The 55,050-nt window shown below is 71.2% G+C and carries 45 protein-coding genes; 28 read left to right on the top strand and 17 right to left on the bottom strand.

Going from position 1 to position 55,050, the window contains the following annotated elements; genetic code table 11:
• Positions 1-406 precede the first annotated feature (406 nt).
• The 4 genes from ACIBTS_RS43880 (at position 407) to ACIBTS_RS43865 (ending at position 4,537) form a co-directional block, all read left to right on the top strand.
• On the top strand, positions 407-1,120 hold the full coding sequence (locus ACIBTS_RS43880; RefSeq protein ID WP_399326807.1) for an LPXTG cell wall anchor domain-containing protein: 714 nt from the start codon (positions 407-409) through the stop codon (positions 1,118-1,120).
• A gap of 30 nt (positions 1,121-1,150) precedes the next feature.
• A complete protein-coding gene (locus tag ACIBTS_RS43875; RefSeq protein ID WP_399326805.1) occupies positions 1,151-1,993 on the top strand; it encodes a hypothetical protein in 843 nt (280 codons plus the stop codon).
• Between the two features lie 49 nt (positions 1,994-2,042).
• Entirely contained in the window at positions 2,043-3,191 is a 1,149-nt protein-coding gene (locus ACIBTS_RS43870; protein WP_399326812.1) for a hypothetical protein, read from the top strand.
• A 71-nt stretch (positions 3,192-3,262) separates the two neighbouring features.
• Positions 3,263-4,537, top strand: a complete 1,275-nt coding sequence (locus ACIBTS_RS43865) for a hypothetical protein (RefSeq protein ID WP_399326810.1) — start codon at positions 3,263-3,265, stop codon at positions 4,535-4,537.
• 72 nt (positions 4,538-4,609) lie between these two features.
• On the opposite strand, the gene ACIBTS_RS43860 is transcribed toward ACIBTS_RS43865, so the two are convergent.
• Positions 4,610-6,106 (bottom strand): oligopeptide:H+ symporter, encoded by a 1,497-nt coding sequence (locus ACIBTS_RS43860; protein ID WP_399326803.1) that lies wholly within the window; start codon positions 6,104-6,106, stop codon positions 4,610-4,612.
• A 523-nt stretch (positions 6,107-6,629) separates the two neighbouring features.
• On the opposite strand from ACIBTS_RS43860, the gene ACIBTS_RS43855 reads away from it, so the two are divergent.
• Complete coding sequence (locus ACIBTS_RS43855; protein WP_069768534.1) at positions 6,630-7,307, top strand: response regulator transcription factor; 678 nt, start codon at positions 6,630-6,632, stop codon at positions 7,305-7,307.
• 142 nt (positions 7,308-7,449) lie between these two features.
• Positions 7,450-8,724 carry an ATP-binding protein gene (locus ACIBTS_RS43850; RefSeq protein WP_319674986.1) on the top strand — a complete coding sequence of 425 codons (1,275 nt, stop codon included), beginning with the start codon at positions 7,450-7,452 and terminating at the stop codon, positions 8,722-8,724.
• Between the two features lie 18 nt (positions 8,725-8,742).
• On the opposite strand, the gene ACIBTS_RS43845 is transcribed toward ACIBTS_RS43850, so the two are convergent.
• Positions 8,743-9,300: a GtrA family protein gene (locus tag ACIBTS_RS43845; protein WP_399326801.1), complete on the bottom strand. Its 558-nt coding sequence runs from the start codon at positions 9,298-9,300 to the stop codon at positions 8,743-8,745.
• A gap of 198 nt (positions 9,301-9,498) precedes the next feature.
• On the opposite strand from ACIBTS_RS43845, the gene ACIBTS_RS43840 reads away from it, so the two are divergent.
• From ACIBTS_RS43840 to ACIBTS_RS43830, 3 genes are read left to right on the top strand one after another with little or no spacing between them, the layout of a single operon-like run.
• Positions 9,499-10,638, top strand: a complete 1,140-nt coding sequence (locus ACIBTS_RS43840; protein ID WP_399326799.1) for a 5-(carboxyamino)imidazole ribonucleotide synthase — start codon at positions 9,499-9,501, stop codon at positions 10,636-10,638.
• Positions 10,635-11,156 (top strand): 5-(carboxyamino)imidazole ribonucleotide mutase, encoded by a 522-nt coding sequence (gene purE / locus ACIBTS_RS43835; protein WP_319674983.1) that lies wholly within the window; start codon positions 10,635-10,637, stop codon positions 11,154-11,156. Before ACIBTS_RS43840 ends, purE begins: the two co-directional genes overlap by 4 nt.
• 11 nt (positions 11,157-11,167) lie before the next feature.
• Positions 11,168-12,346, top strand: coding sequence for a dipeptidase (locus tag ACIBTS_RS43830; protein ID WP_399326796.1), 1,179 nt, complete (start codon positions 11,168-11,170; stop codon positions 12,344-12,346).
• Positions 12,347-12,955: 609 nt separating this feature from the next.
• Here the strand turns inward: ACIBTS_RS43830 and ACIBTS_RS43825 are convergent.
• Positions 12,956-13,324: a VOC family protein gene (locus tag ACIBTS_RS43825; protein ID WP_399326793.1), complete on the bottom strand. Its 369-nt coding sequence runs from the start codon at positions 13,322-13,324 to the stop codon at positions 12,956-12,958.
• 191 nt (positions 13,325-13,515) lie between these two features.
• On the opposite strand from ACIBTS_RS43825, the gene ACIBTS_RS43820 reads away from it, so the two are divergent.
• On the top strand, positions 13,516-14,025 hold the full coding sequence (locus ACIBTS_RS43820; RefSeq protein ID WP_399326791.1) for a CGNR zinc finger domain-containing protein: 510 nt from the start codon (positions 13,516-13,518) through the stop codon (positions 14,023-14,025).
• A gap of 122 nt (positions 14,026-14,147) precedes the next feature.
• Here the strand turns inward: ACIBTS_RS43820 and ACIBTS_RS43815 are convergent, their stop codons facing one another.
• Positions 14,148-15,491, bottom strand: a complete 1,344-nt coding sequence (locus ACIBTS_RS43815) for a UDP-glucose dehydrogenase family protein (RefSeq protein ID WP_399326789.1) — start codon at positions 15,489-15,491, stop codon at positions 14,148-14,150.
• A gap of 211 nt (positions 15,492-15,702) precedes the next feature.
• Here ACIBTS_RS43815 and ACIBTS_RS43810 point away from each other — a divergent pair, with 211 nt between their 5' ends.
• The gene (locus ACIBTS_RS43810) at positions 15,703-16,860 is read left to right on the top strand and encodes an acyl-CoA dehydrogenase family protein (RefSeq protein WP_319677583.1); all 1,158 of its coding nucleotides are present in this window, start codon (positions 15,703-15,705) and stop codon (positions 16,858-16,860) included.
• A gap of 135 nt (positions 16,861-16,995) precedes the next feature.
• Positions 16,996-17,454: an SRPBCC domain-containing protein gene (locus ACIBTS_RS43805; RefSeq protein ID WP_399326787.1), complete on the top strand. Its 459-nt coding sequence runs from the start codon at positions 16,996-16,998 to the stop codon at positions 17,452-17,454.
• 21 nt (positions 17,455-17,475) lie between these two features.
• On the opposite strand, the gene ACIBTS_RS43800 is transcribed toward ACIBTS_RS43805, so the two are convergent.
• Complete coding sequence (locus tag ACIBTS_RS43800) at positions 17,476-18,036, bottom strand: acyl-CoA thioesterase (protein WP_079661848.1); 561 nt, start codon at positions 18,034-18,036, stop codon at positions 17,476-17,478.
• Positions 18,037-18,156: 120 nt separating this feature from the next.
• Here ACIBTS_RS43800 and ACIBTS_RS43795 point away from each other — a divergent pair, with 120 nt between their 5' ends.
• Entirely contained in the window at positions 18,157-19,455 is a 1,299-nt protein-coding gene (locus ACIBTS_RS43795) for an LCP family protein (protein ID WP_399326784.1), read from the top strand.
• A gap of 78 nt (positions 19,456-19,533) precedes the next feature.
• Here ACIBTS_RS43795 and ACIBTS_RS43790 read toward each other — a convergent pair whose 3' ends face one another.
• Together ACIBTS_RS43790 and ACIBTS_RS43785 are read right to left on the bottom strand one after the other, a co-directional pair.
• On the bottom strand, positions 19,534-19,896 hold the full coding sequence (locus ACIBTS_RS43790; protein WP_399326782.1) for a four-helix bundle copper-binding protein: 363 nt from the start codon (positions 19,894-19,896) through the stop codon (positions 19,534-19,536).
• Between the two features lie 258 nt (positions 19,897-20,154).
• Positions 20,155-21,630 carry an LCP family protein gene (locus ACIBTS_RS43785; RefSeq protein WP_399326780.1) on the bottom strand — a complete coding sequence of 492 codons (1,476 nt, stop codon included), beginning with the start codon at positions 21,628-21,630 and terminating at the stop codon, positions 20,155-20,157.
• Between the two features lie 133 nt (positions 21,631-21,763).
• Here ACIBTS_RS43785 and ACIBTS_RS43780 point away from each other — a divergent pair, with 133 nt between their 5' ends.
• A complete protein-coding gene (locus ACIBTS_RS43780) occupies positions 21,764-22,831 on the top strand; it encodes a glycosyltransferase family 2 protein (RefSeq protein WP_399326778.1) in 1,068 nt (355 codons plus the stop codon).
• Between the two features lie 46 nt (positions 22,832-22,877).
• Here ACIBTS_RS43780 and ACIBTS_RS43775 read toward each other — a convergent pair whose 3' ends face one another.
• From ACIBTS_RS43775 to ACIBTS_RS43760, 4 genes are all read right to left on the bottom strand, one after another.
• Entirely contained in the window at positions 22,878-24,494 is a 1,617-nt protein-coding gene (locus tag ACIBTS_RS43775; protein ID WP_399326776.1) for an LCP family protein, read from the bottom strand.
• Between the two features lie 132 nt (positions 24,495-24,626).
• Positions 24,627-26,459 (bottom strand): LCP family protein, encoded by a 1,833-nt coding sequence (locus ACIBTS_RS43770; RefSeq protein WP_399326774.1) that lies wholly within the window; start codon positions 26,457-26,459, stop codon positions 24,627-24,629.
• A gap of 244 nt (positions 26,460-26,703) precedes the next feature.
• A complete protein-coding gene (locus tag ACIBTS_RS43765; RefSeq protein ID WP_399326809.1) occupies positions 26,704-27,837 on the bottom strand; it encodes an LCP family protein in 1,134 nt (377 codons plus the stop codon).
• Positions 27,838-28,300: 463 nt separating this feature from the next.
• Positions 28,301-29,059, bottom strand: coding sequence for a TIGR03089 family protein (locus tag ACIBTS_RS43760; protein WP_399326772.1), 759 nt, complete (start codon positions 29,057-29,059; stop codon positions 28,301-28,303).
• A gap of 149 nt (positions 29,060-29,208) precedes the next feature.
• Here ACIBTS_RS43760 and ACIBTS_RS43755 point away from each other — a divergent pair, with 149 nt between their 5' ends.
• Together ACIBTS_RS43755 and ACIBTS_RS43750 are read left to right on the top strand one after the other, a co-directional pair.
• A complete protein-coding gene (locus ACIBTS_RS43755; protein WP_399326770.1) occupies positions 29,209-30,963 on the top strand; it encodes an N-acetylmuramoyl-L-alanine amidase in 1,755 nt (584 codons plus the stop codon).
• Between the two features lie 218 nt (positions 30,964-31,181).
• Complete coding sequence (locus tag ACIBTS_RS43750) at positions 31,182-32,264, top strand: sugar phosphate nucleotidyltransferase (RefSeq protein ID WP_399326767.1); 1,083 nt, start codon at positions 31,182-31,184, stop codon at positions 32,262-32,264.
• Positions 32,265-32,387: 123 nt separating this feature from the next.
• Here ACIBTS_RS43750 and ACIBTS_RS43745 read toward each other — a convergent pair whose 3' ends face one another.
• The 4 genes from ACIBTS_RS43745 to ACIBTS_RS43730 form a co-directional block, all read right to left on the bottom strand.
• Positions 32,388-33,425, bottom strand: coding sequence for a DNA-3-methyladenine glycosylase family protein (locus ACIBTS_RS43745; RefSeq protein WP_399326765.1), 1,038 nt, complete (start codon positions 33,423-33,425; stop codon positions 32,388-32,390).
• Positions 33,426-33,587: 162 nt separating this feature from the next.
• Positions 33,588-34,952 carry a coenzyme F420-0:L-glutamate ligase gene (locus ACIBTS_RS43740; RefSeq protein WP_399326763.1) on the bottom strand — a complete coding sequence of 455 codons (1,365 nt, stop codon included), beginning with the start codon at positions 34,950-34,952 and terminating at the stop codon, positions 33,588-33,590.
• Positions 34,949-35,908, bottom strand: a complete 960-nt coding sequence (cofD, locus tag ACIBTS_RS43735) for a 2-phospho-L-lactate transferase (protein ID WP_319677149.1) — start codon at positions 35,906-35,908, stop codon at positions 34,949-34,951. The genes ACIBTS_RS43740 and cofD overlap by 4 nt, the downstream gene beginning before the upstream one ends.
• A gap of 173 nt (positions 35,909-36,081) precedes the next feature.
• On the bottom strand, positions 36,082-36,633 hold the full coding sequence (locus tag ACIBTS_RS43730; protein WP_399326760.1) for a cysteine dioxygenase: 552 nt from the start codon (positions 36,631-36,633) through the stop codon (positions 36,082-36,084).
• A 734-nt stretch (positions 36,634-37,367) separates the two neighbouring features.
• Here ACIBTS_RS43730 and ACIBTS_RS43725 point away from each other — a divergent pair.
• The 3 genes from ACIBTS_RS43725 to ACIBTS_RS43715 all read left to right on the top strand — a co-directional run bounded on the left by ACIBTS_RS43725 (position 37,368) and on the right by ACIBTS_RS43715 (position 43,066).
• On the top strand, positions 37,368-37,637 hold the full coding sequence (locus ACIBTS_RS43725) for a WhiB family transcriptional regulator (protein WP_020128551.1): 270 nt from the start codon (positions 37,368-37,370) through the stop codon (positions 37,635-37,637).
• Positions 37,638-37,820: 183 nt separating this feature from the next.
• Entirely contained in the window at positions 37,821-41,543 is a 3,723-nt protein-coding gene (locus ACIBTS_RS43720; protein ID WP_399326758.1) for a glycosyltransferase, read from the top strand.
• Positions 41,540-43,066: a DUF5719 family protein gene (locus ACIBTS_RS43715; protein ID WP_399326756.1), complete on the top strand. Its 1,527-nt coding sequence runs from the start codon at positions 41,540-41,542 to the stop codon at positions 43,064-43,066. The genes ACIBTS_RS43720 and ACIBTS_RS43715 overlap by 4 nt, the downstream gene beginning before the upstream one ends.
• A 53-nt stretch (positions 43,067-43,119) precedes the next feature.
• Here ACIBTS_RS43715 and ACIBTS_RS43710 read toward each other — a convergent pair whose 3' ends face one another.
• Complete coding sequence (locus ACIBTS_RS43710) at positions 43,120-43,500, bottom strand: metallopeptidase family protein (RefSeq protein WP_319676405.1); 381 nt, start codon at positions 43,498-43,500, stop codon at positions 43,120-43,122.
• 374 nt (positions 43,501-43,874) lie between these two features.
• On the opposite strand from ACIBTS_RS43710, the gene ACIBTS_RS43705 reads away from it, so the two are divergent.
• The 8 genes from ACIBTS_RS43705 (at position 43,875) to ACIBTS_RS43670 (ending at position 52,635) form a co-directional block, all read left to right on the top strand.
• Complete coding sequence (locus ACIBTS_RS43705) at positions 43,875-44,291, top strand: DUF3499 domain-containing protein (protein ID WP_399326754.1); 417 nt, start codon at positions 43,875-43,877, stop codon at positions 44,289-44,291.
• A 492-nt stretch (positions 44,292-44,783) separates the two neighbouring features.
• Positions 44,784-46,148 carry a phosphomannomutase/phosphoglucomutase gene (locus tag ACIBTS_RS43700; RefSeq protein WP_399326752.1) on the top strand — a complete coding sequence of 455 codons (1,365 nt, stop codon included), beginning with the start codon at positions 44,784-44,786 and terminating at the stop codon, positions 46,146-46,148.
• 168 nt (positions 46,149-46,316) lie between these two features.
• Entirely contained in the window at positions 46,317-46,487 is a 171-nt protein-coding gene (locus tag ACIBTS_RS43695; RefSeq protein ID WP_190149712.1) for a Trm112 family protein, read from the top strand.
• 140 nt (positions 46,488-46,627) lie between these two features.
• Positions 46,628-47,761 carry an SIS domain-containing protein gene (locus tag ACIBTS_RS43690; protein WP_399326750.1) on the top strand — a complete coding sequence of 378 codons (1,134 nt, stop codon included), beginning with the start codon at positions 46,628-46,630 and terminating at the stop codon, positions 47,759-47,761.
• Between the two features lie 86 nt (positions 47,762-47,847).
• Positions 47,848-48,999 carry a mannose-6-phosphate isomerase, class I gene (gene manA, locus ACIBTS_RS43685; RefSeq protein WP_399326748.1) on the top strand — a complete coding sequence of 384 codons (1,152 nt, stop codon included), beginning with the start codon at positions 47,848-47,850 and terminating at the stop codon, positions 48,997-48,999.
• 163 nt (positions 49,000-49,162) lie between these two features.
• On the top strand, positions 49,163-50,143 hold the full coding sequence (locus tag ACIBTS_RS43680) for a cation diffusion facilitator family transporter (protein WP_399326746.1): 981 nt from the start codon (positions 49,163-49,165) through the stop codon (positions 50,141-50,143).
• 274 nt (positions 50,144-50,417) lie between these two features.
• Positions 50,418-51,875, top strand: a complete 1,458-nt coding sequence (ahcY, locus tag ACIBTS_RS43675) for an adenosylhomocysteinase (protein ID WP_079661871.1) — start codon at positions 50,418-50,420, stop codon at positions 51,873-51,875.
• A gap of 145 nt (positions 51,876-52,020) precedes the next feature.
• Positions 52,021-52,635 carry a hypothetical protein gene (locus ACIBTS_RS43670; RefSeq protein WP_399326743.1) on the top strand — a complete coding sequence of 205 codons (615 nt, stop codon included), beginning with the start codon at positions 52,021-52,023 and terminating at the stop codon, positions 52,633-52,635.
• Positions 52,636-52,652: 17 nt separating this feature from the next.
• On the opposite strand, the gene ACIBTS_RS43665 is transcribed toward ACIBTS_RS43670, so the two are convergent.
• Positions 52,653-53,597, bottom strand: coding sequence for an RDD family protein (locus ACIBTS_RS43665; protein WP_399326741.1), 945 nt, complete (start codon positions 53,595-53,597; stop codon positions 52,653-52,655).
• Positions 53,598-53,727: 130 nt separating this feature from the next.
• Between ACIBTS_RS43665 and ACIBTS_RS43660 the strand changes: the two genes are divergently transcribed.
• Positions 53,728-54,735 carry a stage II sporulation protein M gene (locus ACIBTS_RS43660; RefSeq protein ID WP_399326739.1) on the top strand — a complete coding sequence of 336 codons (1,008 nt, stop codon included), beginning with the start codon at positions 53,728-53,730 and terminating at the stop codon, positions 54,733-54,735.
• Positions 54,736-55,050 lie beyond the last annotated feature (315 nt).

Below are 55,050 nucleotides of genomic sequence, written 5' to 3'. Positions count from 1 at the left end.
CGTTGCGGTTAACGTCGCACGACGGGTTCGGGAGGAGGCCGCTGGGAAAAGGGGCAGCTCCGCTGCCACCTCGCCCGGCGGCCCACCTCACACTGGGCGCCCCGGCTTGACCGCACGCCCGGCGTAACTCCGTGTGCGCCACCGTCAGTTCAATCAGCTGAAGCCGAAGCCGATGCCGATGCTGAAGCCGATGAAGCCCCGTCGGGGCGCTGATGCTGTCCAGGAGAGCCGGGATCAGCCGACCGGTGGAGTTCCGGACGTTCTCGGAGCCCTCTGAACCCGTGCGCCGGATCCCCACAACTCCGGCGCGTACCTTCTCTTCCCTCCTCATCGCCCCGGGCGTACCTTGACGGCTCAATCTGATGCCTCGTCAGTAAGGGTGGGGCGGGAGTGAGGGGACGGGACCGTGTCGAACCGGAAGCGAACCGCCGCGCTCGCGACGGCCGCGGCCCTGGCCGGCTCGGCGGTGTGGATGGCCGCCCCGGTGGCCGTGGCCGAGGTCGTGAACGTCAACTACGGCTGCAAGACGCCCATCGGCGACAAGAGCGCCGTCTCACCGATCGACATCAAGGGCGTCAGGAGCGGCACCGGCTACAAGATCACCATGTCCTGGCAGAAGGGCGTGTCCTCCAGCCCCGTCGAACTCGGTGCGGGCTCGATGAAGCCGAGCGCCACGATCAAGCTGGGCGGCGCCGACAGCGGCACCTTGAACGTCACCGGCCCCGCCAACGAGGCCGCGATCCCCGAGAACACCCCCATCAAGATCAGCGACCTGAGCGGCACGTACACCCCGAAGGAGAGCGGCAAGGTCACCTTCACGCCCGGCGTGCTCACCATCAGGGCGCTCGGCACGATCACCACCTGCACGCCCCGCAACAGCCCCGGGCCGTCCCTCACCCTCGACGTGACGGCGGCGGGCGGCGGCGCCAAGAGCGACGGCGGATCCGGCGACTCCGGTGCCTCCGGCGGCTCCGGCGGCTCTGGCAACGACCTTCCGCAGACCGGCCCCGAGGACTCCGCGATCGCCCTCGGCACCCTCGGCGGCACGGTGCTGCTCGCCGGCGCGGCAGGCGTCCTGTGGCTGACCCGGCGAGGCCAGACGGCACGCGTCCGCCGCTGACCGCCCCTCGTACGAGTGCTGGAGCCGTTGATGCCGTACGCGCCCGCCCGAGCCCTGCTCCTGACCCTGCCGCTGCTGCTCGCCGCCACGCCGGCCATGACGCCTGCCGGCACACCGGCCGCCACGCCCCGCGGCTGGTCGGTCGCGCCCTCCGGCGGCGGACGGCCGTCCTTCTACGCGGAGGGCGCGCCCGGGACGGTGCTCCAGGACACGGTCTCCGTGACCAACCGGGGCACCGAGCCGCTCACCGTACGGCTGCACGCCACCGGTGCCGGGGCTGGTGCCGGTCTGGGGGTCGTCTTCGCCGACGCCGCCCCCACCGTCCCCGCCCGCACCCGCGCCGAGGTGCCCTTCACGGTGACGGTCCCGGTGGACGCGGAGCCCGGCGACCGCGCCGGCGAGATCGTCGTACGGGATGCAGCCGGCCGCGAGGCCACCGTCCGGCTGCTGATCCGGGTCGGCGGACCCGAGCTGGCCGCGCTGACCGTCGAACACGTGGCCGTGCGCGGCGACCGCATCACGTACGAGCTGGTCAACCGGGGTACCACCGCCCTCGTCCCACGGCTCGCCGTCCACGCGGACGGTGTCCTCGGCGCCGTCCTGGACCGTCCCCCGCGCACCCTGCCCGTCCAGTTGGCGCCGGGCCGCCGTCTCGCTCTCGACGAGCCGTGGCCCGACCGCCCGGCCCTGGACGCCGTCACCGTCCGCCTGACGATCACCGCGCCCGGCGCGGGACGGGCCACCGGGCGGGCGTCGGCGCGGTTCATGCCCCCGGGCAAGGCGGCGGGCGCCCTGTCGGTCGCGGCGGCCGGTGCGACCGGTGCGGCCGTCGTGGTCGTACGACGACGGAAGCCGATCCGGAGGGAGCGCTGACGTGAGAGATGGAGGAGACGTGAGAGGCGAGCCGCGGAGCACCGCGCCGGTGTCGGCCCTGCTCCTGTTCCTGCTCCCGCTGTTGCTTCTCTTCCTGGGCTCGCTGTCCCTGGCGGGCACCGCCGCGGCGGTCGGCGGACCGACCGTCACCCTGTCCAAGTCCCAGGCGGGAACCGGCGGTTCGATCACCGTCAGCGGCAGCGGCTGGCGGGCCCGCACGCTGCTGATGCTGCTGGTCTGCGGGCAGGCGACACCCGCCCGGGGCGTGGTCGGCGGCACCAACTCCTGCGCCAACGCCGACGGCCGCGCCGCCACCACCGACGCCGACGGCCGCTTCAGCCGGGCCCTGCCGGTGGCCGAGCCGCCGGTGCCCTGCCCCTGCGTGGTGCACGTGGCCACCGCGACGGGCGAGAAAGCGCAGGCGGACGCCGCGTTTCAGGTGGCCGGTCACCCGGTGCGGCCGCTGCCCGCGGCGACCTCCGGCGGACGTCTGTCCGTGCTCACCGACACCCGGCTCGACGGCTCCGGCGGTCTGCTGACCTGGTTCGGGGCGCCGCCCGCCCGCACGCTGGTCTTCACCGTCGGCAACGTCGGCACCGCACCCGTCGAGAACCCGGTGTTCCAGGTCGGCACCGCCCACGGGGTGTTCGCCCCGCAGTGGGACGAGCGGCAGTGGCGCGGCACGATCGACCCCGGTGGGAAGGCCCGCGTCGAACTGCCCGTCGAACTCGCCGCCGGCGCCCACGGTGACTACACGGTCTCCCTGAAGTACGGCGGGAAGGTCCTCGCCGAGCAGCCGTGGGGCGTGGGCAGGCCCTGGGGCGTGACCCTGTTCTGGATCCTGCTCTGCGTGGTGGTGCCGGCGGCGCTGTTCCGCATCGGGATGGCGGTGGTGGACCGGGTGCGACCGCGGCACGCGGCCCGCCGCCCCGCCCGCGCCGGACGGCCGCCGCGCACCCCATGGCGCCGGACCGGGACGAAGGCCCCCGCCCCGGCCTCCTCGGCCTCGGAGTCCGCGCCGCTCCCCTCGACCGTGACCCTGCCGTGGTTCACCCCGGACACCGGTCCGGACCCGGCGGGCCGGCTCTCCGCACCGACGCACGAAGACCGACGCACGAGTCCTACGACTCCGACGGGTCCCACGACTCCCACGGGTCCCACGACTCCCACGACTCCCGGAGGGAAGGCAACGAGTTGAGCGAGAGAGCCGTACCACCACCAGATCACGTGCCCGTGCGCAAGCGGGCGGCGGCGGCCGGTGTCGCCGTCATGCTCACCGGGGCGGCCGTCCTGCTGGGCGTGACCGCCGGGCAGGCGCAGGCCGCCGAGGTGTCCTACGCCACCAAGTGCGTACCCCCCTCGGGCATCGGCCTGCCCGACGTCAACGGCACCACCAAGGTCGACGTCACCGCGCCGGCCACGGCGAAGGTCGGCGACACCGTCGACATCGTGTGGAAGTTCACGCAGGCCGCGTCGAAGAACCCCGACATCATCGACCTGCCCGCGAACTCGGTCCAGCCGTCCGGCACCCTCAAGGCGGCCGGCGCGCAGAGCGCGGACATCGCGATGCAGGGGCCCCGCGAGAACCCGGCGATCCCCAAGGGCGGCGCGATGGCGCTGTCCGACATGAAGGGCACGCTGAAACTGACGGCGGCCGGTCAGGTGACGCTGACGCCTGACGCGTACGTCGTCAACGCGCTGGGGACGAACACCGACTGCGCGCCGACGGAGGCGGTCCAGCCGGCGGTGACCATCACGGTGACGGCGGGGCAGGGGAGTTCGGGCTCGCCCTCGTCGAGCAGCTCCCCGTCGCAGAGCCAGAGCCCGTCGCAGAGCCAGAGTCCGAGCGGGTCGCCGTCGTCGAGCGCGTCCAGCTCGCCCAGCACCTCCCCGTCGTCGTCCCCGACCGGCGGTGACGACGGCCGGACCGACTTCACCGGCAAGGTCGTCGACATCCCCTACACCTGCGCCTCGCCCATCGGGCAGAAGAAGGCGACCTCGCCGATCCAGATCAACGCCAGGAAGAACAACGGGAGTTACGACCTCACCGTGCAGTTCAAGAAGTCGGTGATGGACAGCCCGATCGACATCCCGGCCGGCAAGGTGAAGCCGACCATGCAGATCGTGCTCGGCGGCGCGGACACGGGCTCGGTGAAGGTGGAGGGGCCGCTGAACCCGGCGCCGATCCCGCAGAACTCCCCGATCGAGATCCCGGACCTCAAGGGCACCTACAAGCCCGGCGCGACCGGTGAGTCCACGCTCTCCCCGGGCGTCCTGGTGATCGAGGCCATGGGCACCAAGACGACGTGCACCCCGGACAGCACGGCCGTCTCGCTGACCCTGAACACCGCGGAACAGGCGAGCGGCGCGTCCGGCGGCAGCGGCTCGTCCTCGGGCGGCAGCACGTCGACCAGCGGCGGCCTCGCGGAAACGGGCTCCGGCGACCACGGCGCCCTGAAGGCCCTGGGCCTGGTGGCGGGCACGGCGATCCTGCTGGGCGGCGCGGTCTTCACGTTCATGCCGGGACGGCGGCGGCTGCGCTGAGCGACCCGAGTCACAACGAGGAGGGCCGCCGCACCCGATGGATGCGGCGGCCCTCCTCGCTCGTGGCGGACGTCAGTGGACGTCGCCCATGAGTTCCTTGACCTTCTTGCGGTACATCCACACCGCCGCACCGGCGATGACGGCGAGCACGGCCTCCAGGGCCACGATGCCCGTCTTGTTGAGGTCGACGCCGGCGATGGACAGCAGGCCGGTCGTGGCGTCACCGGCGGTGACGGCCAGGAACCAGACGCCCATCATCTGCGAGGCGTACTTCGCCGGAGCCATCTTCGTGGTGACCGACAGACCGACCGGGGAGACGGTCAGCTCACCGACGGTCTGGACGAAGTAGATCGCCGCCAGCCACAGCGCGGCCGCCTTGTGACCGCCCTCGGCGATCGACAGCGGGGCCAGGAAGAGGAAGAAGGACGCGCCGATCAGCGCCAGACCCACGGCGAACTTCGTCGCGGTGCTCGGCTCCTTGCCACGCCGGGCCAGCGCCAGCCAGGCCCAGGCGAACAGCGGGGCCAGGGCCATGATCATGACCGGGTTGACCGACTGGTACCAGGAGACCGGGAACTCCCAGCCGAAGACGCTGTTGTCCGCCGAGGAGTCGGCGAACAGGGACAGCGTCGAGCCGCCCTGGTCGTAGATCATCCAGAACACGGCCGCGGCCACGAAGAACCAGATGTACGCGGTCAGCTTGGACTGCTCGGCGCGGTCCAGTTCCTTGTCCCGCTTCATCCGGGCGATGACGACGACCGGGATGACCAGGCCGGCGACGGTGATCGGGACCAGCAGCCAGTTCAGCGTGTAGATGCCGGAGACGCCGACGACGGCGTAGAAGACGATCGCGACGGCCGCCCAGAACGCGGCCTTGCGCAGCGTGGCCGCCTTCTCCCGCGCGGACAGCGGGGTCGGGACGACGTCCGAGCGGGAGCTCAGGTGGCGGCTGCCGAGCAGGAACTGGGCCAGGCCCAGCGCCATGCCGAGCGCGGCGAGCGCGAAGCCCAGGTGCCAGTTGACGTTCTCGCCGACGGTGCCGATGACCAGCGGCGCGGCGAACGCGCCCGCGTTGATGCCGATGTAGAAGAGCGTGAAGCCACCGTCACGGCGCGGGTCGTCGGGGCCGTCGTAGAGGTGGCCGACCATCGTGGAGATGTTGGCCTTGAGCAGGCCGGAACCGATGGCGACCAGACCGAGGCCCGCGTAGAAGGTGCCGGCGTTCGGCAGCGCGAGGGTGAGGTGGCCGAGCATGATGATCGCGCCGGCGACCGCGACCGTCTTGCGGGGGCCGAGCACGCGGTCCGCGAACCAGCCGCCGGGCAGGGCGAGCAGGTACACGAGCGACAGGTAGACCGAGTAGATCGCCGTCGCCGTCGCCGCGCTGAGGTGCAGGCCGCCGGGGGCGACCAGGTACAGCGGGAGCAGGGCCCTCATGCCGTAGTAGGAGAACCGTTCCCACATCTCGGTCATGAAGAGGGTGGCCAGTCCGCGGGGGTGGCCGAAGAAGGTCTTCCCGGAGCCGGGGGTGCCCGGACGGACCGAGTCCTTCGTCAGGCTGGACGCCATGTCGTTCCTTGCTGCTCGGGACGCGCTGCACAGCGGCGGTGCGCGCCCGGTGGGGGGCGGCCGGCATCGGGGACACGTCGTCCACCCCTACGCCCGGGGGGATCCCGCTCCGGGTCTCGGAACGGCGGACGGCGACCACCGGGATCCACGCCCCCTTGAGTCGGGGGCCCGGCCACAGGTCATTCCTTTCATGGCCGGCGCGAACCGGCCCGCACACAAAAGGGACCCTCAGCGTCAAGCCGACCGCCAAAGGTCCTTGCGTACTACAGGCGTTCTTTCACCATACGACATCACAACGCCGGATATGGAAGGACTTGAGACACGGATCACAGGTGATCAAGGAACCGTGAGCCGTGATTCGAAGGTGTGTACCAGGATGTCATCCCCTGACCGTAGGTACGTACCAAGATCGTCGAGAGGCTGTACGCCGTCCCGTACCCCGTCTGTCCGGCATGTCCGTAGGTAAGAGACAGTGCGGGCGATCACACTTCGACGGCCGCCCCGCGCGGACTACCATCAGCTCATGACCCGTGTACTGCTCGCCGAGGACGACGCGTCCATCTCGGAGCCGCTGGCCCGCGCCCTGCGCCGGGAAGGGTACGAGGTCGAGGTGCGTGAGGACGGCCCCACCGCACTCGACGCCGGAATGCAGGGCGGTGTCGACCTGGTCGTGCTGGACCTCGGCCTGCCCGGCATGGACGGCCTGGAGGTGGCCCGCCGGCTGCGCTCCGAGGGCCACGCCATCCCGATCCTCATCCTCACCGCGCGCGCCGACGAGGTGGACACCGTCGTCGGTCTGGACGCGGGCGCCGACGACTACGTCACCAAGCCCTTCCGGCTCGCCGAGCTCCTCGCCCGCGTCCGGGCCCTGCTGCGGCGCGGCGCCTCCGAGCCGCAGCAGCCGCCCGCGACCCACGGCGTGCGCATCGACGTCGAGTCGCACCGTGCGTGGATGGGTGACGAGGAACTCCAGCTGACGGCCAAGGAGTTCGACCTCCTGCGGGTCCTCGTCCGCGACGCGGGGCGGGTCGTCACCCGCGACCAGCTGATGCGGGAGGTGTGGGACACCACGTGGTGGTCGTCGACCAAGACGCTCGACATGCACATCTCCTGGCTGCGCAAGAAGCTCGGTGACGACGCGGCGAATCCTCGCTACATCGCCACGGTGCGGGGTGTGGGCTTCCGCTTCGAAAAGAGCTGAGCGCTGACGCGGGTCGCGTTGTCGAGTACGGGCCGGTGGGGCTTCTCGCGCCCACGCGGCGGAGCCGCATATCGAGTGCGGCCCCGCGCCCCTGGGTGGGTTGCCCATACCCATCTCGTAACGTCACCGCCCGGAGGGCCTTGTGCGTCGCCGTCTCATTCAGTCCACGCTTGCTGTCGTGCTTGTCGTCATCGCCGTCTTCGGGGTGTCCCTCGTTCTCGTCGAGACCCGCACGATCAGCAACAGCGCCCAGGAGCGGGTGGACTCCGAGGCGCTGCGGCTGGCCAGCATCGTGGACAGCCGGCTGGTCGGCTCGGAGAACATCACCGCCGAGATACTGCGCGACCAGGTCACGCAGGACCGTTACGCCGAGATCCGGATCCCCGGCCGGCCGGTCATCGAGGTCGGGGCCAAGCCCGAGGGCGACGTCATCAGGTCGACCGCCGACGGCGAGGAGGGCGAGACCGTCCTGGTCCAGGAGCCCCGCTCCACGGTGACCCGGGAGGTCGGCCGGACCCTGCTGATCATCGGCCTGGTGGCGCTGCTCGCGGTGATCGCCGCCGTGCTGCTGGCCATCCGCCAGGCCAACCGCCTCGCCTCCCCCCTGACCGACCTCGCCGAGACCGCGGAACGCCTGGGCTCGGGCGACCCGCGCCCCCGCCACAAGCGGTACGGCGTCCCGGAACTGGATCGGGTCGCCGACGTCCTCGACTCCTCCGCGGAACGCATCGCCCGCATGCTCACCGCCGAACGCCGGCTCGCGGCGGACGCCTCCCACCAGCTGCGCACCCCCCTCACCGCCCTCTCCATGCGCCTGGAGGAGATCACCCTCACCGACGACCCGGACACCGTGAAGGAGGAGGCGACCATCGCGTTGACGCAGGTGGAGCGCCTGACGGACGTCGTGGAGCGGCTCCTGACCAACGCCCGGGACCCGCGCACCGGCTCGGCGGTCACCTTCGACCTCGACGAGGTCATCCAGCAGCAGCTCGCCGAGTGGCGCCCCGCCTACCGCGGGGTGGGCCGGGCCATCGTCAGCTCCGGAAAGCGCCATCTGCGGGCGGTGGGCACGCCCGGCGCGGTCGCCCAGGTGCTGGCCGCGCTGATCGAGAACTCCCTGATGCACGGCGGCGGCACGGTGGCCCTGCGCACCCGCGTCACCGGCAACCAGTCCGTGGTCGAGGTGACGGACGAGGGTCCCGGCGTCCCCGCCGACCTGGGCGCCCGCATCTTCGAGCGGGCCATCAGCGGCCGCAACTCCACGGGCATCGGCCTGGCCGTGGCCCGCGACCTCGCGGAGGCCGACGGCGGCCGCCTGGAGATGCTCCAGGCCCAGCCCCCGGTCTTCGGCCTGTTCCTGTCCCGCACGGCCCCGCAGAAACGCACCACGGACGACGAGGAGCCGACGGTCAGGTAGGCATTTTCAGGCCGTTGCTCAGCGCATCCGCTGCGCGGCCGTGGCTGAAGCCGCAGCGGGGGCTGCGGCCGGGGCCTGCGGCTCCGGTGGCCTGGGCCCGGTCTGTTCCGCCGCCGCGAGGAACGACTCCGCGCCGGCCACCGCCCCCTTCGCGGGCAGCGCCCGGAACACCCACGTCCGGTAGGACCAGAACCGGAACAGCGTCGCGATCCCGATCCCGACGAACTTGAACACGTTGTTCTGCAGCGGACTGTCCCACCCGAACCAGTACGTCGCCGCGAACAGCAAGCCGTTCTCGATCACCAGTCCCACCATGCTGAACAGCAGGAACAGTGTCAGTTCCTTCGTACGCCCGCCCTTGTCGCGGTCACGGTAGGTGAAGTAGCGGAACCCGACGTAGTTGAAGACGATCGACACGACGGTGGCTATGACGCTCGCCCGCACCACCTGCAGATCGGTGAGATGCCGCACGAGGTTGAACACGCCGAGGTTGACCAGCAGCCCCGCACCGCCCACGGCTCCGAACTTCGCGAGCTCACGGAAGAGCCTCTTCAGCCCCGAGGAACCATGCGGCATGGTCGGACAGGCCCCCGTTCGGGTTCGGTTTCGTCAACCCAGCCATGCTAACCACCACTCTTGGCGGATTCCTGTGGTACGCCTCACGAGCCGGTGACCAGCGGGGAAGAAGCCGGGAAACAGCCGGTATGAGGCCGGAAAGTCGCGGGTAAGAGGCGCGGGATCCGGCCGCGGTGGAGCGGCCGATACCCTGGGGTGGTGACGTTCCCGGTAGTCGGCATGGTCGGCGGGGGGCAGCTCGCTCGTATGACACACGAGGCGGGCATCCCGCTCGGCATCAGATTCAAGCTCCTCAGTGACACCCCACAGGATTCCGCGGCACAGGTCGTGAGCGAGGTCGTCGTCGGCGACTACCGCGATCTGGACACGCTGCGGGCGTTCGCGCGCGGGTGCGATGTGATCACTTTCGATCACGAACACGTTCCCACCGAGCACCTCAGGGCGCTGGAGGCGGACGGCATTCCCGTCCGCCCGGGCCCCGACGCGCTGGTGCACGCCCAGGACAAGGGGGTGATGCGCGCCAGGCTCGACGCGATCGGCGTCCCGTGCCCGAGGCACCGGATCGTGACGGACCCGGCCGACGTCGCCGCGTTCGCCGCCGAGGGCGAAGGCTTCCCGGTGGTCCTGAAGACCGTCCGGGGCGGCTACGACGGCAAGGGCGTGTGGGTCGTCGACTCCGTCGAGGAAGCCGGGGACCCCTTCCGCGCCGGCGTGCCCGTCCTCGCCGAGGAGAAGGTCGACTACGTCCGCGAGCTCGCCGCCAACGTCGTCCGCTCCCCGCACGGCCAGGCCGTCGCCTACCCGGTCGTCGAGTCCCGGCAGGTGAACGGCGTCTGCGACACCGTGATCGCGCCCGCCCCCGACCTCGATCGGACCCTCGGTCTGCGCGCCGAGGAGATGGCTCTGCGCATCGCCAAGGAGCTGGACGTCGTCGGCCACCTCGCGGTCGAACTGTTCGAGACCCGCGACGGCCGCATCCTCGTCAACGAGCTCGCGATGCGCCCCCACAACTCGGGCCACTGGACGCAGGACGGCGCGATCACCTCGCAGTTCGCCAACCACGTCCGCGCCGTCCTCGACCTCCCCCTCGGCGACCCGCGCCCCCGCGGCAAGTGGACGGTCATGGTCAACGTCCTCGGCGGCGACTACCCCGACATGTACTCCGCGTACCTGCACTGCATGGCCCGCGACCCCCAACTGAAGATCCACATGTACGGCAAGGACGTGAAGCCCGGCCGCAAGGTCGGCCACGTCAACACCTACGGCGACGACCTGGACGACGTCCTCGAACGCGCACGTCACGCAGCCGGTTACCTGAGAGGCACGATCACCGAATGAGTCCTGTCGTAGGCATCGTCATGGGGTCGGACTCCGACTGGCCCGTCATGGAGGCCGCCGCCCAGGCCCTCGACGAGTTCGAGATCGACTACGAGGTCGACGTCGTCTCCGCGCACCGCATGCCGCGCGAGATGGTCGCGTACGGCGAGCAGGCGGCCGAGCGCGGGCTCAAGGTGATCATCGCGGGCGCGGGCGGCGCGGCCCATCTGCCCGGCATGCTCGCCTCGGTCACCCCGCTGCCCGTCATCGGCGTCCCCGTGCCCCTGAAGTACCTGGACGGCATGGACAGCCTGCTGTCGATCGTGCAGATGCCGGCCGGCGTCCCGGTCGCGACCGTCTCCGTCGGCGGCGCCCGCAACGCGGGCCTGCTCGCCGCCCGCATCCTCGCCACCCAGGACGAGGAGCTGCTCACCCGCATGCGGGAGTTCCAGCAGGAGCTGGGCGACCAGGCCACCGAGAAGGGCAAACGCCTGCGCGCCAAGGTCGAGGGCTCGAACGGCTTCGGCTTCGGAAAGTGACCCGGACACCGATGACCTCACTGGACGAGGCCCGCGAGCTCCTGCGCGAGTTCCCGGTCGTCGACGGCCACAACGACCTGCCCTGGGCGCTGCGCGAACAGGTCCGCTACGACCTCGACGCCCGCGACATCGCCACGCCCCAGCACGGCCACCTGCACACCGACATCCCCCGGCTGCGCGCGGGCGGGGTCGGCGCGCAGTACTGGTCGGTGTACGTGCGCGCGGACCTGCCCGACGCGGTCCCGGCGACGCTGGAGCAGATCGACTGCGTACGGCAGCTCATCGCCCGCCACCCGGCCGACCTGCGCGCCGCGCTCACCGCCGCCGACATGGAGGCGGCGCGCGCACAGGGCCGTATCGCCTCGCTGATGGGCGCGGAGGGCGGCCACTCCATCGCCAACTCGCTCGGCGCCCTGCGCGGCCTGTACGCGCTCGGCGTGCGCTACATGACGCTCACCCACAACGACAACGTGGACTGGGCGGACTCGGCGACCGACGAGCCCGGCGTCGGCGGCCTGTCGGCCTTCGGCCGTGAGGTCGTGCGGGAGATGAACCGCGAGGGCATGCTGGTCGACCTCTCGCACGTGGCGGCGACGACGATGCGCGACGCGCTGGACGCCTCGACCGCCCCGGTGATCTTCTCCCACTCCTCGGCCCGCGCCGTCTGCGACCACCCCCGCAACATCCCGGACGACGTTTTGGAACGCCTGCCGGGCAACGGCGGCATGGCGATGGTGACGTTCGTGCCGAAGTTCGTCCTCCAGGCGGCGGTCGACTGGACGGCCGCGGCCGACGACAACATGCGCGCCCACGGCTTCCACCACCTCGCGACCACCCCCGAGGCGATGAAGGTCCACCGGGCCTTCGAGGAGACCAACCCCCGCCCGATCGCCACCGTCGCCACGGTCGCCGACCACCTCGACCACATGCGCGAGGTCGCCGGCGTCGACTGCCTCGGCATCGGCGGCGACTACGACGGCACGGCCTTCACCCCCGACGGCCTGGACGATGTCTCCGGCTACCCGAACCTGCTCGCGGAACTCCTCGACCGCGGCTGGTCCAAGCCGGACCTCGCCAAGCTGACCTGGCAGAACGCGGTGCGGGTGCTGGGCGCGGCGGAGGACGTCGCCCGCGACCTCCGGGCGACCCGCGCACCGTCCAACGCGACGATCGCCTCACTGGACGGCTGACCCCGCTCGCAGGTCGACCCGTACCCAAGGGCGGGGCGGTCGGTGCAGCCGGCCGCCCCGCCCGGCCGTACCCCGAACGCCCCGCCCACCAGGAAGCGCACCGTTCCTATGGACTGAGCAGGAGTGGGCCTGATCAGCCGCACGCCCCGAACGGTCTTGGGCGTCCTGGTCCCCGGCGTACTCGACCCCGGGGCGGCGACACGCATCCTGTGCGTGGTGCGGTCCCGGGAGGCCGGTTCCCTGCACGACCTGGCCATATGGATACGGCCAGAGGGCGGCGGGGAAGCCCTGAACCATCACGCCGGTGGAGCAGGGGCCCCGCACGCTGGCACCGTATCCGGCGTCCAGATCGCACCGCCACGCTAATACGAACGGCCCAGGGCACCGCAAGCCCGGAAGCCGACCATCACACGATCGAGCTAAAACAACCTCATGCACGCTCGTCGACGAGCAGTTGCCAACCCCCCCGGCCGTGCGACCGTGACCGTACTGCTGATCGACGTACGGAGACCGTCATGGCCGACCTCCAGGACGAACTGCACTCCCGGGAGCCGTCGACGGCACTCATCGTCCACCTGGACGGCTGAACCAGCCCGGGGTCTCAGGGCCTCAGGGGCGATCGATCCGGCAGAGACAGAACGGGTGCCCGGCCGGATCGGCGTAAACCCGGAAGGTCCGCGAGCGGTCCTCGGCGTCCAGCGGCTTCGCGCCGAGCGCCAGCACGCCCTTCTCCGCCGCGTCCAGGTCGTCGACCGTCAGGTCCAGGTGGAACTGCTGCGACGCGTCGGGCGCGGGCCACTTCGGCGGTACGAACCCGGGGGCCGCCTGGAAGGCCAGCGTCTGCCCGCCGGGCAGCTTCAGGTCCACCCAGTCCTCCTCGTCCACGACGCTGCCGCCCAGCACCTCGGCGTAGAACCCGGCCAGCGTACGCGGGTCGGGACAGTCCAGGACGACGGAACCCAGCTTGGCGAGAGCCATGACTTCCTCCTCGAAAGTTACCTGTACGGCGGTTACCTGTGCGGCGGTTACCTGTACGGCGGTTACCTGTACGGCGGTTACCTGTACGGCGGTTACCTGTACGGCGGTTACCTGTACGGCCCGTTACCTGTATGGACGGGTAACCGGTAACGGTTACTGCATGCTGCCGCATTGGCGGTAACGTCGCAAGCATGAGTGACAGATCGGCCGCGCCCGGCGACCTGGCCCTGGTCGAGTCCCTGGTGAACACGCTGGACATCGAGTCGGGCGCCGACTCGCTGGACACGCCGGAGGGCCGGGCGCGGTTCGGGCTCGCCGAGGGCGAGGAGGTGGAGCGGGCCCGCGAGCTGCGGGAGTCCCTGCGCGCGGTCCTCCTGGCCCACGCCGGCCACTCACCGCACCGCGAGGTGACCCCGCTGGGCGAGCTGCTGGCCTCGGCCCCCCTGCTGGTGACGGTGGACGCGCACGACGGCTCGGCCCGTCTCGCCCTCGCCCAGGCCGAGGAACCCCCGCTGCTCTCCCGTACGGCCGCCGCCGTGGCGCAGGCGCTGATCGCGGGCACCTGGACCCGGCTGAAGGCCTGCGAGGCCACGGACTGCCACTGGGCGTACTACGACCGCAGCCCGGCCGGCCGGGGCCGCTGGTGCTCGATGCAGGTGTGCGGCGCGCGCGCCAAGATGCGCCGGTACCGCGCCAAGTAGCCCCGGGCCAAGGTTCACCGGCCACGGGACGGGCCGGTGGTGCAGAATGCAAGCAGACGCCGGTTCGGCCGACTGAGCCTCGGCCGAACCGGCGTCACCTGTCGTGCGCGGTCTCGTACGGGTCAGGCGGTGGGACGCCCCATCGCCCGGTACGTCCACCCGGCCTTGCGCCACAGCACGGGGTCGAGCGCGTTGCGGCCGTCGAGGACCAGTCGGGTCGTCGCGACCTCGCCGAGCGCCGCCGGGTCCAGCTCGCGGAACTCCCGCCACTCGGTCAGATGCAGGACGGCGTCGGCGCCCCGTACGGCCTCCAGGGCCGAGTCGGCGTACCCGAGCGTCGGAAAGACCCGGCGGGCGTTCTCCATCCCCTTCGGGTCGTACACCGTGACCTGCCCGCCCTGCAGATGGATCTGCCCGGCGACGTTCAGGGCGGGCGAGTCCCGTACGTCGTCCGAGTCCGGCTTGAAGGTGGCGCCCAGCACGGCGACCCGCTTGCCCAGGAACGACCCGCCCCCCAGCGCCTCCCGGGCCAGCTCGACCATCTGCCCGCGCTGGCGCATGTTGATGGAGTCGATCTCGCGCAGGAAGGTGAGCGCCTGGTCGGCCCCGAGCTCACCGGCGCGCGCCATGAACGCCCGGATGTCCTTGGGCAGACACCCGCCGCCGAACCCGATCCCGGCCCGCAGGAACTTCTTCCCGATCCGGTCGTCGTACCCGATGGCCTCGGCCAGCTTGGCGACATCACCGCCGGAGGCCTCGCACATCTCCGCCATCGCGTTGATGAAGGAGATCTTGGTGGCCAGGAAGGAGTTCGCGGAGGTCTTCACCAGCTCGGCGGTCGGGAAGTCGGTGACCACGAACGGCGACCCCTCCCCGATCGGGGTCTCGTACACCTGCCGCAGCAAGGCCTCGGCCCGCTCGCTGCGCACCCCGACGACGATCCGGTCCGGGTGCAGCGTGTCGTCGACGGCGAAGCCCTCCCGCAGGAACTCCGGGTTCCAGGCGAGTTCGGCGTCCTCACCGACCGGCGCGAGTTCGGCGATCGTCCGGGCCAGCCGCTCGGCGGACCCGACCGGCACGGTGGACTTGCCGACGACGAGGGCCGGACGCGTCAGATGCGGGGCGAGCGACGCGATCGCGGACTCGACGTAGGACATGTCGCACGCGTACTCACCGTGCTTCTGCGGAGTGTTGACGCAGACGAAGTGGACGTCGCCGAAGGCCCCCACCTCGGCCCAGTCCATCGTGAACCGCAGCCGCCCGCTGGACCCCTCGAACCCGGCGACGTGCCGCCGCAGCAGCTCCTCCAGCCCCGGCTCGTACATCGGGGTCTCGCCCCGCTCCAGCATCTCGATCTTCTCCGGCACGACGTCGAGCGCGAGCACCTCGAAGCCCAGCTCGGCCATGGCCGCGGCGTGCGTGGCGCCGAGATAGCCGGTGCCGATCACGGTGATCTTGAGGGCCATGGATGCTCCTGGTGGGGGATGCCGTCGCTGCGCGCCCGAGCATAGTCGGGGCGTGTTCGCGCCTTTCACCGGGCAGATGTGGGAGGGGAGGAAGGAACGAAGGCCCTGTCGCCAAGCTCACGTATCACTCGGTCGGGTGGACCCCTAAAATTTGAGTTACTTAACGGTAATTAGCGTCAGTGACCGTAGCGTCTTTGGAGCGTGAGACACCTTGGCCGGATCGGCTGACTTCGACCTGTACCGCCCGTCCGAGGAGCACGACATGCTCCGCGACGCCATCCGCTCGCTGGCCGAGGCGAAGATCGCGCCGTACGCCGCCGCGGTGGACGAGGAGGCCCGCTTCCCGCAGGAGGCGCTGGACGCCCTGGTGGCGAGCGATCTGCACGCGGTGCACGTTCCCGAGTCGTACGGCGGCACGGGCGCGGACGCGCTGGCGACGGTCATCGTGATCGAGGAGGTGGCGCGCGCCTGCGTCTCCTCCTCCCTCATCCCCGCGGTGAACAAACTGGGCTCCCTCCCGGTGATCCTCTCCGGCTCGGAGGACCTGAAGAAGAAGTACCTGACGCCCCTGGCCAAGGGCGACGCGATGTTCTCGTACGCCCTCTCCGAGCCGGACGCGGGCTCGGACGCGGCCGGCATGAAGACCAAGGCGGTCAGGGACGGCGACCACTGGATCCTGAACGGCGTGAAACGCTGGATCACCAACGCGGGCGTCTCCGAGTACTACACGGTGATGGCGGTCACGGACCCCACCAAGCGCAGCAAGGGCATCTCGGCCTTCGTCGTGGAGAAGTCCGACCCGGGCGTCTCCTTCGGGGCGCCGGAGAAGAAGCTGGGCATCAAGGGCTCCCCGACCCGCGAGGTCTACTTCGACAACGTGCGCATCCCGGCGGACCGCATGATCGGCGAGGAGGGCACCGGCTTCGCCACCGCCATGAAGACCCTGGACCACACCCGCATCACCATCGCGGCCCAGGCCCTCGGCGTCGCCCAGGGCGCGTTCGACTACGCCAAGGGCTACGTCCAGGAGCGCAAGCAGTTCGGCAAGGCGATCGCCGACTTCCAGGGCATCCAGTTCATGCTCGCCGACATGGCCATGAAGATCGAGGCAGCCCGCCAGCTGACCTACGCGGCAGCCGCCAAGTCCGAACGCCTGGACTCCGACCTCACCTTCCAGGGCGCGGCCGCGAAGTGCTTCGCGTCGGACGTGGCCATGGAGGTCACGACGGACGCGGTCCAACTGCTGGGCGGCTACGGCTACACCCGCGACTACCCGGTGGAACGCATGATGCGCGACGCCAAGATCACCCAGATCTACGAGGGCACGAACCAAGTCCAGCGCATAGTGATGGCGAGGAACCTGCCGTAAGGCCCGCCTGACGCATGAGTCGCCCGCCGTCCGTCTCACCGGTCGGCGGGCGATTTGCGTGTGGTGGCCCAAGGTCCCGTGGTCCACGACGGGGGAGTGGTTCGTCTCGACGCCCTCCGTCGGAGGAGGTCCGTGATGACGCGTGACGACGGACTGACGCTGCACATCCGCCGGGTCCTGCACGCCCCGCGGCCCGCCGTGTTCCGGGCCCTGACCGAACCGCGGGAGCTCGCCCGGTGGTGGGGGCCCGACGGATTCACCGTCCCGGGCGTGGAGAGCGACCTCCGCCCGGGAGGGGGCTACCGCATCACGATGCAGCCGTCGGAAGGCCCCTCGTTCGAGCTGGTGGGGCAGTTCCTCGACGTCGACCCTCCACAACTCCTGCGCTACACCTTCCGGTGGGAGGATCCCGACCCCGAGGACCGGGAGACGGTGGTGACGCTGTCGCTCCGTGACCTGCACGGAACGTCGACCGAACTCACCCTCGCCCAGGGCGACTTCGCCACCGAACGGCGCCACGCCCTGCACGAGGAGGGCTGGACCCAGGGGTTGGACAAGCTGGAGAGGCTGATCTCGTCGGCCGCGTCCGCCTGAGCCGCCCGCCGGGCCGGGGCCTCAGTCGTCCAGGCCCTCGGCCACTCGACGCTCCCGTAGTTCCCTGATGGCCCGGCGGCGGGCCAGGCGGTGGGTGCGGCGGATCTGGGCCTCCTGGTAGCGGCGTTCGTCGCGTTCCGTCTCCGGGAGGACCGGGGGGACCGCCCGGGGCTTGCCGTCGGCGTCGACGGCGGCGAAGACCAGGTAGGCAGAGCCGACCTGGGTGGCCGGGGCGGACTCGTTCCAGCGCTCGGCAAGGACCCGGACGCCGACCTCCATCGACGTCCGGCCGGTCCAGTTGACCTGGGCCTTCACATGGACGAGGTCGCCGACGCGGACCGGCTCCAGGAACGCCATCTCGTCCATGGACGCGGTCACGGCGGGCCCGCCGGAGTGCCGTCCGGCCACGGCGCCCGCCGCGTCGTCGACGAGCTTCATGATCACACCGCCGTGCACCGTGCCCAGCAGGTTGGTGTCGGCGTGGGTCATGATGTGGCTGAGGGTGGTGCGCGACGCGGACGTGGGCTTGCCCGGGATGTCCGGGGTGCTGCCCGAGTCCGCCGCGGTGACCTGGTCTGTCATGTCCTCCACCTTATGCCGAGGGGGACAACCCGGGACTTTGTGTCAGCTTGGCAACAGCGGGGCCCTGATTCTCCGACGGCCCTTGTCCGGCACACAGTCCTGCCCTGCACACTGGTCCGCATGAACGATTGGCCCGAGGGATGGTCCGACAACGACCGCGGCAACCGGTACGGAAGCGGCAGCGCGAGCGCACAGCCCGAGAGCGCGCGCGTCATGCGGCAGGTCCGCCGCGGCCCGGCCGCCCCGCCGCACGGCCCCGGCGTCCCGCCGCAGCCGTCGTACGTCAACGGTCAGGGATACGGCGACTACACCGACGCGCGGGGGTCGGGGTACGACAGCGGCTACAACACGGGCCAGGTCTACGGAGGCGGCGGTGACTCCGGCGGGCCGGGCGGACCGGCCGACCCCGGCGGTACGGTCACCCGGGGTCCGCGGCCCGCGCCGAACTGGCGACGCCGTATCAAGTGGACCGCGATCACCGTCGTGACCGTGCTGGTCGTGACGTCGGTCGCCACCTACTTCTGGGCCGACTCCAAACTGCGTCGCGAGGTCGACCTGTCCAAGGTCATCGACCGGCCGGAAGGGGGCGACGGCACCAACTACCTCATCGTCGGCTCCGACAGCCGTGAGGGCATGTCCGCAGCGGAGAAGAAGGAACTGCACACGGGCTCCGCCGAGGGCAAGCGCACCGACTCGATGATGATCCTGCACGTCGGCTCCAACGGCGACACCCTGGTCTCGCTGCCCCGTGACTCGGACGTGGAGATCCCGACGTTCGTCGGCTCCGAGTCCGGCAAGACCTTCAAGGGCACCGGCCGGCACACGAAGCTGAACGCCGCGTACGCGATGGACGGTCCGGAACTGCTCGTGCGCACCGTCGAGTTCAACACCGGCCTGCGCATCGACCACTACGTCGAGATCGGCTTCGCCGGCTTCGCGAAGATCGTGGACGCGGTCGGCGGCGTCGAGATCACCATCGACAAGGCGTTCAAGGACAAGTACTCGGGCGCCGACTTCCAGGCGGGCAAGCAGAAGCTGAACGGTGAGGAGGCGCTCGCCTTCGTCCGTACCCGGCACGCCTTCGCCGCGTCCGACCTGGAGCGTACGAAGAACCAGCAGAAGTTCCTCGCGGCGCTGGCCCACGAGGTGGCGACCCCGTCGACGGTCATGAACCCGTTCAAGCTGTACCCGACGCTGGGCGCGGGCCTGGACTCGCTGATCGTCGACAAGGACATGGGCCTGTACGACCTGGCCTCCATGTTCTTCGCGATGAAGGGCGTCAACGGCGGCGACGGCACCTCGATGAACATGCCGATCTCCGGCTCCACCGGCGGCAACCTCGTCTGGGACAAGGCGAAGGTGAAGCAGCTGGTGAGCGAGCTGAACAACGACGAGAAGGTCACCGTCTCGGGCAACTGACCCGGCGGCGGACCGGCAGGGCACGGGCCTGCTCGGGGGCACCCGCACAGGGTGCCCCCGAGCTCGTTCAGACGGCGGTCACATCCGGGTGCCCGCCATCGCGCGGCACATCTCGGCGCAGCGGCGACAGGACTCGGCGCAGCGCATCATCTGCGGATCGTCCGGCATGGCCATACACGCCTCGGCGCACATGTCGCACGCCTTGGCGCACAGCGCGCACATCTCGGCCGACATGGGCGAGCGCCGCATCATCATGTCGGCGCACATACGGGTCATCTCGGAGCAGTCCATGAGCGCGCGCATGATCTGCATCTGGGCCTGGCCGCCCATCTGCATGCAGGAGCTCATCGTCTCCTCGCACACGGTGTGGCAGGACATGCACGCCTCGACGCAGTCCTGCATCGGCTTGCTCATGGCGGTCATGGTTCCGGGCTGGGTCATGGCTCCTCCTGGGGGGTGAGGGGGCCCGGGGCGGGCCCGCGCGTGCGTTTCCGTCCTACGCCCTCCGGGGCCCCCACGCCATTGGGCGGACGGCACCGATCCGCCCCGATCCACATCGATCCGCCCCGATCCGCAATGGAAACGCACATTCGCCCGGACGTCTCAACGACGCCCCGCCGGCGCCCACCGGCACATGGTCGGCGGCGCCGCAGGTCCATCAGGGTTACGGTCCAGCCGTCGCCCCCTACGGCACGCCCCTCAGGAACACCCCACCTCGTCGCCCCGAACCACCCCGAACGCCGCCTGTGCCGCGTCCTCGTTCCCGTCTCCCCGCACCTTCCGCACGCCTCGGAAGTCCGTGCCCGTGATCACCTTCAGGGTGGGGCCGAGGCCGGGGACGGCGCGTAGTTCGCTGCCCGGCAGGGCCGTCGCGAGGGACTTCGCGGAGCGGTCCCAGCGGGGGTCGTAGGCGACGACCGTGTGCCCGGCGGCGGGCGCGGTCGCGCTGACCGGGTGGCGGGTCGTGCGGAAGCCCGTCGCCGCCAGGGCGCTGTCCACGCGCTTGCCGAGCCCCGCCGTGCGGGTGCCGTTCTCGACCTGGACCCGGATCTGCTGCGGGGCGACGTCCACGCGCGTGACCGGGCGGTCGGGATGCCGGGCGGCGAGGGGCTCGTCGTCACGCAGGGACGCGAAGAGGCGCTGCGACTTCACCGGGTCCCACTTCAGCGTCGAGCCGATGCCCTTCACGACGTATCCCATCCGGCCGATGGGGACGGTGGTGAACTCGGAGGAGGAAGGGGAGAAGGTGCGCATTGCCCGGCCGAGGTCCAGGAGTTCGTCGGCGCCGAAGCCGCGGTCGGCGCGGACCGAGCCGAGGACGGCCCGGGTGACGTCGCGGAACTTCAGCGGGTTCAGCAGGATCCCGGAGGACGTCGCCTGCTCCACCAGGGCCGCCAGGAAGCGCTGCTGGCGTTTCATCCTGCCCAGGTCGGAGGTGGCGTCCGCGTGCCGGGAGCGGACGTACTGCAGGGCTTCGCCGCCCAGCAGCGTGTGGGTGCCCGGCGCGAGGTCGAGGCCCGTGTAGGAGTCCTTCAGGGGCGTGGCCGTGCAGATCCGCACGCCGCCCAGCACGTCGACCGTCTTCATGAAGCTGACGAAGTCGACCTCCAGATAGTGGTCGATCTTGATGTGGGTCATGTTCTCGACGGTGCGCACGGTGAGTTGCGGGCCGCCCTCCGCGTACGCCGCGTTGAGCTTGACCGGGTGGCCGTGGTGCTCCTCGCCGGTGACCTGGTCGGTGTGCGGGGGTGTCTCGGCGTAGGAGTCGCGCGGGAGGCTGACCACGCTGGCCCGCTCCCGGTCCGCCGAGATGTGCATGATCATGATCGTGTCGGTGCAGTGGCAGGGCGCCCCGCCCAGACGGTAGCGGCGGCGCTCGGCCGGTGTGATCCGGTCGCGGCCGTCGGTGCCGACCAGCAGGACGTTCATGCCGTGACCGGCCCGCGGACGGTTCTTCATGTCCTTGAACGGGTCGACCCGGGCGATGCCCGCGTCGATGCTGCTGATCACCGAGTGGCCGATCCCGGCGGCGGCGAGCAACACCACCGACAGCGTCGTCGCCGCCCGCATGGCCCAGCGCGGACGACGAAGGCGCCGGGCGGGCCGGACGGACGAACGCGGCGCGTAGCGCTGCGGGTGGGGGCGGCGCGGGGGCCGGGGCGAAGTGGTGGGCATACGGGGGCACCTCCGGGCGGCGGCGGTGGGCGGGGGAAGCCGTGAGAACGGTAGGCCCATACGATCTGCCGACCGGTGCAGCGCACCCGGCGGGGCGGGCCGTGTCCCCCGTTCGCGGTAACGTGAGCCCCCTATGAACGCCAATCCCGACGTGCAGCTCCCCGCCGTTTCCGTCATCATGCCCGTCCTCGACGAGGAGCGGCATCTGCGCGGAGCCGTCCAAGCGATCCTCGCGCAGGAGTACGCCGGCGAGCTGGAAGTCGTGATCGCCATCGGTCCGTCCACGGACCGTACGGACGAGATCGCGGCCCAGCTCGTGGCAGAGGACCCGCGCGTGCACACCGTCCCGAACCCGACCGGTCGCACGCCGGCCGCCCTCAACGCCGCGATCAAGGCCTCCCGCCATCCGATCGTCGTCCGCGTCGACGGCCACGGCATGCTCTCGCCGAACTACATCGCCACCGCCGTACGGCTCCTCGAGGAGACCGGCGCGCAGAACGTCGGCGGCCTGATGCACGCCGAGGGCGAGAACGACTGGGAGCACGCGGTCGCCGCCGCCATGACCTCGAAGATCGGGGTCGGCAACGCCGCCTTCCACACGGGAGGGCAGGCCGGGCCCGCCGAGACGGTGTACCTCGGGGTGTTCCGGCGCGAGGCGCTGGAGCAACAGGGCGGCTACAACGAGGAGTTCATCCGCGCCCAGGACTGGGAGCTGAACTTCCGCATCCGCGAGGCGGGCGGCCTGATCTGGTTCTCGCCCGAGCTGAAGGTGTCCTACCGGCCGCGGCCCAGCGTGCGGGCGCTCGCCAAGCAGTACAAGGACTACGGCCGGTGGCGGCATGTCGTCGCCCGCTACCACGAGGGCTCCATCAACCTGCGCTACCTCGCCCCGCCGACCGCGGTGTGCGCGATAGCGGCCGGGATCGTGGTCGGCGCCGCGCTCACCCCGCTGGGCTTCCTGATCCCCGGCGGCTACCTCGCGGCGATCGTCGCCGGGTCGCTGCCGGCCGGCAAGGGGCTGCCCGTGAAGGCACGGCTGCAGATCCCCGTCGCCCTCGCCACCATGCACATGTCCTGGGGCTTCGGCTTCCTGACCAGCCCGAAGGCGCTGGCCAGGAAGGTCATCGCGTCACGACGCCCCGCGGTCCTCAGCGACACCCCCGTCGAGACCGGCAGCGACACCCACAGCGACACCCACTGACTGAAGACGGCGCCACGAGGCGCCGTCACAGACCGCCGGACCCGGGCTACCAGGTGTAGTTCGGGTCCACGTGCATGCACTGGCTGGTGTCGGAGGCGTTGATCGCCTCGGCCGACACGGGCGTCCTGTCGTTCTTCACCGGCGCCTTGTACGTCGTCCCCGACCGCCAGTCCGCGCCCACGACGAGCGTGACCCCGGAGACCTCGGTGGACTTCTTCACCTGGCTCGTCGGGATGCCGAGGGCCTTCGCGACCGCCTGGGCGTCGCCCTGCAGGTCGGCGCTCGGGTACCGGACGACCGTCTTCGCGACGGCCGTGGCCGCGGAGGTGTCCGCGACGGCCTGGGTGAACCCCTTGCCCGTCAGCACCTGCGTCACGTCGGACGCGCGGCCGCGGGCCGCGCCCAGCTCGTCGGTGCGCGTGCCGTTGTGGACCTGCACCGCGATCTTGTCGTTGGGGGCGGCCGGGTCCGCGGGCGTCGTCGCAGTCGGCGACGGGCTCGCGGTGGCCTTCTCGGCGTCCTTGCCGTCCAGCGCGATGTCCTCGCGCACCAGACGGAACAGCTGCTTGGCGTCCTCCGTGGGCACCACCCGCTCGCCCTGGTAGCGGTTCGGCATCGTCGTCATCGTGATGCGGTCGGTGGGCACCTTCTGCAGCTCGCCCGCCAGGTCGTACATCTTCGTGATGGTGTCCAGGCCGTCGTCGACGGTGATCGCCTTCGTGGCCGCCTCGGCGAGCTTGCGCAGCTTGTTGGGGTTGGTCAGCTTGGCGTTGGCTCGCAGCTCGCGGACCATCGAGTTCATGTACATGTGCTGCGCCTTGGCGCGCGCCAGGTCGGTGTCGTCCTCGAAGCCGTAGCGGGTGCGCAGCCACTCCAGGGCCTGCTCGCCCTTGATGGAGTGCGTGCCCTTCTCCAGCTTCAGGCCGGAGCCCTTGCCGGTGCTGGTGTGCGAGTAGACGTTGGCGTCCACGCAGACCGGGACGCCGCCTATCGCGTCCGCCATCGAGACGACACCCGAGAAGTCGATCATCATGAAGTGGTCGATGTGGATGTCGGTGAGCTTCTCCCACGTGGCCACCGTGCAGCCCGGCCCGCCTCGGCTGAGCGACGCGTTCGCCATCTCGGTGGTCAGCGCCTTGTACGTGGTCCCGTCGTCGGGGTTCGTGCACTTGGGAATGGACAGCAGGGTGTCGCGCGGCATGCTCACCACCGACATGTTGCTGCGGTCCGCCGACACGTGCAGCAGCATCTGGACGTCCGCGAGCGGCGGTCCGCCGAAGTCGTACTTGGCGCCGCCGAGCTTCTGGTTCGCCGCGGTGTCGCGGGCGTCCGAGCCGATCAGCAGGATGTTCAACGCCGTCTGGCCGGCCGAGTTGGCCTTGGTGCCGGCCGCCCGGTCCTTGGCGTCGCCGATGTTCAGGTCGTCGTGCTTGATGTTCGCGTTGAGGTGTTCGTAGTAGAGGTATCCGGCCCCCGCGCCGCCGAGTATCACCACCGCGAGCACCGTCGCCGACCAGCGCAACGCGCGTCGACCCCGGCCTTTGCGCCCCGGCCCACCGCCGTCGCGGCCGCCCTTGCGCCCGCCGCCGTGTCTGGCGTCCTCGTGTCTGCCGTCCTTGTCGGATGCGTCCTGGTCCTGCTGCTCCCGGGCGGTCAAGGACATCGTGTCCTCGACCGCGGGAACCTCACCTCGCACCCCACTGCTCCCCGCCAATTCCCCTGCCCCTCCCCGCCGTGCGCCTGACACGGGCCCGCCCCGCGTCAAGTCAGACGCTCGACGGGCCCGAAGGGTTACCTACTTGGCGCACTGGACCTTGTCCGCTGTGGACTTCTGGACCGAGTCCGGGACTTTCGCCGCCGCCGTGAGCGAGACGCCCGCGCCCTTGAAGTCCTTGCCCAGCGTCAGCGTCATCGTCGGCAGACCCTGGGAGTTCAGGACGCTCTTGCCCGGCTTCAGAGCGGTACCGGGCAGCCCCATGACGGCGGCGAGCTTGCGTGCCTGGTCCGCCTGGTCGGGCCCGTACTCGAGCGTCGTCCTGGCCAGTGCGGCCGGTGCGTTGCCCGCGTTCTCGGACTTCGTCACGCCCTCGTCGTTCTGCAGCCAGTTAAGAGTCTCCTGTGCGCTGCCGGCGGGCGCACCGCCGTTCATGACCCGCACCCGCACCGCGGAGGCGGCGGACTGCGGGCCCTTCAGACGGGCCGCGGCCGCCGCGGCCGCCGCGTTCTTCGACGCCGCCGCCTTCTCCTTCACCTCGGTGAACGAGACATCGTCCTTGATCATCTGGAAGACGGTGGGCGCCGACGACTTGTCGAGGACGACCGTGGCCTTGACCTTCTCCGTCGGGTTGTCGACGACCGGCACGGTGGTGAAGGTCAGGTTCTTGACGTCGAGCTTGCCCAGCTCCAGACCCAAGTCCTTCAGCTTGTTGATGCTGTCGAGCTGGGAGTCGACGGTCAGCGCCTTGGTGCCCGCCTCCGCCAGCTTGATCATCTTGGTGGGGCTGCTGAGCGTGTCGTTCGACTTCAGCTTCCGCATCAGCGCGCTGAGGAACTGCTGCTGGAGCTGGATCCGGCTCAGGTCGCCGCCGAAGCCCACCGAGTGCCGGGTGCGCACGAAGGCCAGCGCCTCCTCGCCCTGGATGAGGTGCGTGCCCTTGGCCAGCTTCAGCTTGGAGTCCTTGTCGTCGATGTCCTTGGCCAGACACACCTCGACACCGCCGACCGCCGTGGTCAGCGTCTTCACCGCGTTGAAGTCGGCGACCATGAAATTGTCCGCCTGGATCCCCGTCAGCTCGGTGACCGTACGCACGGTGCAGCTCGGCGTACGGCCGTCCTGCCCGAGGCTGGTGTTGAAGCGGACGCCGCTCGTGCCCGGGATGACCTTGGTGGTCCCGTCCGCCTGCGCGGTCTGGCAGTCCGGGACGTCCACGATCAGGTCGCGCGGGATGCTCAACGCGGTCGCGTTCGTCCGGTCCTTGGAGACGTGCAGCAGGATCGTGGTGTCCGCGTGCCCCACGCTGCCGGAGTCGCCGTAGCCCTCGTTGCCCGAACCGGTGCGCTTGTCGGTGCCGATCACCAGCAGGTTGATCGCCTTGTCCTTGCTGAAGCCACCGGTGCTCGCGCCGTCGTCGGAGACGGATGTGATGTTGTCGTTGAGGTGCTGGAGATAGAGGTAGGCCGCACCGGCCGTACCCACCAGCACGAAGGCCATGATTCCGCCGGTCCACAGCAGTATCTTCTTCGCCTTCGACTTCTTCTTCACCGGTCGGCGCCCACGCCGGTTCGTCACCGGTTCCTCCGGCGCGCCCCGGCGCCGGCGCGGCCCCGGCACCTCCGGGCTGAGCGCCGTCCCGGACGGCGAGGCCGACGGCGAGAGGGACGACGAGGGTGACATCGCACCCTGTCCCACCCCCGCTCCCGTCGTACCCGCCGTACGACCGCGCGCGGAACCGCCGCCGCCGCGCCCGCCACCGCCGGATTGGCCGGAGCCGGATCTGCGCGGTCCGGGCACCGCCGACTGCGGTCCGGAAGGACTCAGTCGCAGTTCGTATTCACCGGTGTTCGGATTGAGCACCCACTGGTCTGCGGGATCGATGTTGTCCGCCCGCCCACGGCCTTGCGCGTCCACGGTTGTCCGAATCCTCCGTCGGGGCCACGCGGCGCCTTTCCCCCTTCAAAGGCGCTCGGGTCTCGGTCACACGGTGCGCGACCCCAGGAAGGACCTCGCGGCCAGGTGCACCGGACCGCTCACACTATCCGCCCAGTTCAGCGTTGGGCGACGGCCGTGACAAATTCCACGCCCCTACAAGCGGGCAATCCGCCCCATTTCCTTGAACTCCAGTTCTCCGCAAGAGCTCGACTTGGTGAGCGCTTTACCCGCAGGTGTCCTCGGCGGCGGTGTTTCCGCGGAACGTCGGAGCGGGTGGAGTGGGCGAAACCACCGCGTAAGCCGCACGGTTCACATCCAAGGATCCGTACGGTCCGTAGCCGGAAGACTTCGAAGAGCTGGATTTCGTGGGAACTTCCTTGGAAACCACGAGCGGCGCGTCGATGCGCAACCGCTCGAAGAGTTTTTCCGCCTCGGGCTCCACGAGTTGGTCACGATTGGCGTTGTAGACGTACGACTCCCGTGGAACGGTCAGGAATTGCACATGTTCGGTAGGAATGTCTCGCAAACCGCGCACGAGTTCGTAGAGTCCGCGCAGACTCGCCAGATCCGGGTCGGTGGTGAGAGAGGACGTGGCCGCGTCCAGGACCGGATACAGCTTCACCGGGTTCAGCAGGACGTGATTGCTCTGCACCTTGCTGACGAGCGCCCCGAGGAACCGCTGCTGCCGTTCCATCCGGTCGGTGTCACTCCCGTCCCCCAGCGACTTACGGGCCCGCACGTACCCGAGCGCCTGCTCCCCGTCGAGCGTGACCTTCCCGGCGGGCAGCCGCAGCTTGGCGGCCTTGTCGTCGATGGGCTTGCTCAGACAGACCTCCACCCCGTCCACGGCGTCCACCACATCCTTGAACCCACGGAAGTCGACGACGACGTGATGATCGATCCGCACCCCCGTCAGCTTCTCCACCGTCCGGATCGTGCAGGCCGAACCCCCGGTCTGGAACGCGTAGTTGAACATCGTGAACGTCGCTTCGGCCCGCTTCCCGTCCGCCCGCAGACACGCCGGCACGTCCACCATCAGATCCCTGGGCAGGGACACGGCGGTGGCGCTGCCCCGCCCCGCGGCCAGATGCAGCAGGATCGTCGTGTCCGACCGCTCGGTCCCCGAGTCCCGCCCGTACTCCTCGTTACCGTCCCCGGCCCGCGAGTCGGACCCGATGAGCAGGATGTTCTGCGCGTCCTTCACCAACGACGTCGGCCGCTCCTTCGCATACCGCGCCAGTTCCGCCGCGGCCGCGTCATCGGGCGTGATGTTCCCGTCGAGCTTCACGTAGACGACCCACCCGGCCACCCCGAGCCCCAGCACGACCACGCCCACGGCCCCCACCCCGTACCGCATCCACCGCCGCCGACGCCGCACCGGCGGCGACCGCCACAGTTCCCACTGCCGAGGCCGCAAGGAGTACTTCACGTCCGATCTACCCCCTCCCGCCACGCGAGCGCACAGAACACCACCGCAGCACCGCACCACGGCCGCACTTACGACGATGGCGCGAAGTGGGGGGCGAGGGCGGGTGGGGGTGGGCCGAACGGGTGAGGGGCGGGGCCTTGCGGGCGGGGTGAGGGGGGGATTGACCCCGGGCTGTCGAGTGGGTTGCGGTGCGGCACACCCTGTCCGGCGGCGCCCGGGAGGCGGGGGTGCGTACTTTCGGCCCGTTGGGGGTCCCCCCTCCGGGGGAGTTCGAGGACGAGGCCCCTTCAGGGCCGAAGCGGGGACCTGGGGGCGGCGGCCCCCAGCGAGGCCGACACCAACGCACGGTGCCTCAAAACACCGGGCACCTCACCCCCGGCCAACAGCAACTTCACCGAGCCGTAGCCGAAACCCTCTCGCTCTCGATCCGCTTCGCCAGCGCCTCCTCGCCGAGCTGCGCCAGATTCCGGCACAGCACCACGGACCCCCCACTTGCCAACGGCGCGTACAACCCCGCGCTCAGCCCGTCCCAGGTGTCGTACGCCAGCCCGGACAGCAGCCGCGACCCGGGCCCGGTCAGCCCCAGCCCCGACGCCTCCGCCCGCGCCCGCTCCACGACCTCCGCAGCGGTGTACTCGCCCCCGGCCACGATCAGCGCGGGCTCCTCGGGGTCGACGGGGACGTACGGCACGAAGCGGTCCCCGAAACTCGGGACGCTCACGGCGTAGTCGTCGTACCCCTCAGGAGGACCCGGCACGAAGCGTCGGCCGAGCGGCGCCAGCGACAGCGCGTACCGCTCGCCCCGGCACGCCAGCCCCGCTTCGAACTGCCCCGGCCCGGCGACGACGAAATCCGCCCGCGCCGGATCCCCGGCCACGTCCGCGACGACGCCCACCGACGAACACGCCAGCAGCCACACCGCCGTCTGCCAGTGTGCGGGCAGCAGCAGCGCGACCCGGTCGCCGGGCTCGGCGGACAGCCCGTCCTGGAGGAGATTCGCGGTCTTGGCCACCCAGTTGGCGAAGGTGGCCACGGACAATTCGACCCGTTCGCCGGTGGCGTCGTCGTAGAAGGTCACCAGGGGACGCGCGGGGTCCGCGGCCAGCGTGGAACGCAGCAGGTCGGCAGGGGTGCGATCGGTGGCAGTCACCCGCGCAAGCGTACGCGCCGCCCCGCTGCCGCACGTGTCACGGCCCTCTCCCGGAGCCCTCCCGGCGCCACCGGTTCGGCGGAACGCGCCCAACGGCCCGTCAACTCCCCGATGGACAGAAATGTATGGCTATGTCCAGGATCGGTGGCATGCGTGGATTGCTTGCTTCTTCGATAGGTGTCACCTGCGTGGCGGCTCTCGCCCTGCCGCTGACGCCGCCCGCCACCGCGGCGACGGTGCGACCGGCGCCGGCCGCAGAGGCGGCGTCCGCCGGGACGACCAGGGCCACAAGCCCCGACACCCCCCCGACACGATCCCTACCCGACCGACCCGACCTACCGGGTCGACCTGACCGACCAGATCGACCCGGCCGACCTGATCGATCCGACCGACCTGATCGATCCGACCGACCTGATCGATCCGGCCGACCTGATCGATCCGGCCGACCTGACCGATCCGACCGACCTGACCGATTCGACCGAACTGACCTACCCGGCCTCCCGGGCAGTACCCAGTCGTTGCCCCTCAACCCCCTCACCGGCGACCGAGCCCGCGGCGGCGTCGTCGCCGGCCAGGGGCTGCCCCGCCGGGACGTACGCCACTTCTCCCTCCTCGGCGTCGTCTGGGACGACCCGGCCACCGAGCTCCACGGCCGCGTCCAGGTCCGTACCCGGCCGGCCGGCGCCGGCGCCTGGTCCGACTGGCAGGACGTCGAGACGCACAACGCCGACCACGGCGCCGACCCCGGCACACCCGAGAGCGCCTCGGGACAGGTCCGCGGCGCGACAGCCCCGCTCTGGGTCGGCGACTCCGACGGCGTCGAGATCCGCGTCCAACCGGACATGGAACGCCGTACGGAGGAGACGGCCCGCGGCACCCGCATCCTCTCGACCGCCGCCCCCCTCCCCGCGGGCCTGCGACTGGAACTGGTCGACCCCGGAACGACCACCCCGGCCGCCCCGGCGGGCCCCCCGTCCAGCCAAACGTTGCCCGCCGGAACCGACCCGAAGGCCGACCAGCCCCCGGCACAGGCCGACGCGGGCACCACCGTGAGGCCCGCCGACATGACCACCACCACAACGCCCGCCTCCTCCACCACCACAACGGCCGCCGACACGACCACAACGCCGGTCGACGCCACCGAGATGACGCCCGCGGCGATCGAGGCCTCAGCCGTCAACGCCCCCCTCGCCCCGCTCGACGCCACGGAGATCCCCGCCCTGGACCGATGGGGCACCGAACGCGAGCTCTTCAGCCTGCGCGCGGCCGAGTTGACGTCGGCCCAGCGGGTGCAGCCGTACATCGGCCCGCGCCCGACCATCGTCACGCGCCGCGGCTGGGGCGCCGACGAAAGCCTGCGCGAGAGCGGCTTCCGCTACACGACGTCGGTCAAGGCGGCGTTCGTGCACCACACGGCGTCGGGCAACAGCTACAAGTGCTCGCAGGCTCCCTCCGTCATCCGCGGTATCTACCGCTACCACGTCAAGAGCATGGGCTGGCGCGACATCGGCTACAACTTCCTCGTCGACAAGTGCGGGAAGATCTACGAGGGCCGCGCCGGGGGAGTGGCGAAGCCGGTCCTGGGCGCCCACACCCTCGGGTTCAACTCCAACAGCATGGGGATCGCCGTCCTCGGCACCTTCTCCAGCGCCAAACCGAACTCCGCCACGGTCACGGCCGTCGCCCGACTGACGGCGTGGAAGCTCGGTCTCTTCGGGGCGAATCCGAAAGGCAAGACATACCTGAAGTCCGCGGGTGGCAATCTCTACGCAAAGGGAAAGAACGTACGGCTGAATGTGATCTCCGGACACCGGGACGGCTACGCCACGGAATGCCCGGGCAAGCAGCTCTACGGCAAGCTCGGCTCGGCCCGTTCGACCGCGGCGCGCTACCAGGGGCGCTGAGGAAGATGGGGGCACATTCAGCAGCCGTCGGGGGGACAGTCTCCTGGGACTGGGACGGAACGCTCCTGAGACTGGGACGGAACGCTCCTTGGACCGGACCGGAACGTTCGGGGACGGGAACCGAACACCAACGGCCTGGAAGTCGCCACACAACGGTCTGCATAAACTGGCCGGTCGAAAGGCAGTTCGGCCGGTCCCGGCAGGAAGCAGAGACGACGGTGACAGAAGCGATCCTCCTGGTCGGCGGCAAGGGCACCCGGCTGCGCCCGCTCACGGTGCACACACCCAAACCCATGGTCAGGGCGGCGGGCGTGCCGTTCCTCACGCACCAACTGGCGCGGGCGAGAGCGGCGGGCGTAGGCCACATCGTCCTCGCGACGAGCTATCTGGCGGAGGTCTTCGAACCGTACTTCGGCGACGGCTCGGCACTGGGCCTGCACATCGAGTACGTGACGGAGGACGAACCCCTCGGCACCGGCGGCGCGATCCGCAACGTGGCGTCCCGGCTGCACTCGGGCCCCGACGACCCGGTGCTGGTCTTCAACGGCGACATCCTCACCGGCCTGGACATCGGGCGACTCGTGGCCACGCACGAGACGACGGGTGCGGACGTCTCCCTCCACCTCACGAAGGTGACGGACCCCCGGGCCTACGGCCTGGTCCCCACGGACGAGACGGGCAAGGTCCTGGCGTTCCTGGAGAAGCCGCAGACCCCCGAGGAGATGGTCACCGACCAGATCAACGCGGGCGCCTACGTGTTCCGCCGCTCGGTCATCGACACGATCCCGCCGGGCCGCCCGGTGTCGGTGGAGCGCGAGACGTTCCCCGACCTCCTCTCCGCCGGCGCCCACCTCCAGGGCATGGTCGACTCGACGTACTGGCTGGACCTCGGCACCCCCGCGGCCTTCGTCCGGGGTTCGGCGGACCTGGTCCTCGGCCGCGCCCCGTCGCCTGCGGTCCCCGGCCGCTGCGGAGACCGCCTGGTCCTGCCCACGGCCAGGGTCGCCCCCGACGCCAAGCTGACCGGCGGCACGGTGGTGGGCGAGGGCGCGTTCGTGGCGGAGGGCGCGCGGGTCTTCGGCTCCACGATCCTTCCCGGCGCCGTCATCGAACCCGGCGCCGTCATCACCGACTCCCTCATCGGCACCCGGGCCCGCGTGGGCGAACGCTCCGTCCTCACCGGCACGGTCATCGGCGACGGCGCGATCATCGGCCCCGACAACGAACTCCGCGACGGCGCGCGGGTGTGGTGCGACGCGCGCATCCCGGCAGGCGCGGTCCGCTTCTCCTCGGACCAGTAGACGCGACATCTCGACGCCCGTCGGGAAATCCAGCCCGCCGGCGTTTGAGGACGAGGCCCCTTCAGGGCCGATCGGGGTCTGGGGCGGAGCCCCTCAGGTACCGCGACCCCAACAGGGGCCCACCTACAACCGGCCGATGTCGGTCTTCGGCATCTTCGGAGCCCGCCGCGCCGGCGTCCGTCCGCTCAGCAGAATCAACCGAGCCGCCCGATGCCGCTGCCCCGCATAGGGCTCCAGCAACTCCAACATCGCGGCATCATCGGCATCCCGGTCCCCGGCCAGCGCCCACCCCACGATCCCCGGCAGATGCAGATCCCCCACGGTCACCGCATCGGCGGCGCCATGACTGCGCTGCACCACCTCCGCAGACGTCCACGGCCCGATCCCCGGCACGACCTCCAACCGAGCCTGAGCAGCGGCAGGTTCCATACCCACCGCCTGCTCCAGCCGCGCAGCGACCCGCACCGCCCGCAGAATCGTCGACGCCCGCTTGTTGTCGACCCCCGCCCGATGCCACTCCCACGACGGAATCAACGCCCACGTCCGAGGCGCCGGCATCACCCACAACCGCCCGCCCGCCGCAGGCCCCGGGGCGGGCTCCCCGAACTTGCGCACCAACAACCGCCAGGCCCGGTACGCCTCGTCGGTCGTGACCTTCTGCTCCAGCACGGACGGGATCAACGACTCCATCACCAGCCCGGTCCGTGTCAGCCGCAATCCCGGCCGCCGATGCCGGGCCGTCGCCACCACCCGGTGCCGAGGCACGAACGCCTCCGGCGCATCCGCGGCCCCGAGCAGCACCGGCAACTGCTCGAGCAACCACTCGGCCCCCGGCCCCCAGGCCTCCCCGCGGACCACGCCGCCGCCGGTCACGGCGACCCGCAGCGTCCCCGGCCCGGCAGGGGTGAGGCAGGCCCGCCACACGGAGCCGTCCGGCATCGCCCGGAACGTCGGATCCCCCGGCCCGCGCCGAAGCGGCCCGAGCACGAGCCCAAGATCGAGCGCCCCCTCCGGGACGTACTCCCGCACCCGAACCCGCACCTGCTCCGGCCCCGCCCCCGACACCTGCCGCGGGACCCCGCCAGGCCCGGTGCCGGGCACCCCGGCATGCCCGCCGCGCACGGTCGTACGCGTGGGCCGAGGATCGAACCGTCCTGCCACGAATGAAGTCCCAGGTCGACGAAGAGGCTGCTTTTAGAGACTAGGCGCACCCACGCACATCACCGCACCCCACACACGGCCACGTACCTCACAGGCACCAGGCATGTGACCGCACCCGTACAGCTCCGCGCATGTGACCGCACCCGTACAGCACCGCGTATCTCACCGCACCTCGACAAACCTCTCCACCTCCCGTTCCCCCCGGGCCCGAGGCTCCTCAGCCGCGTGGCCGACCGCCACCGCGCCCATCGGATCCCACCCCTCCGGCAGCTCCAGCACCTGGCGCACCACGTCCCGGCAGAACATCGTCGACGACACCCACGCGGACCCCAGCCGCTCCCCGGCCAGCGCGACCAGGAAGTTCTGCACGCCGGCGCCGGTCGCGACCACGAACATCTCCCGCTCGGCCGCGTCCCGCCGTGCGTCCCCGTAGGTGTGCGAGCCGTCCATCACCAGACACGGCACCACCAGATAGGGCGCGTTGCGCAGGACGTCACCCCGCCGCACCCGCTTGGCGATGGACTCCTCGGACTTCCCGTCCCGCCGCAGATCCGCGATCCACGCGTCCCGCATGGCGTCCAGCAGCCGGACCCTCGACTCCTGCGACTCCAGCAGCACGAACCGCCACGGCGTCGTGTGATGCGGTGCCGGCGCGGTGACGGCCGCCGCGACGGCCCGCCGTACCGCCCCGGGATCGACCGGCTCGTCGGTGAAGGACCGCACCGTCCGCCGCTGCGTGACCGCCAGCCGCACCGCCTCGGACGTCCCTAGCCGGAACATGTCGTCGCGGGCCCCCCGCACCATGACCCGCGCGCCCTGGGCCTCCCCGTCGGACCCGTCGTCCCCGCCGTTCTCGTCGGTTCCACCGATCCCGCCGTCCCTGGTGACGACGACATGCCCCAGCCCCCGCACCACGGCCACGGGCAGCCCGGCCGCCTTTCCCTTCACGAGGTCCCCCGCGGCGGCCAGCTCGTCCGCCGTGGCGACGACCGTCGCGCTCAGCGGGTTGCCGTGGGCGTCCGTGCCGCCGCGCAGATCGTCCAGCACCCGCACACCCGCGGCGCCGATCGCCACGTCCGTGAGCCCCGCGCGCCAGGGGCGTCCGAAGGTGTCGGTGACGACGACCCCGACGTCGACGCCGAGGGCGTCCCGCAGGCCGGCCCGGATCGCCCGCGCCGACGCGTCCGGGTCCTCGGGCAGCAACAGCACCGTCCCCGAAGGGGTGTTGGAGGCGTCCACGCCCGCCGCCGCCATCACCAGCCCCTGCCGGTTCTCGACGATCCGCAGCGGCCCGCGCCGCGCCACGACCCGTACGGTCTCGGCGTCGATGGCGGCCTCCCGGTCCTGTGCCCGGACGATCCGCCCCTCCGCCTTGGAGACGATCTTCGAGGTGACGAGCAGCACGTCCCCGTCGACGAGCCCCGGCTCGGCGGCGGCGATCATCTTGGCGAGGTCGTCCCCGGCCTGCACCTCGGGCAGGCCGCCCACGGCCCAGACCCGGTAACCGCTCTCGACGGATCCGCTCATGCCCCCCGTACCTCCTCCGCCAGCTTCAACGCCTCCCGAGCCATCTGCGCGGTCGCGTCGAGGTCGCTCATCATCAGCGGCACGGCCCGGCAGCGGATCCCGGCCGCCTCGACCCGCTCCACGGCGCCCGCGTCCACGGTGTCGACGAGCCAGCCGTCGAGCAGTCCCGGCCCGTAGTGCTCGGCGACCGCCGCGGCCGTCGACTCCACGCCGACCGCCGCGAGCACCTTGTCGGCCATGCCGCGCACCGGAGCGTCCCCGACGATGGGGGAGAGGCCCACCACCGGCACCCCGGCCTCGGCGATCGCCTCGCGGATGCCGGGCACGGCGAGGATCGTGCCGACGGAGACGACCGGATTCGACGGCGGGAAGAGCACCACGTCCGAGCCCGCGATCGCCTCGAGCACCCCGGGCGCGGGCTTCGCCTGCTCGGCGCCGACGGGCACGACCGCCTGCGCCGGCACCGACGCCCGCAGCCGCACCCAGTACTCCTGGAAGTGGACGGCCTTGTGCTCGCCGTCGACCTCGACCGCGACATGCGTCTCGACCCGGTCGTCGGTCATCGGGATCAGCCGCACCCCCGGCTTCCACCGGTCGCACAGCGCCTCGGTCACCGCGCTCAGCGGATACCCGGCGCCGATCATCTGCGTCCGCACGATGTGCGTGGCGAAGTCCCGGTCGCCCAGCCCGAACCAGCCGGGCCCGGCGCCGTACGCCGCGAGCTCCTCCTTCAGATGGAAGGTCTCGTCGGAACGACCCCAGCCCTGCTCCTCGTTGATGCCGCCGCCGAGCGTGTACATCACCGTGTCGAGGTCCGGGCAGACCTTCAGCCCGAAGAGATGGATGTCGTCGCCGGTGTTGCCGATGACCGTGATGTCCGCGTCCGGCACGGCCTGCTTCAGACCGCGCAGGAACCGGGCACCGCCGATGCCGCCTGCCAGAACCACAATGCGCATGAGAGCAAGTCTTGCAGGCGACCACGACAACGCGACGGCCGGTTGTGGACAACCGCCCCCCTGTGGATAACCAGCTCACCCGTACGAGCCGCCGCCCCGCCCACGCGCCGCCCCGCCCACGCGCCGCCCCGCCCACGCGCCGACCGCGCCCACACGCCGCCCGCGCCGCAGGCCTACGCGCCGACCGCGTCCACCTGTTCGGAGGGCCCGAGGGCCGCGCACGCGATGGGGCTCCGGGTCCCTGCGGTCGGGCGCAGCGAGGACTGGGGGAGCATCGGCATCTCCGTCAGGCCCGGGAAGTACACGTGCAGGCTCACCGCCGGCACCAGCGCGTCGTTGACGACGTCGTGCGCGTACCCCGGAGCGAACACCCGCTGTGTTCCCGCGCCCAGTACCCGCGTGCCGCGCTCGGTGTGCTCGGTCAGCTCGCCGTCCAGGACCGTGAGCACGCCGCTGGAGCGGCCGTGGTCGTGCGGCCCGCTGCCCTGACCGGGCACCCAGGACAGCAGCCACACCTCGTAGCCGGGGCCGGTCTGCAACCGGTGGTACCAGCGGGTCGTGGCGTCGTACCGGACCAGGTGCTCCCACCGGCCACGGTCGGCGGCGACGGAGCGGGCCAGGCCGACGAAGTCGGCGACGGTGGCCGGGTGCTCGCGCGGTGCCTGCAGGAGGTGGGGGACTTCGAGGATGTCGCCGGCGATCTGGAGGTCGCTGTCGCTGTTCATGGAGTGCGGTGGTTCCTCGGCGGGAGAGGCGGAAGGAGTGGGGGGCTTGCTGGGTGTCGCGTACCGTCCGCCCGGATCACGGGTGGAACAGGGGCGCCCTGGTGTGGGCCAAGGGGAAACAGCAGCCGAGTCGCGGTGGACTCAGAAGGAGCAGCCGGAGCGCGTTGGGCTCAACAGCTGGAACAACGACAACAGCTACAGCGAGCGCAGGCAGCACCGTGGGACCCGGCGGAGCCGGTCGAGGTGAGTGCCAAGTTCGCGAGCATGCCCACAAGGACATCGGTTCACACCTTCACTGTCAACCCGACGCCCGGTATGTGGGACATGGTTCACCTCTTCCGGTCCATCTGTGAGGTGAAAGGTTTGTGCACACGCCGACCGGGACACATGGCGCACAAGCCGGGCGCACAAGCCTCGTGGCGACCTCGTGATCCGACTGTGATCCGGTTCGCTTCCGCGCGCGTGCCGCAACGGGATCGAACTTCTGGACGTCCTTCCTCGTGCAAGCGCTGTGCGGGGCCGTGGTCCTCCGGGGCTTCATCTGCTTGTCAAGGTTTATGGCGATTTGAACACTTACTGCATGGCCTTGGTTCCGCAGAGTGAATAAGGGGCCCAATAGCAGATCTCGGCTTGACTCGCCCGGAGCAGCACACTTGTAATTTCACTCGTGTCGTTCAGCCGAAATCGGTAACGGCCACGTCACGGGGACGCGAAAGACAGAGCGAGGGGCGCACATGACCGAGCTGGTGCAGCAACTGCTGGTCGACGTCGACGACGCGGACGAGGAACTCGGCTGGCAGGAGCGCGCGCTGTGCGCCCAGACCGATCCCGAGTCCTTCTTCCCCGAGAAGGGCGGCTCCACCCGCGAGGCCAAGAAGGTCTGCCTCGCCTGCGAGGTCCGCTCCGAATGCCTCGAGTACGCCCTCGCCAACGACGAGAGATTCGGCATCTGGGGCGGCCTGTCCGAGCGGGAGCGCCGTCGGCTGAAGAAGGCGGCGGTCTGAGAACCGCCCGCTCCACAGAGGTACGTCCGCACAGGCCCAACGGCCCGTCGCAGGTGGGTTGTCCACAGGCGGCGGGCCGTCGTCCTGCCCAGCCGATAGTGTGGGCGCTCGTCCGAGACACCCCGCCGCCCGCGCGCGGCGCCGGCGTCCACCGCAGTCCATCGAACCGGGGCCCGTACCTCGATGTCCGTGCACAGCCACACGGCAGCCCATCACGACAGCGCTGCCACACCTGAGTTCCCGCGTCATGTAGTGACCGCGGTGATCGTCTCCCACGACGGTGCCCGCTGGCTGCCCGACGCGCTCGCCGGGCTGCTCGGCCAGGAGCGCCCCGTGCAGTCCGTCATGGCCGCCGACACCGGCAGCTCGGACGCCTCCGCGCAGCTGGTCACCGACGCCCTCGGTGACGACCGCGTCCTGCACCTCGCCCGGCGCACCGGTTTCGGCCAGGCCGTCGAGGAGGCCAACCGCACGGCCCCGGTCCTCACCCCCGAGGAACTGCCCTACCTGAAGCGCCCCAGCGGCTGGGACCCCGTCACGCGCACGTGGCGCGACGACGCCTACGACCTGCCGGACCTCCCGCACGGAGAGCCCGTCCAGTGGCTGTGGCTGCTGCACGACGACTGCGCCCCCGAACCGCACGCGCTGGCCGAAATGCTGCGCGTGGTGGAGAACGAACTCGAACTCGGCCGGGACGACGTGGCGATCGTCGGCCCCAAGCTCCGCGGCTGGTACGACCGCCGCCAGCTCCTCGAGGTCGGTGTCACCATCGCCCACTCCGGCCGCCGCTGGACCGGCCTGGACCGCCGCGAACAGGACCAGGGCCAGCACGACCACGTCCGGTCCGTGCTGTCCGTGTCCACCGCCGGCATGCTGATCCGCCGCGACGTCTTCGAACAGCTCGGCGGCTTCGACCGCCGGCTGCCCCTGATGCGCGACGACGTCGACCTGTGCTGGCGGGCGCAGGCCGCGGGCCACCGCGTCCTGATCGCCCCCGAGGCCGTCGTACGGCACGCCGAGGCCGCCTCCCGCGAGCGCCGCACCGTCGACTGCGCGGGCCGCACCAGCGCCTCCCCGCACAAGGTCGACAAGGCCGGCGCCGTCTACACCCTCCTCGTCAACAGCCGCACCGCCCTGCTGCCCTGGATCCTGGTGCGCCTGGTCCTCGGCACGCTGCTGCGCACGGTCGCCAATCTCGTCGGCAAGGTCCCCGGACAGGCCCTCGACGAGATCCGCGGCCTGTTGGGCACCCTGCTGCGCCCCGAGCGGATCATCGCGGGGCGGCGCAGCCGCGGGAAGCCGACGGTCGGCAAGGACGAACTGCGCCCCCTGTTCCCACCGCCCGGCGCGACCGTGCGGGCCACCGTCGAACAGGTCGCCGGCGACCTCTTCGGCTCCTCCGACCCCGAGGCCGTCTCCGGCGCGGGCCGGCACGGCGGCGCCGTCGAGTCAGGACCGGGCGGCGACGACGCGGACTTCCTGGAGATCGAGCAGTTCGCCCGCCTCAAGCGCATCGCCCGCAAACCCGGCCCGGTGCTCTTCCTGATCCTCCTGTTCGTCTCCCTGGTCGCCTGCCGCAACCTCCTCGGCGGCGGCGCGCTGGCGGGCGGCGCCCTGCTGCCCGCCCCGGCCGACGCCTCCGAGCTGTGGTCGCGCTACCTCGACGCCTGGCATCCGGTCGGCGCGGGCGGCACCCCGGCCGCCCCGCCCTACCTCGCGATCATCGCGACGCTGGCCACCCTGCTGCTCGGCTCGACCGGACTCGCCCTCACCGTGTTGCTCGTCTGCTCGGTGCCCCTGGCGGGCGTCACCGCCTACTTCGCGTCCCGCCCGCTCGTCGAATCGCGCCTCCTGCGCGCGTGGGCGGCCGTCGTCTACGCCTTCCTGCCGGCCGCCACCGGCGCCCTCGCCGGCGGCCGCGTCGGCACCGCCGTCCTGGCCGTCCTGCTGCCGCTCATCGCCCGCGCGGGCGTCGCCGCGAGCGGCCTGACCCATGCCTCCGGCGCCCGCGGCAGCTGGCGCGCCACCTGGGCGTACGCGCTGCTGCTGACGATCACCACCGCGTTCACGCCGATCATCTGGCCCGTCGCCCTCGTCCTCGGGCTCGCGGTCCTGGCCGTGCGCCGCCGCGACATCACCGCCCACGGGCTGCGCTTCCTGGCCCAGCTGGGCACCCCGCTGCTGATCCTCGCGCCCTGGTCGCTGTCCCTGCTGCCGTTCGGCTTCTTCACCCAGGCCGGCCTCGACTACGGTCCCTCGACCGCCACCGCGCTCGACCTGCTCGGCGCCAGCCCCGGCGGCCCCGGCACCGTCGACGGCCTGATGCTCATCGGCATCGTGCTGGCCGCGCTGGCCGCCCTGCTGCGCTCCGAGCGTCACTTCGGCGTCTGGGCGGCCTGGGCGGTCGCCCTGGTGGGCCTCGTCCTCGCGGTCCTGTCCAACAGCTCCACCTGGGCCGGCCCCGCCACCCTCGTCTACGGCCTCGCGCTCCTCGCCGCCGCCGTCATCGGCGCCGACGGGGCACGCACGCGTGTCGCCGAGCAGAGCTTCGGCTGGCGCCAGCCGGCCGCCGTCCTCATCGCCTTCGCCTCGGCAGCGGGCCCGCTGCTCGTCGCCGCAGGCTGGATGATCGGCGGCGCCGACGGCCCCCTGGAGCGCCGCGACCCCGTGCAGGTGCCCGCGTTCGTCGCCGAGGAGGCCGGCAACCGCGACCAGGCCCGCACCCTCGTCCTCGACAGCGCCTCCACCGCCCACGTCGGCTACATGCTGGTCCGCGGCTCGGGAGCCCGCCTCGGCGACGCCGAACTCGCCGCGGCCGACGGCGAGAACAAGCAGCTCGACAAGGCCGTCGCCAACCTCGTGGCCGGCTCCGGCGCCGACCAGGCCGACGAACTCGGCAAGTTCGCCGTGGGCTACGTCCTCGTCCACAAGGGCGCACCCCGCGAGGTCACCCGCGTCCTGGACGCCACACCCGGCCTGAAGCGGCTCAGCCAGCAGGACGGCAGCGCCCTGTGGCGGGTGAACCAGGAGGTGTCCCGCGCGGCGATCGTCGCCGACTCCGGCAAGGGCACGGCGACCTCGGTCCCCGCGGGCCCCGTCGACATCCACACCACCGTCCCCGACGGCTCCGGCAGCCGCGTCCTGCGCCTGGCCGACGCCGCCGCCGACGGCTGGACGGCCACCCTGGACGGCAAGGCCCTCACCCGCACCACCGTCGACGGCTGGGCCCAGGGCTTCGAACTCCCCGACTCCGGCGGGAAACTGGACGTCACCTACGACGACCCGTTCACCCACACCGCCTGGCTGTGGGCCCAGGGCTTCCTCGCCCTCGTCCTGGTCGTCCTCGCCCTCCCCGGCCGCCGCCCCGACGTCGACGACGACCTCCCCGAGGAGGAACCGATCCCCGCCCAGGCCGCGGAGGGCGAGGGCCGCCGCGCCCGCCGCCTGCGCGCCCAGGCCGAGGCCGAGACGGACACCGAAGAGCCCACCCGGGCCGACGAGTTCCCCGCTCCTCCGCAGGAGGAGCAGGTACCCGTCGCGGTCCCGCAGCAGCAGTCCTACGGCATGGGGGTCCCCCCGGGCGAGCAGGATCAAGCCTGGGGAAGGGACCAGACGGGCTACCAGGGCGCCGAGTACACCGCCTACACCGCCGAGCAGTACCAGAACACCCAGCAGTACCCGGCGGACGGCGGCTACGACCAGCAGTCCTACGACCCCTACCAGGCCGGCCAGTACGACCCGTACGCCTACGACGGCCAGGCCCAGCAGGCGCCGTACGACCCGGCCTACCAGCAGCAGGGCTACGACCCGTCGGCCTACGGCCAGGGCGGCTACGACCCCGCCTACGACCCGGCCCAGCACCCCCACGGCACCGGCAGCGAGCGCCCCGACGGGAGCCAGCAGTGAACCGCACCACCCTGTCCCTGATCGCCGGCACGGCCGCACTCGCCGCCGTCACCGGGTTCGCCACGCTCAACCAGCCGGACACCCCCGGCCCGGACACCGCCAAGGCGGCCGCCGAACTGCCCGTGGAGCGCACCAGCCTGCTCTGCCCCTCACCCAGCACCTCCGACCTCGCTGAGACGTCGTACACGTCGTTCACGCCCGTCACCAAGGGCACGGACGGTGACGGCACGGCCCGGCTCACCGCCGCCGCCGAGGAGTCGGCGGCCGCCGCGGGCAACGCGAAGAGCGGCAAGGCGACCGGCAAGGCCGGCACCAAGAAGAAGACGGCGGCGAAGCCCGTGCTCACGCCCAAGGCGCCCGGCACCCCGGCCGTCGGCGACACCACCGGCGGCGCCGCGCCCGCGCTCCTGGGCACCGCCGAGGGGAAGTTCGCGCCCGGCTGGACCGTCCAGGAGACCACCGAGGTCGCCGCCGGCACCGGCCGCGGCCTCCAGGGCGTCACCTGCACCGCGCCGGACACGGAGTTCTGGTTCCCGGGCGCCAGCACGCTCGCCGACCGCACGGACTACGTCCACCTCACCAACCCGGACGACTCCGCCGCCGTCGTCGACATCGAGCTCTACGGCAGGACAGGCGCCCTCGCGACGACCGTGGGGGAGGGCCTCACGGTCCCGGCGCACTCCAGCGAGCCGATCCTGCTGTCCACGCTCATCGCCGAGAAGCAGGAGGACCTCACGGTCCACGTCAACGTGCGCAGCGGCCGCGTGGGGGCCACCGTCCAGGCCCTGGACGCGAAGCTCGGCGGCGACTGGCTGGCCGCCTCCACCGACCCGGCGGCCGCCCAGGTCATCCCGGGCATCCCCAAGGACGCCACGGCCGTCCGTCTCGTCGCTTTCGCGCCCGGCGAGGCCGACGCGGACCTGAAGGTCCAACTCGCCTCCCCTTCAGGGCTGATCACCCCGGCCGGACACGAGACGCTGCACGTCAAGGCGGGCATGACGACCTCGGCCGACCTGGGCGACGTCACGCGCGGGGAGGCCGGCTCCCTGATCCTGACCCCGACGGGCTCGTCCGTGCCGGTGGTCGCGGGCGTACGCGTCCTGCGCGGCAAGGGCGCCAACCAGGAGTCGGCGTTCATCCCCGCCACCGCGCCGGTCGGCACGCGCGCGTCCGTCGCCGACAACAGCGCCAAGGGCTCCACCCTCTCCCTGACGGCCCCCAAGGGCACCGCCAAGGTCAAGGTCACCGCGTCCGCGGGCAGCGGCGGCGGCACACCCGTGTCCAAGACGTACACGGTCAAGGCGGGCACCACACAGGACGTCGAACTCCCCGTCCCCACCGGCCTGAAGGGCACCTACGCGCTCACCGTGGAACCCCTCACGGACACCCCGGTCTACGCCTCCCGCACCCTGGCGGCGACCGAGGACGGCGTCTCCGGCTTCACGATCCAGACCCTGCCGCACGACCGGGGCACAGTGGCCGTGCCGGAGGCCGACGAGGACATCGCGGTGCTGCAGAAGTAACCCGAAAGGGCTGCCCGGGTCCCTCGAACGAGGGGCACGGGGGCGGGCGGTGGTCAGTCCTCGCCGTAGCGCGGGTCCACCGTCTCCGGAGTCAGCCCGAGCAGCTCCGCGACCTGCTCCACGACCACCTCGTGCACCAACGCGGCCCGCTCGTCACGCCCCTTGGAGCGGATCTCGACCGGCCGCCGGTAGACGACGACCCGCGCCCGCCGCCCCTCACGCGCGGGAACCGTCCCGCCCAACGGGACGGCCTCGTCGTTCCACGGCTCCGGGGTCGCGTCCAGGCGCGGCACCTCCAGCACCACGAAGTCGATGTCGGCGAGCTGCGGCCACCGCCGCTCCAGCCGCTCCACGGAGTCCTGCACGAGATCCGCGAACACCTCGGCACGGCTGGCGGCCAACGGCACCTGGGGCGGCGCGATCGGCCCCCGCATGCCCCGGCCGTGGCGATCGCGACGACGGGGTCCGGGGCCTGCGGCGGGGGGCGGTACGGGGCTGTCCATCACTACTGAAGCGTAGTCCCCGCCGCAGCCGGCGCCCGGCACACCGCACGGCACCGCACGGCATCCGGGCCGCGTTGGGCCGCCATACACGGCATGTCGCGGGATGACCATTCCAGCCAAGGTTGGGCTCGATTCCGTATCTCTCCCAGAGCGGCGAACTCATGGCAATTGATGCCGTTTGTGCCGAGTGGTGACCGCGGGCCGCCGTCTTCCTGCGTTTAATGACTGGTGTTCGCGCAGGTCAGCGGGGTATGACTGGAGTGGCGCGTGGGGCGTTTCACAACCCGACACGGTGGAGTGACCTGGTGGAGAGTCGTCGCGGCCCGCTCAAGAGTGCGGTACCGTCCAACGTCGTGAGCCCTGTACGTCGCTGTTCGCGCACCGCCTGCGGCCGACCCGCCGTCGCGACGCTGACGTACGTCTACGCCGACTCGACCGCGGTCCTCGGCCCGCTCGCCACCTACGCCGAACCCCACTGCTACGACCTGTGCGCCGAGCACTCCGAGCGCCTCACCGCCCCGCGCGGCTGGGAGGTCGTCCGCCTCCTCGACGGTTCGGCTCCCGCGCGGCCCAGTGGAGACGATCTGGAAGCGCTTGCCAACGCGGTCCGTGAAGCGGCGCGTCCGCAGGAGCGTGCGGCCGGTGGCGGTGCCCGCACGGCGGACCCGATGGAGGTCGCCCGCCGCGGCCATCTGCGGGTACTTCGCTCACCGGACAACTGAGCGGTTCCCGCCCTCCACGAGAAACCGCTTTCTGGATGCCGCGATCCTGGCCGCAATGAGGGGCCGCAATGAGGGGCCGCAATGAGGGGCCGCAATAAGGGGCCGCACACCCGGCCGGACACGGCGACCGCAAACGCGACCGGAATCGTGACCGGAAACGTGATCCTCCCGTCGGTCGCATGAACAGCCGACCAGGCCTGCGCGCGACCCGAGTTCCCGCCCCGGCCCACGGAACGGCCTTCGCCGCCGCCCAGTTCGCCGAACCCCCGACCACGCCTCCACGCAACTCACCGACCTCGGCGCCGCCTTGGCGAGCACCTGTCACCCGTGCCCGGCCGGTCCGGCGGCGCCGCCTCCTCGCTCACCGGTCCTGGACCCGATGCTGCCGTAGCACCGGCCCGACCTCGGACGACGGCCCCACAGCGGACCAAGAACCGGCCCGGGTAGTTTGTGGGGACCCACAGGACTACAGGGACTTCAGGAAGGTTGGCCGTGGCTGCTGATCTGTCACAGATCGTGAAGGCGTACGACGTACGCGGGGTGGTCCCGGACCAGTGGGACGAGTCACTGGCCGAACTCTTCGGCGCGGCCTTCGCCCGGGTGACCGGCGCCGAGGCGATCGTCGTCGGCCACGACATGCGCCCGTCCTCACCCGGCCTCACCGGCGCCTTCGCGCGCGGCGCGGCGGCACTGGGCGTGCACGTCACCGAGATCGGCCTGTGCTCCACGGACCAGCTGTACTACGCCTCGGGCGCACTGAACCTGCCCGGCGCCATGTTCACGGCCTCGCACAACCCGGCCCAGTACAACGGCATCAAGCTGTGCCGCGCGGGCGCCGCCCCCGTCGGCCAGGACACGGGCCTGACGGAGATCCGCGAGCTGGTGGAACGCTGGACGGACGCCGGCGCCCCCATAGCCGCCGCACAGCCGGGAACGATCTCCCGGACCGACACGTTGAAGGACTACGCGGCACACCTGCGCGCCCTCGTCGACCTGACCTCCATCCGCCCCCTGAAGGTCGTGGTCGACGCGGGCAACGGCATGGGCGGCCACACCGTCCCCACGGTGTTCGAGGGCCTGCCCCTGACCCTCGTCCCCATGTACTTCGAGTTGGACGGCACCTTCCCCAACCACGAGGCCAACCCCCTGGACCCGGCGAACCTCGTGGACCTGCAGCAGCGCGTCAGTGAAGAGGGCGCCGACCTCGGCCTCGCCTTCGACGGCGACGCCGACCGCTGCTTCGTCGTCGACGAGCGGGGCGAGCCGGTCTCCCCGTCCGCGATCACGGCCCTGGTCGCCGCCCGCGAACTCGCACGCAACGGCGGCAAGGGCACCGTCATCCACAACCTGATCACCTCCTGGACCGTCCCCGAGGTGGTGAGCGAGAACGGCGGCACCCCCGTCCGCACCCGCGTCGGCCACTCCTTCATCAAGGCGGAGATGGCCCGCTCCGGCGCGATCTTCGGCGGCGAACACTCCGCCCACTACTACTTCAAGGACTTCTGGAACGCCGACACCGGCATGCTGGCCGCCCTCCACGTCCTCGCCGCCCTCGGCACCCAGGACGGCCCCCTCTCCGCCCTGGTCTCCGCCTACGACCGCTACACCGGCTCCGGCGAGATCAACTCCACGGTCGCCGACCAGGCCGACCGCATCGCCGCGATCAAGGCGGCCTACGGCCACCGCGAGGACGTCACCCTCGACGAACTCGACGGCCTCACCGTCTCCTCCGCCGACTGGTGGTTCAACGTCCGCCCCTCCAACACCGAACCCCTCCTGCGCCTCAACGCGGAAGCCCGCGACGAACCGACGATGACCAAGATCCGCGACGAGGCCCTGGCCATCATCCGTTCCTGAACCCCGCCGGGAGCCGGCCCGGGAGCACAACCCCTGGCCGGGTCCCACCCGCCCCCACCGCGCCCCGTCCAACCCCCACACCCCACCCGCACCAGCGGTACCCTGACCAGGCACATCCGCACACGGCCCCACACACCCGCACACCCCCACACGCCGAAGGGAAACCCCATGCCGCTCGAAGCCGGCCTCCTGGAGATCCTCGCCTGCCCCGCCTGCCACGCCCCCCTCAAGGAGCAGGACACAGAGCTGATCTGCACAGGCCAGGACTGCGGCCTGGCCTACCCCGTCCGCGACGGCATCCCCGTCCTCCTCGTCGACGAGGCCCGCCACCCCGCATAACCCCACACCGGGCGCCGGGCACCGCGCAGCCGCGCCCCACCCGACGCCAGGACCCCCCAGCCGGGCGACCACGCCCCGCAGGGCATCTCGCCCCCGGCCCCGCAACCCGACGACGCCTTAGGCGATCGGAGACTGCCGCCATGCTCGACGACTCTCTGCTCGACACGCCGGAGGCCCTCGCCGAGGCCGACCGCCGAGCCCTCCTGCGCGGCGCGGCCGAAGCCGGCGCCCGCGTCCGCACCGCCGCCCGGCACGCGGCCGAGGCCGGCGTCCACGACCTCGCACCGGACGGCCGCCCCCGCGCGATCCTCATCGCAGGCCCCGGCGCCGCCGCCACCTGCGTCGCCGACCTCCTCGGCACCCTCGCAGGCGCCTCCTGCCCCGTCATCCACCTGACACCCACCGGAGTCGCCCCCGCCGCGGGCGCCCTGCGCTGGGAACTCCCCGGCTGGGCCGGATCCGTGGACCTCCTCCTCATCGCCACCCCCGACGGCAGCGAACCCGGCCTCTCCCTCCTCGCCGAGCAGGCCTACCGCCGAGGCTGCACCGTCGTCGCCGTGGCCCCCGCCCACACCCCCCTCACCGAGGCGCTCAGCGCCACGCACGGCCTCTTCGTCCCGCTGGCGACCGCCCCGTACGAACAAGACGAGCAGCCCCCCGTCGCCGCCTCCGCGCCCGGCGTCCTCTGGGCCCTCCTCACCCCCCTCCTCGCGCTCCTCGACCGCATCGCCCTGCTCTCCGCCCCGCCCGAGGAGATCGAGAAGGTCGCCGACCGCCTCGACCAGATCGCCGAACGCTGCGGTCCCGCCATCGCCACCTACAGCAACCCGGCGAAGACCCTGGCCGCCGAACTCGCCGACACCCTCCCGGTGATCTGGACCGAAGGCACCTCGGCCGGCCCCGCGGGCCGCCGCTTCGCCGCCGCCCTCGCCGAACTCGCCGGCCGCCCCGCCCTCGTCGCCGAACTCCCCGAGGCGCTGGCCGGACACAGCGCCCTCCTCGCCGGCCCCCTCGCCGCCAGCGCCGACCCGGACGACTTCTTCCGCGACCGCGTCGAAGAGCCCCCGGCCCTGCACGCGCGCGTGGTGCTGCTGCGCGACCGCCCCATCGGCGGCCTCACCGCCGCCCCGGCCGCCCGCGACCTGGCCCTCAGCCACGACACGCCGATCAGCGAACTCGAACCGGAGGCAGGCGACGAACTCGTCACCCTCGCCGAACTGATCGCCACCACGGACTTCGCCGCCGTCTACCTGGCGCTCGCCTCACAGGGTTGACGGGGGCCACACGCTCGTCACGCCCGGGCTCGACCCACAGCCCGACGACACAGTCAGCCGGCCGGACAGACAGGCAGAGAAACCCGATGGACCGCCTCGACAACGCCATCCGCCCCTACGCCTGGGGCTCCCCCACCGCGATCCCGCACCTGCTCGGCACCACACCGACCGGCGAACCGCAGGCCGAGATGTGGATGGGCGCCCACCCGGGCGCACCCTCCCGCACCGGCCGGGGCACCCTCGTCGAGGTCATCGAGGCCGACCCGCAACGCGAACTCGGCGAGCCCACCGTCACCAAGTTCGGCCCCCGCCTCCCCTTCCTCCTCAAGATCCTCGCCGCCGGCGCCCCCCTCTCCCTCCAGGTCCACCCCGACCTGGAACAGGCCAAGGAGGGATACGAGGACGAAGAACGCCGCGGCATCCCCGTCGACGCCCCCCACCGCAACTACAAGGACGCCAACCACAAACCCGAACTCATCTGCGCCCTCACCGAGTTCGACGGCCTGTGCGGCTTCCGCACCCCCGCACACGCGGCCGACCTCCTCGACGGCCTCGGCGTCGACTCCCTCAAGCCGTACGTCGACCTCCTGCACGCCCACCCGGAAGACGCCGCCCTGCGCGAGGTCCTCACCGCGATCCTCACCGCCGACCCCGAGGACATGGCCCACACCGTCGCCCAGGCCGCGGCCGCCTGCGACCGCCTCGGCGGCGACTACGCCCCCTACGCCGGCATCGCCCACCACTACCCCGGCGACCCCGGCGTCATCGCCGCCATGCTGCTGAACCACGTCCGACTCCAGCCCGGCGAAGCCCTGTTCCTCGGCGCCGGCATCCCGCACGCCTACCTCAGCGGCCTCGGCGTCGAGATCATGGCCAACTCCGACAACGTCCTGCGCTGCGGCCTCACCCCCAAACACGTCGACGTCCCCGAACTCCTGCGCATCGTCCGCTTCGAACCCGGCGACCCCGGCGTCCTGCGCCCCGAGGCCACCCCCGACGGCGAAGAGGTCTACGACACCCCCATCGACGAGTTCCGGCTCTCGCGCCACGTCCTGCCCACCGGTGCCCCCGCCCGCGACCTCACCCTCCCGACCCCGCAGATCCTGCTCTGCACCGCCGGCTCCGTACAGGCCGGCGAACACGAACTGACCCCCGGCCACTCCGTCTTCGTCCCCGCGGGCGAAAAAGCCGAAGTGTCCGGAACCGGCACGGTCTTCCGCGCCACCGTCGTCGCCTGACACCCACCCACCACACAGCGCACCAGACGGCCCACCGCACAGCCGGGCGCGCTCCCGCCGGACCGGGCTGCAACAATGACCCACCGGCAAAGGACGGGCAAAGCCCACCACGGGCCCCGCCCTGCACGGCGAACGCACGAAGGCGAAGGGACAACCCGAACACATGAGCGCGTCAGGCGGCACCAAGGCGATCGTGGCGGCACTCGGCGCCAACCTCGCGATCGCGGCATCGAAGTTCGTGGCGTTCGCGTTCAGCGGCTCATCATCGATGCTCGCCGAAGGCGTGCACTCGCTCGCCGACTCCGGCAACCAGGCCCTGCTCCTCATCGGCGGCAAGAAGGCCCAGCGCGAAGCCACCCCGCAACACCCCTTCGGCTACGGCCGCGAGCGCTACATCTACGCCTTCCTCGTCTCCATCGTCCTCTTCTCGGTCGGCGGCATGTTCGCCATCTACGAGGGCTACGAGAAGATCAAGCACCCGCACGACGTCGAACACTGGTACTGGCCCGTCGGCGTCCTCGCCTTCGCGATCATCGCCGAAGGCTTCTCCTTCCGCACCGCCATCAAGGAGTCCAACGAACTGCGCGGCGCGCTCTCCTGGTCCCAGTTCGTCCGTCGCGCCAAGGCCCCCGAGCTGCCCGTCGTCCTCCTCGAGGACTTCGGCGCGCTGATCGGCCTGGTCCTCGCCCTCGGCGGCGTCGGCCTCGCCCTCCTCACCGGCGACGGCATCTGGGACGGCATCGGCACCGTCTGCATCGGCGTCCTCCTCGTCCTCATCGCCCTCGTCCTCGCCGCCGAGACCAAGTCCCTTCTCCTCGGCGAGGCCGCCGGCCTGCAAGAGGTCCAGAAGATCGAGGCCGCCATCGTCGACGGCGACACCGTCACCGGCGTCATCCACATGCGCACCCTCCACCTCGGCCCCGAAGAGCTCCTGGTCGCCGCCAAGATCGCCGTCCAGCACGACGACACGGCCACCCAGGTCGCCACCGCCATCAACGCCGCCGAGGCCCGCATCCGCGCCGCCGTCCCCATCGCCCGCGTCATCTACCTCGAACCCGACATCTACAGCGAGGCCGAGGCCGCCAAGGGCCCCGACCGCGAGGCCACCCCCGGCGGCCCCGGCCAACACCCGACCGAGCACTGACCCGACCCCGCTCCCGGTCCGTGAACGGCGCGATCTGATCGGAGGCGGACTGGGGCCGCCCGCGCCACCGGTGTAGCTTGGAACGGAGCCAGACGTCGCTGCTGATGGCGGTCGGGCGGTCCCAGCACGGACCGACCGAGGGAGAGAGGGCCTCCGACGGACTGCGCTGCGCGTACTGCGGGCATGCCTGGGCCCCTTCGGGCACCCCTGTGTCCGCCGCCGCGCAGACCAGCCGTACCCACTCTCTCGAACCGACCCCGAGGAGCAGCACCCCATGACGACTGTCGACAACCGACAGGACTTCAAGGTCGCCGACCTCTCCCTGGCCGCCTTCGGCCGCAAGGAGATCACCCTCGCCGAGCACGAGATGCCCGGCCTCATGGCGATCCGCAAGGAGTACGCCGAGACCCAGCCGCTGGCCGGCGCCCGCGTCACCGGCTCCCTGCACATGACCGTGCAGACCGCCGTCCTCATCGAGACCCTGGTCGCCCTCGGCGCCCAGGTCCGCTGGGCCTCCTGCAACATCTTCTCCACCCAGGACCACGCGGCCGCCGCCATCGCCGTCGGCCCCGCCGGCACGCCCGAGAACCCCCAGGGCATCCCGGTCTTCGCCTGGAAGGGCGAAACGCTGGAGGAGTACTGGTGGTGCACCGAGCAGGCCCTGACCTGGCCGGACAGCCCCACCGGCGGCCCCAACATGATCCTCGACGACGGCGGTGACGCCACCCTCCTCGTCCACAAGGGCGTCGAGTACGAGAAGGACGGCAAGGTCCCCTCGGTCGACACCGCCGAGAACGACGAGCACCGCGTCATCCTCGAACTCCTCAACCGCACCATCACCGACGGCTCCCAGAAGTGGACCCAGCTCGCCTCGGAGATCCGCGGCGTCACCGAGGAGACCACCACCGGCGTCCACCGCCTGTACGAGATGCAGCGCGACGGCGTCCTCCTCTTCCCCGCGATCAACGTCAACGACGCCGTCACCAAGTCGAAGTTCGACAACAAGTACGGCTGCCGCCACTCCCTGATCGACGGCATCAACCGCGCCACCGACGTCCTCATCGGCGGCAAGACCGCAGTCGTCTGCGGCTACGGCGACGTCGGCAAGGGCTGCGCCGAGTCCCTCCGCGGCCAGGGCGCCCGCGTCATCATCACCGAGATCGACCCCATCTGCGCCCTGCAGGCCGCGATGGACGGCTACCAGGTCACGACCCTCGACGAGGTCATCGACAAGGCCGACATCTTCGTCACCACGACCGGCAACAAGGACATCATCATGGCCTCGGACATGGCCAAGATGAAGCACCAGGCCATCGTCGGCAACATCGGCCACTTCGACAACGAGATCGACATGGCCGGCCTCGCCAAGCTCCCCGGCATCGTCAAGGACGAGGTCAAGCCCCAGGTCCACACCTGGACCTTCCCCGACGGCAAGGTCATCATCGTCCTCTCCGAGGGCCGCCTGCTGAACCTGGGCAACGCCACCGGCCACCCGTCGTTCGTGATGTCCAACTCCTTCGCGGACCAGACCCTGGCCCAGATCGAGCTGTTCACCAAGCCCGACGAGTACCCGACCGGCGTCTACACCCTGCCCAAGCACCTCGACGAGAAGGTCGCCCGCCTCCACCTGGACGCACTCGGCGTAAAGCTGACCACGCTCCGCCCCGAGCAGGCCGCCTACATCGGCGTCGAAGTCGAGGGCCCCTACAAGTCGGACCACTACCGCTACTGAGCCACTGAGCCCGAAGGTCCAGAGCCCATAGTCCGCAGCACCTCAGAGACAGGCCCCCGCACCCCCGTGTCGGGGGCCTGCCCCTTCGGTCGCCCCGGCCAGACCGCCGCGGCACCCGACCAGCCCGTCACACCCCAGGACCCCGATGCCCCGCGGCCGATATTCGCTCCACGATCCGCACGATCACACCCCCTTCGCACACGAACACTTCCACTGCGCCCCCGGCCCCTCCGGCTGGCGCTACGTCTCCCAGCTGACCACCCCCACCGGCGACCCCACCGGCTCCGTCGACCTCACCCTCGACGACCTCGGCCGCCCCCTGCGCCTCGAACTCCACGCAAGCAGCTGGCAGGTCCGCGGCGCAGCCCTGGACGGCGTCACCTGGGTCCGCACCGACCCCACCGGCGCCCACGCCACGGAAGGCAACGTTCCCGCCCACGCCTTCACCGGCACATCCCCCGCCTTCCTCATCGCCACCACCCGACTCCTACGCCTCACTCCCTCCTCCCCGGCAACCCGGGTACGCCTCGTCGCCTTCACCGAACCGGTCCTCGCCCCCCGCACCGTCGACCAGTCCTGGGCCTTGCTGAGAAGCGAAGCACACGCCACTGACAACGGCCCCCTGACCGTGGACGAATACCAGGTCACAGCCCTGGACACCGGCGAACAGCACACCGTGCACATCGCCGGCGACGTCGTCCTCGCAGCCCCCGGCATCGAGCTCGAAGACCTCGAAACACCCCCGTCGACCTTCGCCTGAACCCACCCCGGACAGCCCTACGCCGGCGGCACGAACCCCGTACCCGACCCCTCGGACCGATCACCGGCCAACCCCTCCACGGGCGCCACACGCGACGGAGCGGGCGCACCAGACGGGGTCGGCGGGCCGTACGACGCCGGCGGACCGTAGTTACCCGCCCCACCGTCCACAACCCTGCCTCCACCCTCGGCCACGGGCGGCCCCGCAACCGGACCACTGCCGAAGGCCCGCCGAGCTTCCCGGACCTGCCGCTCCTGCACCACCGCAGCCAGATACGCGGCCGGTGGCACCCCCGGCGGCACCGGAGCCCCCGTACGCACCGCGAGATCACCGGCCAGCCGCTCGGCCATCGCCCAACCGATCTGCGGGTCCAGCTGGCTCATCCGCCCCAGGTACTGCCGGATCGCCAGCCACAACCCGTCCGGCACCGCCGAAAGATCCAGCCTCTGGAACCGACCCGCCAGCCAAGGCGGAGGCGGCGGCACCAAACCGGACCGCCCCACCGGCACCCGCTCCCGGACCACCAACGTGCCGGCGAAGACATCACCGAGCCGTCGCCCCCGAGCCGACACCAGCGAGGCGATACAGGCCACCACCCCGATCGTCAGCAGAATCTCGACCACACCGATCGCGCCCCGCACCAGCGCATGCCGGAACCGGATCGGCCCACCGTCGTCCCGCACCACCCGCAACCCACACGCCATCTTGCCCAGCGAGCGCCCATGGCTGAGCGTTTCGAACGCGATCGGCCCACCCACCAGCACCAGCAGGAACGTGGCGATCGACAGCGCGATCCGCGCCGCCTCGTCCAAGGACGCGGTCGACGCCACCAGAGCGATGCTCACGACGATGTAGACCACGAAGGCCACGACCAGATCCAGCAATGTCGCCAACGCCCGGCTGGGCAGCCTGGCAGGCCGCAGCTCCAGCGCCACGGCCTCACCCGTCACCAGCTCGCTCACGTCCGTCGTCCCTTCCCTGACCTGCCCCGGCAACGGCCAGTCTGCCAAGCTGAGAACACATCGCGCCCCAGTACGACAAGCTGACATCCACCACCGGCCGCCGACGAACAGCCGAGGAGCAGGCACACCGATGGACCTCGACGTCTTCGTCTCCGCCCACCGAGCCGAATGGGACCGCCTCGACGCCCTCCTGCGCCGCCGACGCAACCTCACCGGCGCCGAGACAGACGAACTCGTCACCCTCTACCAGCGCGCCGCCACCCACCTCTCCCTGATCCAGTCCAGCGCTCCCGACCCCCAGCTCACCGGCCGGCTAACCCAACTCGTGGCACGCGCGCGCAGCGCGGTGACAGGCACCCGACGCGCCTCTTGGCGCGACGTGACCCGCTTCCTCACCCGGGGCTTCCCCGCCGCGGTCTACCGGTCGCGCCATTGGTGGGTACCGACGGCGCTCCTGTCCACCGCCGTCGCCGCCCTCCTGGGCTGGTGGATCGGCACCCACCCGGAGGTCCAGTCCTCCATAGCCGCCCCCGATGAGCTCCGCGCGCTCACCCGACCCGGCGGCCTGTACGAGACGTACTACTCGAGCCACCAGGCCGCCGCGTTCGCCGCCCAGGTCTGGACGAACAACGCCCAGGCAGCAGCGATGTGCCTGGTGCTCGGCGTCTTCCTAGGTCTACCGGTCCTCTGGATCCTGTTCCAGAACATGCTCAACCTCGGCATCGGAGCCGGTCTCATGTCCTCGGCCGGCCGACTCGACACGTTCCTCGGCCTGGTCCTCCCGCACGGCCTGCTGGAACTGACCGCGGTCTTCGTCGCAGCCGGAACCGGACTCCGCCTCGGCTGGACCGTCATCGACCCCGGGCCCCGCACTCGTCGGACCGCCCTCGCCGAAGAAGGCCGAGCCGCGGTGGGCATGGCCATCGGCCTCGCCCTGGTCCTCTTCGTCTCCGGAGCCATCGAAGGCTTCGTCACCCCCTCCGGCCTGCCCACCTGGGCCCGCATCACCATCGGCATCGCAGCCGAACTGGCCTTCCTCATGTACGTCTACGTCCTCGGCGGCCGAGCCGCCCGAGCCGGCGACACGGGCGACGTCGAGGCGATCGAGCGCAGCGCCACGGTGCCGACAGCCGCCTGATGTGCGTACGGCCCGGCTGAGCTGCTACTCTCCTCTTCGCCCCGCAAAAGCCGTTGACACGGAGTGCGCGGGGAGGTAGATTCGAACAGTTGCCTGGAACTGGACATGGTCCGGTCGGCAGCGGTTAGTATCTGTCAGCCTCGTGAATCTCTGATTCCACAGAGGCCCCCCGATAAGTCGGAATGAATAGCCGGTCAGACCGGCTCGAAACTTCTGATAAAGTCGGAACCGCCGGAAAGGGAAACCGCGAAACGAAAAACGCGGAGAACCTGGAAAGCACCGAGGGAATCGGATCGGAAAAAGATCTGATAGAGT

It is taken from the genome of Streptomyces sp. NPDC050121 (assembly GCF_044460385.1).
In the GTDB taxonomy this organism is placed as follows: Bacteria; Actinomycetota; Actinomycetes; order Streptomycetales; family Streptomycetaceae; genus Streptomyces; species Streptomyces soliscabiei.
This window is presented reverse-complemented; position numbering and strand designations above follow the sequence as displayed.

Excerpts from the sequence above, each read along its gene's own strand:
- ACIBTS_RS43875 (WP_399326805.1), top strand. The coding sequence starts at position 1,151 with ATGCCGTACGCGCCCGCCCGAGCCCTGCTCCTGACCCTGCCGCTGCTG.
- ACIBTS_RS43865 (WP_399326810.1), top strand. The coding sequence starts at position 3,263 with ATGCTCACCGGGGCGGCCGTCCTGCTGGGCGTGACCGCCGGGCAGGCG.
- ACIBTS_RS43860 (WP_399326803.1), bottom strand. The coding sequence starts at position 6,106 with ATGGCGTCCAGCCTGACGAAGGACTCGGTCCGTCCGGGCACCCCCGGC.
- ACIBTS_RS43855 (WP_069768534.1), top strand. The coding sequence starts at position 6,630 with ATGACCCGTGTACTGCTCGCCGAGGACGACGCGTCCATCTCGGAGCCG.
- ACIBTS_RS43845 (WP_399326801.1), bottom strand. The coding sequence starts at position 9,300 with ATGCCGCATGGTTCCTCGGGGCTGAAGAGGCTCTTCCGTGAGCTCGCG.
- purE (WP_319674983.1), top strand. The coding sequence starts at position 10,635 with ATGAGTCCTGTCGTAGGCATCGTCATGGGGTCGGACTCCGACTGGCCC.
- ACIBTS_RS43830 (WP_399326796.1), top strand. The coding sequence starts at position 11,168 with ATGACCTCACTGGACGAGGCCCGCGAGCTCCTGCGCGAGTTCCCGGTC.
- ACIBTS_RS43825 (WP_399326793.1), bottom strand. The coding sequence starts at position 13,324 with ATGGCTCTCGCCAAGCTGGGTTCCGTCGTCCTGGACTGTCCCGACCCG.
- ACIBTS_RS43820 (WP_399326791.1), top strand. The coding sequence starts at position 13,516 with ATGAGTGACAGATCGGCCGCGCCCGGCGACCTGGCCCTGGTCGAGTCC.
- ACIBTS_RS43815 (WP_399326789.1), bottom strand. The coding sequence starts at position 15,491 with ATGGCCCTCAAGATCACCGTGATCGGCACCGGCTATCTCGGCGCCACG.
- ACIBTS_RS43805 (WP_399326787.1), top strand. The coding sequence starts at position 16,996 with ATGACGCGTGACGACGGACTGACGCTGCACATCCGCCGGGTCCTGCAC.
- ACIBTS_RS43800 (WP_079661848.1), bottom strand. The coding sequence starts at position 18,036 with ATGACAGACCAGGTCACCGCGGCGGACTCGGGCAGCACCCCGGACATC.
- ACIBTS_RS43795 (WP_399326784.1), top strand. The coding sequence starts at position 18,157 with ATGAACGATTGGCCCGAGGGATGGTCCGACAACGACCGCGGCAACCGG.
- ACIBTS_RS43790 (WP_399326782.1), bottom strand. The coding sequence starts at position 19,896 with ATGACCCAGCCCGGAACCATGACCGCCATGAGCAAGCCGATGCAGGAC.
- ACIBTS_RS43785 (WP_399326780.1), bottom strand. The coding sequence starts at position 21,630 with ATGCCCACCACTTCGCCCCGGCCCCCGCGCCGCCCCCACCCGCAGCGC.
- ACIBTS_RS43780 (WP_399326778.1), top strand. The coding sequence starts at position 21,764 with ATGAACGCCAATCCCGACGTGCAGCTCCCCGCCGTTTCCGTCATCATG.
- ACIBTS_RS43775 (WP_399326776.1), bottom strand. The coding sequence starts at position 24,494 with ATGTCCTTGACCGCCCGGGAGCAGCAGGACCAGGACGCATCCGACAAG.
- ACIBTS_RS43765 (WP_399326809.1), bottom strand. The coding sequence starts at position 27,837 with ATGCGGTACGGGGTGGGGGCCGTGGGCGTGGTCGTGCTGGGGCTCGGG.
- ACIBTS_RS43755 (WP_399326770.1), top strand. The coding sequence starts at position 29,209 with ATGCGTGGATTGCTTGCTTCTTCGATAGGTGTCACCTGCGTGGCGGCT.
- ACIBTS_RS43740 (WP_399326763.1), bottom strand. The coding sequence starts at position 34,952 with ATGAGCGGATCCGTCGAGAGCGGTTACCGGGTCTGGGCCGTGGGCGGC.
- cofD (WP_319677149.1), bottom strand. The coding sequence starts at position 35,908 with ATGCGCATTGTGGTTCTGGCAGGCGGCATCGGCGGTGCCCGGTTCCTG.
- ACIBTS_RS43730 (WP_399326760.1), bottom strand. The coding sequence starts at position 36,633 with ATGAACAGCGACAGCGACCTCCAGATCGCCGGCGACATCCTCGAAGTC.
- ACIBTS_RS43725 (WP_020128551.1), top strand. The coding sequence starts at position 37,368 with ATGACCGAGCTGGTGCAGCAACTGCTGGTCGACGTCGACGACGCGGAC.
- ACIBTS_RS43720 (WP_399326758.1), top strand. The coding sequence starts at position 37,821 with ATGTCCGTGCACAGCCACACGGCAGCCCATCACGACAGCGCTGCCACA.
- ACIBTS_RS43710 (WP_319676405.1), bottom strand. The coding sequence starts at position 43,500 with ATGCGGGGGCCGATCGCGCCGCCCCAGGTGCCGTTGGCCGCCAGCCGT.
- ACIBTS_RS43695 (WP_190149712.1), top strand. The coding sequence starts at position 46,317 with ATGCCGCTCGAAGCCGGCCTCCTGGAGATCCTCGCCTGCCCCGCCTGC.
- ACIBTS_RS43690 (WP_399326750.1), top strand. The coding sequence starts at position 46,628 with ATGCTCGACGACTCTCTGCTCGACACGCCGGAGGCCCTCGCCGAGGCC.
- manA (WP_399326748.1), top strand. The coding sequence starts at position 47,848 with ATGGACCGCCTCGACAACGCCATCCGCCCCTACGCCTGGGGCTCCCCC.
- ACIBTS_RS43680 (WP_399326746.1), top strand. The coding sequence starts at position 49,163 with ATGAGCGCGTCAGGCGGCACCAAGGCGATCGTGGCGGCACTCGGCGCC.
- ahcY (WP_079661871.1), top strand. The coding sequence starts at position 50,418 with ATGACGACTGTCGACAACCGACAGGACTTCAAGGTCGCCGACCTCTCC.
- ACIBTS_RS43670 (WP_399326743.1), top strand. The coding sequence starts at position 52,021 with ATGCCCCGCGGCCGATATTCGCTCCACGATCCGCACGATCACACCCCC.
- ACIBTS_RS43660 (WP_399326739.1), top strand. The coding sequence starts at position 53,728 with ATGGACCTCGACGTCTTCGTCTCCGCCCACCGAGCCGAATGGGACCGC.